The 56,049-nt window shown below is 70.3% G+C and carries 53 protein-coding genes and 2 riboswitches (1 of these 55 only partly in view); of the genes, 28 read left to right on the forward strand and 25 right to left on the reverse strand.

Going from position 1 to position 56,049, the window contains the following annotated elements; genetic code table 11:
- Positions 1-187: 187 nt before the first annotated feature.
- From H5411_RS00005 to H5411_RS00015, 3 genes are all read right to left on the reverse strand, one after another.
- Positions 188-601, reverse strand: a complete 414-nt coding sequence (locus H5411_RS00005) for a VOC family protein (protein WP_101440471.1) — start codon at positions 599-601, stop codon at positions 188-190.
- 102 nt (positions 602-703) lie between these two features.
- Positions 704-1,489 (reverse strand): SigB/SigF/SigG family RNA polymerase sigma factor, encoded by a 786-nt coding sequence (locus H5411_RS00010; RefSeq protein WP_101440470.1) that lies wholly within the window; start codon positions 1,487-1,489, stop codon positions 704-706.
- The gene (locus H5411_RS00015) at positions 1,486-1,938 is read right to left on the reverse strand and encodes an ATP-binding protein (RefSeq protein ID WP_167442101.1); all 453 of its coding nucleotides are present in this window, start codon (positions 1,936-1,938) and stop codon (positions 1,486-1,488) included. Before H5411_RS00015 ends, H5411_RS00010 begins: the two co-directional genes overlap by 4 nt.
- Positions 1,939-2,146: 208 nt before the next feature.
- On the opposite strand from H5411_RS00015, the gene H5411_RS00020 reads away from it, so the two are divergent.
- Entirely contained in the window at positions 2,147-2,692 is a 546-nt protein-coding gene (locus H5411_RS00020) for a bifunctional nuclease family protein (RefSeq protein ID WP_101440469.1), read from the forward strand.
- Between the two features lie 165 nt (positions 2,693-2,857).
- Here the strand turns inward: H5411_RS00020 and H5411_RS00025 are convergent, their stop codons facing one another.
- Positions 2,858-3,274 (reverse strand): STAS domain-containing protein, encoded by a 417-nt coding sequence (locus H5411_RS00025; protein ID WP_246368603.1) that lies wholly within the window; start codon positions 3,272-3,274, stop codon positions 2,858-2,860.
- 651 nt (positions 3,275-3,925) lie between these two features.
- A complete protein-coding gene (locus H5411_RS00030; protein WP_101440467.1) occupies positions 3,926-4,753 on the reverse strand; it encodes an LLM class flavin-dependent oxidoreductase in 828 nt (275 codons plus the stop codon).
- A 124-nt stretch (positions 4,754-4,877) separates the two neighbouring features.
- Here H5411_RS00030 and H5411_RS00035 point away from each other — a divergent pair, with 124 nt between their 5' ends.
- Positions 4,878-5,393 carry a PadR family transcriptional regulator gene (locus H5411_RS00035; protein ID WP_101440466.1) on the forward strand — a complete coding sequence of 172 codons (516 nt, stop codon included), beginning with the start codon at positions 4,878-4,880 and terminating at the stop codon, positions 5,391-5,393.
- 11 nt (positions 5,394-5,404) lie between these two features.
- Positions 5,405-6,595, forward strand: coding sequence for a cytochrome P450 (locus tag H5411_RS00040; RefSeq protein ID WP_101440465.1), 1,191 nt, complete (start codon positions 5,405-5,407; stop codon positions 6,593-6,595).
- A 2-nt stretch (positions 6,596-6,597) separates the two neighbouring features.
- On the opposite strand, the gene H5411_RS00045 is transcribed toward H5411_RS00040, so the two are convergent.
- The 3 genes from H5411_RS00045 to H5411_RS00055 all read right to left on the reverse strand — a co-directional run bounded on the left by H5411_RS00045 (position 6,598) and on the right by H5411_RS00055 (position 10,986).
- A complete protein-coding gene (locus tag H5411_RS00045; RefSeq protein ID WP_101440464.1) occupies positions 6,598-9,000 on the reverse strand; it encodes a glycoside hydrolase family 2 protein in 2,403 nt (800 codons plus the stop codon).
- A gap of 91 nt (positions 9,001-9,091) precedes the next feature.
- Positions 9,092-9,955, reverse strand: a complete 864-nt coding sequence (locus H5411_RS00050; protein WP_101440463.1) for an LLM class flavin-dependent oxidoreductase — start codon at positions 9,953-9,955, stop codon at positions 9,092-9,094.
- A gap of 128 nt (positions 9,956-10,083) precedes the next feature.
- Positions 10,084-10,986 (reverse strand): NAD-dependent protein deacetylase, encoded by a 903-nt coding sequence (locus H5411_RS00055; RefSeq protein ID WP_101440462.1) that lies wholly within the window; start codon positions 10,984-10,986, stop codon positions 10,084-10,086.
- 73 nt (positions 10,987-11,059) lie between these two features.
- Between H5411_RS00055 and H5411_RS00060 the strand changes: the two genes are divergently transcribed.
- The 7 genes from H5411_RS00060 (at position 11,060) to H5411_RS00090 (ending at position 19,536) form a co-directional block, all read left to right on the forward strand.
- A complete protein-coding gene (locus tag H5411_RS00060) occupies positions 11,060-11,248 on the forward strand; it encodes a hypothetical protein (RefSeq protein ID WP_167442099.1) in 189 nt (62 codons plus the stop codon).
- Between the two features lie 420 nt (positions 11,249-11,668).
- Positions 11,669-11,837, forward strand: a riboswitch (M-box (ykoK) riboswitch).
- 324 nt (positions 11,838-12,161) lie between these two features.
- Complete coding sequence (locus H5411_RS00065) at positions 12,162-13,943, forward strand: NRAMP family divalent metal transporter (protein ID WP_183122541.1); 1,782 nt, start codon at positions 12,162-12,164, stop codon at positions 13,941-13,943.
- A 244-nt stretch (positions 13,944-14,187) separates the two neighbouring features.
- Positions 14,188-14,369, forward strand: a riboswitch (M-box (ykoK) riboswitch).
- A gap of 166 nt (positions 14,370-14,535) precedes the next feature.
- Positions 14,536-14,712 (forward strand): hypothetical protein, encoded by a 177-nt coding sequence (locus tag H5411_RS00070; RefSeq protein WP_183122542.1) that lies wholly within the window; start codon positions 14,536-14,538, stop codon positions 14,710-14,712.
- A 254-nt stretch (positions 14,713-14,966) separates the two neighbouring features.
- Positions 14,967-15,734: a nucleotidyltransferase domain-containing protein gene (locus tag H5411_RS00075; protein WP_183122543.1), complete on the forward strand. Its 768-nt coding sequence runs from the start codon at positions 14,967-14,969 to the stop codon at positions 15,732-15,734.
- Between the two features lie 156 nt (positions 15,735-15,890).
- A complete protein-coding gene (locus tag H5411_RS00080) occupies positions 15,891-17,132 on the forward strand; it encodes an ATP-grasp domain-containing protein (protein WP_101440458.1) in 1,242 nt (413 codons plus the stop codon).
- Positions 17,133-17,169: 37 nt separating this feature from the next.
- Positions 17,170-19,194, forward strand: a complete 2,025-nt coding sequence (locus H5411_RS00085; protein WP_183122544.1) for a hypothetical protein — start codon at positions 17,170-17,172, stop codon at positions 19,192-19,194.
- An 84-nt stretch (positions 19,195-19,278) separates the two neighbouring features.
- Complete coding sequence (locus H5411_RS00090) at positions 19,279-19,536, forward strand: hypothetical protein (protein ID WP_183122545.1); 258 nt, start codon at positions 19,279-19,281, stop codon at positions 19,534-19,536.
- Between the two features lie 269 nt (positions 19,537-19,805).
- Here the strand turns inward: H5411_RS00090 and pqqB are convergent, their stop codons facing one another.
- The 5 genes from pqqB to pqqA all read right to left on the reverse strand — a co-directional run bounded on the left by pqqB (position 19,806) and on the right by pqqA (position 22,887).
- Positions 19,806-20,675, reverse strand: coding sequence for a pyrroloquinoline quinone biosynthesis protein PqqB (pqqB, locus tag H5411_RS00095; protein WP_183122546.1), 870 nt, complete (start codon positions 20,673-20,675; stop codon positions 19,806-19,808).
- On the reverse strand, positions 20,672-21,745 hold the full coding sequence (gene pqqE, locus H5411_RS00100; protein ID WP_183122547.1) for a pyrroloquinoline quinone biosynthesis protein PqqE: 1,074 nt from the start codon (positions 21,743-21,745) through the stop codon (positions 20,672-20,674). Before pqqE ends, pqqB begins: the two co-directional genes overlap by 4 nt.
- Positions 21,736-22,008, reverse strand: coding sequence for a pyrroloquinoline quinone biosynthesis peptide chaperone PqqD (pqqD, locus tag H5411_RS00105; protein WP_183122548.1), 273 nt, complete (start codon positions 22,006-22,008; stop codon positions 21,736-21,738). Before pqqD ends, pqqE begins: the two co-directional genes overlap by 10 nt.
- Before the next feature lie 4 nt (positions 22,009-22,012).
- Positions 22,013-22,711, reverse strand: coding sequence for a pyrroloquinoline-quinone synthase PqqC (gene pqqC, locus H5411_RS00110; RefSeq protein WP_183122549.1), 699 nt, complete (start codon positions 22,709-22,711; stop codon positions 22,013-22,015).
- An 80-nt stretch (positions 22,712-22,791) separates the two neighbouring features.
- Complete coding sequence (pqqA, locus tag H5411_RS00115) at positions 22,792-22,887, reverse strand: pyrroloquinoline quinone precursor peptide PqqA (protein ID WP_101440452.1); 96 nt, start codon at positions 22,885-22,887, stop codon at positions 22,792-22,794.
- 311 nt (positions 22,888-23,198) lie between these two features.
- On the opposite strand from pqqA, the gene H5411_RS00120 reads away from it, so the two are divergent.
- From H5411_RS00120 to H5411_RS00140, 5 genes are all read left to right on the forward strand, one after another.
- Positions 23,199-25,979 carry a glycoside hydrolase family 2 protein gene (locus H5411_RS00120; protein WP_183122550.1) on the forward strand — a complete coding sequence of 927 codons (2,781 nt, stop codon included), beginning with the start codon at positions 23,199-23,201 and terminating at the stop codon, positions 25,977-25,979.
- Between the two features lie 241 nt (positions 25,980-26,220).
- Positions 26,221-26,922 (forward strand): IclR family transcriptional regulator, encoded by a 702-nt coding sequence (locus tag H5411_RS00125; protein ID WP_244194902.1) that lies wholly within the window; start codon positions 26,221-26,223, stop codon positions 26,920-26,922.
- A gap of 97 nt (positions 26,923-27,019) precedes the next feature.
- Positions 27,020-28,636 (forward strand): benzoylformate decarboxylase, encoded by a 1,617-nt coding sequence (gene mdlC / locus H5411_RS00130; protein WP_183122551.1) that lies wholly within the window; start codon positions 27,020-27,022, stop codon positions 28,634-28,636.
- Positions 28,633-30,093 carry an aldehyde dehydrogenase family protein gene (locus H5411_RS00135; RefSeq protein ID WP_183122552.1) on the forward strand — a complete coding sequence of 487 codons (1,461 nt, stop codon included), beginning with the start codon at positions 28,633-28,635 and terminating at the stop codon, positions 30,091-30,093. The genes mdlC and H5411_RS00135 overlap by 4 nt, the downstream gene beginning before the upstream one ends.
- A gap of 43 nt (positions 30,094-30,136) precedes the next feature.
- Positions 30,137-31,393 (forward strand): MFS transporter, encoded by a 1,257-nt coding sequence (locus H5411_RS00140; protein WP_101440447.1) that lies wholly within the window; start codon positions 30,137-30,139, stop codon positions 31,391-31,393.
- A gap of 1 nt (position 31,394) precedes the next feature.
- Here the strand turns inward: H5411_RS00140 and H5411_RS00145 are convergent, their stop codons facing one another.
- From H5411_RS00145 to mgtA, 4 genes are all read right to left on the reverse strand, one after another.
- Complete coding sequence (locus H5411_RS00145; protein WP_183122553.1) at positions 31,395-32,675, reverse strand: ABC transporter ATP-binding protein; 1,281 nt, start codon at positions 32,673-32,675, stop codon at positions 31,395-31,397.
- Positions 32,676-32,699: 24 nt separating this feature from the next.
- Entirely contained in the window at positions 32,700-34,433 is a 1,734-nt protein-coding gene (locus H5411_RS00150; protein ID WP_101440445.1) for an ABC transporter permease, read from the reverse strand.
- A gap of 3 nt (positions 34,434-34,436) precedes the next feature.
- On the reverse strand, positions 34,437-35,156 hold the full coding sequence (locus tag H5411_RS00155) for an MgtC/SapB family protein (protein WP_101440444.1): 720 nt from the start codon (positions 35,154-35,156) through the stop codon (positions 34,437-34,439).
- A gap of 64 nt (positions 35,157-35,220) precedes the next feature.
- Positions 35,221-37,788, reverse strand: coding sequence for a magnesium-translocating P-type ATPase (gene mgtA / locus H5411_RS00160; RefSeq protein ID WP_183122554.1), 2,568 nt, complete (start codon positions 37,786-37,788; stop codon positions 35,221-35,223).
- Between the two features lie 249 nt (positions 37,789-38,037).
- Between mgtA and H5411_RS00165 the strand changes: the two genes are divergently transcribed.
- From H5411_RS00165 to H5411_RS00175, 3 genes are all read left to right on the forward strand, one after another.
- The gene (locus H5411_RS00165) at positions 38,038-38,394 is read left to right on the forward strand and encodes an ArsR/SmtB family transcription factor (protein ID WP_183122555.1); all 357 of its coding nucleotides are present in this window, start codon (positions 38,038-38,040) and stop codon (positions 38,392-38,394) included.
- A 25-nt stretch (positions 38,395-38,419) separates the two neighbouring features.
- Complete coding sequence (locus H5411_RS00170; RefSeq protein ID WP_183122556.1) at positions 38,420-39,142, forward strand: mycothiol-dependent nitroreductase Rv2466c family protein; 723 nt, start codon at positions 38,420-38,422, stop codon at positions 39,140-39,142.
- A 269-nt stretch (positions 39,143-39,411) separates the two neighbouring features.
- Positions 39,412-40,227, forward strand: coding sequence for an alpha/beta hydrolase (locus H5411_RS00175; RefSeq protein WP_183122557.1), 816 nt, complete (start codon positions 39,412-39,414; stop codon positions 40,225-40,227).
- 3 nt (positions 40,228-40,230) lie between these two features.
- On the opposite strand, the gene H5411_RS00180 is transcribed toward H5411_RS00175, so the two are convergent.
- Positions 40,231-41,610 (reverse strand): helix-turn-helix domain-containing protein, encoded by a 1,380-nt coding sequence (locus tag H5411_RS00180; protein ID WP_183122558.1) that lies wholly within the window; start codon positions 41,608-41,610, stop codon positions 40,231-40,233.
- Between the two features lie 183 nt (positions 41,611-41,793).
- On the opposite strand from H5411_RS00180, the gene H5411_RS00185 reads away from it, so the two are divergent.
- The 3 genes from H5411_RS00185 to H5411_RS00195 all read left to right on the forward strand — a co-directional run bounded on the left by H5411_RS00185 (position 41,794) and on the right by H5411_RS00195 (position 43,175).
- Positions 41,794-42,126 carry a hypothetical protein gene (locus tag H5411_RS00185; RefSeq protein WP_183122559.1) on the forward strand — a complete coding sequence of 111 codons (333 nt, stop codon included), beginning with the start codon at positions 41,794-41,796 and terminating at the stop codon, positions 42,124-42,126.
- Between the two features lie 156 nt (positions 42,127-42,282).
- On the forward strand, positions 42,283-42,501 hold the full coding sequence (locus H5411_RS00190) for a hypothetical protein (RefSeq protein WP_183122560.1): 219 nt from the start codon (positions 42,283-42,285) through the stop codon (positions 42,499-42,501).
- 305 nt (positions 42,502-42,806) lie between these two features.
- Positions 42,807-43,175, forward strand: a complete 369-nt coding sequence (locus tag H5411_RS00195; RefSeq protein WP_183122561.1) for a hypothetical protein — start codon at positions 42,807-42,809, stop codon at positions 43,173-43,175.
- Between the two features lie 254 nt (positions 43,176-43,429).
- Here the strand turns inward: H5411_RS00195 and H5411_RS00200 are convergent, their stop codons facing one another.
- Positions 43,430-44,287, reverse strand: coding sequence for a sigma-70 family RNA polymerase sigma factor (locus H5411_RS00200; RefSeq protein WP_183122562.1), 858 nt, complete (start codon positions 44,285-44,287; stop codon positions 43,430-43,432).
- Between the two features lie 72 nt (positions 44,288-44,359).
- On the opposite strand from H5411_RS00200, the gene H5411_RS00205 reads away from it, so the two are divergent.
- Positions 44,360-45,052: an FMN-dependent NADH-azoreductase gene (locus H5411_RS00205; protein ID WP_246368605.1), complete on the forward strand. Its 693-nt coding sequence runs from the start codon at positions 44,360-44,362 to the stop codon at positions 45,050-45,052.
- On the opposite strand, the gene H5411_RS00210 is transcribed toward H5411_RS00205, so the two are convergent.
- Entirely contained in the window at positions 45,042-47,684 is a 2,643-nt protein-coding gene (locus H5411_RS00210; RefSeq protein ID WP_183122563.1) for a glycoside hydrolase family 3 protein, read from the reverse strand. The two genes, H5411_RS00205 and H5411_RS00210, sit on opposite strands and share 11 nt — an antisense overlap.
- Before the next feature lie 204 nt (positions 47,685-47,888).
- Here H5411_RS00210 and H5411_RS00215 point away from each other — a divergent pair, with 204 nt between their 5' ends.
- The 3 genes from H5411_RS00215 to H5411_RS00225 all read left to right on the forward strand — a co-directional run bounded on the left by H5411_RS00215 (position 47,889) and on the right by H5411_RS00225 (position 49,733).
- Positions 47,889-48,632 carry a dienelactone hydrolase family protein gene (locus tag H5411_RS00215; protein WP_183122564.1) on the forward strand — a complete coding sequence of 248 codons (744 nt, stop codon included), beginning with the start codon at positions 47,889-47,891 and terminating at the stop codon, positions 48,630-48,632.
- A gap of 88 nt (positions 48,633-48,720) precedes the next feature.
- Positions 48,721-49,077, forward strand: coding sequence for a hypothetical protein (locus tag H5411_RS00220; protein ID WP_101440430.1), 357 nt, complete (start codon positions 48,721-48,723; stop codon positions 49,075-49,077).
- A gap of 11 nt (positions 49,078-49,088) precedes the next feature.
- Entirely contained in the window at positions 49,089-49,733 is a 645-nt protein-coding gene (locus H5411_RS00225) for a phosphate signaling complex PhoU family protein (RefSeq protein ID WP_183122565.1), read from the forward strand.
- Here H5411_RS00225 and H5411_RS00230 read toward each other — a convergent pair.
- From H5411_RS00230 to H5411_RS00245, 4 genes are all read right to left on the reverse strand, one after another.
- Entirely contained in the window at positions 49,645-51,000 is a 1,356-nt protein-coding gene (locus tag H5411_RS00230; protein ID WP_183122566.1) for a phosphatase PAP2 family protein, read from the reverse strand. The genes H5411_RS00225 and H5411_RS00230 overlap by 89 nt on opposite strands.
- 140 nt (positions 51,001-51,140) lie before the next feature.
- Entirely contained in the window at positions 51,141-51,287 is a 147-nt protein-coding gene (locus tag H5411_RS00235; RefSeq protein ID WP_183122567.1) for a hypothetical protein, read from the reverse strand.
- Complete coding sequence (gene ftsW / locus H5411_RS00240) at positions 51,284-52,492, reverse strand: putative lipid II flippase FtsW (RefSeq protein ID WP_183122568.1); 1,209 nt, start codon at positions 52,490-52,492, stop codon at positions 51,284-51,286. The genes H5411_RS00235 and ftsW overlap by 4 nt, the downstream gene beginning before the upstream one ends.
- A 61-nt stretch (positions 52,493-52,553) precedes the next feature.
- Positions 52,554-52,925: a winged helix-turn-helix transcriptional regulator gene (locus H5411_RS00245; RefSeq protein ID WP_183122569.1), complete on the reverse strand. Its 372-nt coding sequence runs from the start codon at positions 52,923-52,925 to the stop codon at positions 52,554-52,556.
- Positions 52,926-53,021: 96 nt separating this feature from the next.
- Between H5411_RS00245 and H5411_RS00250 the strand changes: the two genes are divergently transcribed.
- Both H5411_RS00250 and H5411_RS00255 read left to right on the forward strand, forming a co-directional pair.
- Complete coding sequence (locus H5411_RS00250) at positions 53,022-53,849, forward strand: alpha/beta fold hydrolase (protein WP_101440425.1); 828 nt, start codon at positions 53,022-53,024, stop codon at positions 53,847-53,849.
- The gene (locus H5411_RS00255; RefSeq protein WP_167442097.1) at positions 53,840-54,964 is read left to right on the forward strand and encodes a hypothetical protein; all 1,125 of its coding nucleotides are present in this window, start codon (positions 53,840-53,842) and stop codon (positions 54,962-54,964) included. The genes H5411_RS00250 and H5411_RS00255 overlap by 10 nt, the downstream gene beginning before the upstream one ends.
- Here H5411_RS00255 and H5411_RS00260 read toward each other — a convergent pair.
- Positions 54,889-55,887 carry a DMT family transporter gene (locus H5411_RS00260; protein WP_101440424.1) on the reverse strand — a complete coding sequence of 333 codons (999 nt, stop codon included), beginning with the start codon at positions 55,885-55,887 and terminating at the stop codon, positions 54,889-54,891. The genes H5411_RS00255 and H5411_RS00260 overlap by 76 nt on opposite strands.
- 92 nt (positions 55,888-55,979) lie before the next feature.
- On the opposite strand from H5411_RS00260, the gene H5411_RS00265 reads away from it, so the two are divergent.
- Positions 55,980-56,049, forward strand: the 5' end (the start) of a protein-coding gene (locus H5411_RS00265) for a LysR family transcriptional regulator (protein WP_220816332.1). 821 nt of this gene lie beyond the right edge of the window; the window shows 70 of its 891 coding nt (coding positions 1-70); the start codon lies at positions 55,980-55,982; its stop codon lies off the right edge, out of view.

Here is a 56,049-nt window from a genome sequence, read left to right on the forward strand (position 1 = left end):
AACCCAGGGGGGGGGGGGCGGGCCCCCCCCCGCCGCCGCAGCGAACACCGCGACGCGATGCGAACGTGGTCCTCTCCGCCGCGGGCGGCATCGCGTTCGACGCCGGGCCGCCCGACCTTTCGTCGCACGGCTGCCTCCACCCGGCCGGGAGCAGGCCGAGGCGGAGGTGGACAGCCGCCGGAACGGCTCAGCCGGGCTGGCCGATGTTGACCATCCAAGAGATGCCGAACCGGTCGGTGCAGGCGCCGAATTCGTCGCCCCACATCTGCTTTTCCAGCGGAACCGCCACGGTTCCGCCGTCGGACAGCTTTTCCCAGCAGCGGCGGAGCAGGTCGCCGTCGTCGCCGCTGAGACTGATCGAGATGTTCGTGCCCGGGTTGTGCTCCATGCCGGGCGGCACGTCGGAGGCCATGAGCGTGAACCCGTGGTCGCCCTCCAGCATCGCGTGCATGATCTGGTCCGCGTTGCCCCCTTCCGCGGGTGCGCCGGACTCCCCGTAGGTGTTCAGCGCGAGATTCCCGCCGAACAGGTCGTGGTAGTACTCCATCGCTTCCCGCGCGTTGCCCGCGAAGCTGATGTACGGGTTGAGTTTCGAGGCCATCGGGCCCTCCTCAGCTGATGGACGGGCCCGAATCGTCGCAGATCCGCGGGGGTGCGACAACGGGGTCAGGCCCGGTCGGGCGACCCCCCGTCGCGGGCGTGCTCAGGGGTCGCCGGTGAGTTTGTCGCGCAGCTGCTCGAGGGTCTGCGACAGCAGCCGGGACACGTGCATCTGGGAAATCCCGACCTGCTCGGCGATCTGCGTCTGGGTGAGGCCGCCGAAGAACCGCATCACCAGGATCGCGCGCTCCCGTTTGGGCAGTTCGCGCAGCAGCGGCTGCAGGGCCTCGTGGTTCTCGATGTGCTCGATCTCCGGGTCGTCGCTGCCGAGCGTGTCGGCGAGCAGCAGCGGCTCGGCGTCGTCGTGGACCGGCTTGTCCACCGACAACGTCTGGTACGCGTGGCCCGCGACCAGCCCTTCGTGCACCTCGGAGAGTTCGAGGCCGAGGTGCTCGGCGAGCTCGGTGGGCGTCGGCGCGCGGCCGAGCGACTGCGACAGGGTCGCCGAACCGCGGCTCAGCGCGAGATGCAGTTCCTTGAGCCGCCGCGGGACGCGGACCGACCAGCCCGTGTCGCGGAAGTAGCGGCGGATCTCGCCCATGATCGTCGGCACGGCGAAGGACAGGAAGTCCGGGCCGCGGTCGGGGGTGAACCGGTCGATCGCGTTGATCAGGCCGATCCGGGCGACCTGGACCAGGTCCTCGCGGGGTTCGCCGCGTCCGGTGAACCGGGTCGCGATGTGCTCGGCGACCGGCAGGAATTCGGTGACGAGCTGTTCGCGCAGGCGCGGCCGCCGCTCGTCGTCGGCGGGCAGGGCGGCGAGCTCCTCGAACAGCGGCGCGGTGTGCGCGTATTCGTCCCGGTGGCGGGTGACGGGCTGCTGGTTCACCCGCTCGCCTCCCGATGCAGGTCGAGGTCGAGGGTCAGCGCGTAGCCGTCCTCCGCGGGGTCGGGGACGCAGCGCGCCGACACGTTCGCGGCCAGCGTGGTCAGCACGTGCCATCCGAAACTTCGCTCGCTCGGCGGCTCCGGCTGCCGGGTGCGGGTCCGGACGCTGAACCGGATCCCGTCGGGCGAAACGGTGAACTGGCAGGTCATCGCCGCCCCCGGGGCGGCCGTGGAGACGACCTGGGCGCACGCCTCGTCGACGGCCATTTTGGCGTCGGCGATCGCGTCGAGCCCGTAATCGGCCCGCGCGGCGACAGCCTGCGCGAGCATGCGGACAAGCGGGATCTGGTAGGTCTCCGCCGGAAGCCGCAGCTCGATCACCTCGTCGAGCAAACGGTCCACGGCTGGCATGCCGCCGCTGGCGCGGCCGCCGGGTCCCTCGTCGTTCATGGCTCCCGCATACCCAGGCGAGGCCCGATCGACACCTCCGGCCGGGATTCCGGCGGTGTGCGCAGCGGCACGTTTGCGGCCGGGATCCGCTGGTTCGGGGCACCGCCCGGAGTGAATCCGGCGTGATGCGGACGGCGATTTCGCGTGACAAACCGGCGGCGGTTGGGTAGTCAGCAGTGAGAACCTTTTCGGAAGCGGGGTGACCCCCATGGTGCAGGTGCGGGTGCAGGGGCTGGCCGTGGTGGCGCAGGAGTCGGCGCCGGTCGTGCTGCTGCGCGAGGAATCCGGCTCGCGCCGGTGGCTCGCCATCACCATCGGCGCGCCGGAAGCGCAGGAACTGGCCGCCGCGCAGGAACACGTGGTGTCGGCGCGGCCGGGGACGGTCGAACTGATCATCGAGGTGATGGCGGCGCTGGGCCAGCGCGTGGAACGGGTCGAAATCACCCAGCTGCTGGACAGCATCTTCCACGCGGACCTCGTCCTGTCCGGCGGCGTGCGAGTCTCGGCCCGCCCGAGCGACGCGATCGCGATCGGCCTGCGGACCCACGCCCCGCTGGAAGTCGCGGAGGCGGTGCTGGACGAGGCGGCGGTCGACGTGACCGTGGCGGCGGGCGACGAAACCGCCCTCGGCTCGGCGCTCGACGCGGCTGCCGACCTGGACGAACCGGCGGAGGCCACCGAGGACGAGATCCGCCGCTTCCGGGACCTGCTGGACGACGTGAGCCCGGAGGATTTCCGCGACCCGGACGCTTGATGCCGGGATGAGCCTCGCTCGGTTCGCGCTCGCGCGAGTGACGGGCTCGCCCGGTGCGCCGGTTCGGCTTACGCGGTCGCGGACCGCTGCCGGACCGTTCGCTTCAGCGCCAGTTCGCCGCCGCGCGGCTCTTGGCTCCCGGCCTGCGGTGTCCTCAGTGGAGGGTCAAGCCTTCTGCGCGGGCCGCGGCAGCGGGATCTCGGTGAGTCCCTCGGCGGCGCCGGACCGGATGCAGTCGAGCGGGAACAGCGAGAACAACCGCCGGACCGCGGGCGCGGTGCCCGGGTCGACGTAGAAATCCTTGTCCGCTCCGGCGGCCAGCAGTTTCAGCCGGATCAGGACGCGCAGGCCCGCGACGCCGAGGAAGGTCGTCCGGCGCAGGTCGACGATCACGAGGCTGACGGTGCTGCGCAGCCTCGCCTCGACAACCTCGGCCAGCCGGGGCGCGGTGGCGAGGTCGACCTCTCCGGAAACCTCGACGACGGCGGTTCCCGGGGCGGGGTGGCGGACACGCAGCCGGAGCATCCCCGTCGGGTCCGACGAGGGCAGTGCGGGCAGTCGGGCAGTATGCGCGGCGGTCATCACGGCACTCTCTCTGAGCCGCGCACAGGGCTGCGGAATGCCGGACCGGCCGTGCACCGGGCATCCCGGCGCGCGGGACGAATCGCGGTGGCTGGAGACTCAACCGCCCTCTACCGTAGCTCTCCTCGGCCGCTCAGGGAAGCCGCCGAAGGGGGACGACCGCCTCCGGAGGCCGGACGCGCGGGCGAGGCGGGCAGTGGTTGAACGGTCAGGCAACTCTGGGAAGAGCGCTGCTGCGTGCGCCGGAAACGGTGGTGGGAAAGAACAATCCGGGCGCGGCGTGGAATTCTTGCCGATGGATGGCGGAGATTGCGCACCGCGCTCGTGATGACTGGTGCGCCGACCGGATCTTTTTCGCCGCCAACGGGAACTCTTCCAGGTTTGGCATGGAGGTCAGCGCACGCGCATTGGGGTTTCTCAGTAGCGCGGTGCCGAGGCTTCGCCGTCGCGATGCTGGCCAGGCCGCTGCGGAGCACCGGCTGAGACGGCGCTGCCCTTCGGCGTCGCGCCGGGCCCGTCGGCAGAGGCGAGAACCGGCGCATTGCTGAGGAACCTCACTGGGCTCGGCTATGCCGCGATCCGACAGCACCCCCGGCGGTGGCTGCCCGGCAACCGTGAGTTCTGCTGCCGCACGCGACTTCACCGGCCCGCCTAACTCCCGATCCGAGGCGGACCGGCGTCCACGACCGACAGCGAAAGATCCAGCGGATCGAAGTGGATCAGCGATTCCATCCACCACGTCATCCCCGCCTCCGCGAGCGCCGCGAGATCCACCGCGGCCGGTTCCTCCCAGGCCGGGCTCGCATTTCCGGACACCGCGACGTCGTACGGGCAGTCCGTCGGCCGGACTTGAGCGACCAGGCCGGCCAACGCCTCGGGCGGCAACGGCTGAGGACCTGGATTCGGGAAAATCCCGTCGCTGCCCGCGGCACGGCGCAGAACCCGTTCATGCCGGGTCGTGCAGGCAGTCCACACCGGAAGGGGATACGGCTCCGGATCAGCGGATTCCAGGTTCACGCGATAGTGCGACCCCTCGTGCCGCACGGCCTTCCCGGCCCACATCGCGCGGACGACCTCCAGCGCCTCGTCGGTCCGCGACGACAACTCGGCGGGCGAGGACGGATCTCCGAACCGGCTGAAGTCGCCCGATTCGTCGGAGCCGATGCCGGTGCCCAGGATCAACCGGCCGCGGGACAGGCGCGCGACAGTCGCGGCCTGCCGGGCCAAGACCCACGGACGGCGGCGGCTCGGCGGCGTGACCATCGGCCCCAGCAACACCTTGCTCGTCGCCTGGGCGATCGCGGCCAGCGCGGTCCACGCATCGGCGATCGGCGCCGCGGCGGGCACGACGTGGTCCCACAGGAACACGCCGTCCCAGCCGGCGGCTTCGGCTCGGACCGCGAGGTCGACGAGCACCGCCGGATCCCCGAACGGGCCGAAAGGCGGCAGGTACAGGCCGTAGCGAACGTGGTCAGCCATGCGAGATCCCCCTCCGGATCGGTCGAACGCGACCGTATCGGGAGGGACCGACAAAAACCGGGCGGAGATCGTGGTCCGGCATCCGCCGTTCGGCCGTTGCCGGGTTACCGGAACCTAGGTTACTGTGACCTATGTGTGGATCGACGTGCTCCTCCTCTCGAAGCTCGCCAACGGACCGCGGCACGGCTACGAACTGCGCAAGCAGATCGAGGAATCCACCGGCCGCACGCTGTCGAACAACTCGCTCTACCCGGCGCTGCGGCGATTCGCCGAAGCGGGCGCGGTGACCCGGACCGCCGAGCCGCAGGAGGGACGGCCGCCGCGGCACGTGTACACGATCACCGACGTCGGACGGGAACTGCTGCACGATCTGCTCGCCGACCTGCCGCCGGAGCTCGCGGGCGACCCGGCCGAGTTCCTGGCGCGCCTGGCGGGATTCGGCAGGCTCACCCCGGAGGAACGGCTGCGGGTGCTGGACGCCCGCGAAGCCGCCGTCGCGGCGCAGCGGGACCGGCTGGCCAAGCTCGGCTCGGGGCAGCCCGATCCGTGGAGCCGGCTCGTGCTGGCGGAGGTCAAGCGCCGCGCCGAAAACGAACAGGACTGGCTCGCGTCGTTGCGCACGCGAGCGGGCTTACCCTAGAGAGGACCTCGATGCCCACCACCGCCCAGCTGCCGTTCGCGAGGCCGAACGTCCTGGACATCGCGCCGCTGTACGAAGTCCTGCGCCGCGAAGGCCCGATCGTCCCGGTGACCACCCCGGCGGGCGACCCCGCCTGGCTCGTCACCTCCTACGACCAAGCGCGGGAAGTGTTCGCGGACAACCGGTTCGGCCGCTCCCACCCGCATCCCGAGGACGCCTCGGCGGTCTCCGACGCCGCGGTGCTGAACGGGCCGCAGGGCGATTTCGAGACCGAGGACCGGGAACACGCCCGGCTGCGCCGCCTGCTGGTCCCGGCGTTCTCGGCGAACCGGATGCGCCGGCTCGGCAGCCGGATCCAGGAACTCGCCGACCGGTGCCTCGACGGGATGGAAGCGGCGGGCTCGCCGGCGAATCTGCACGAGCACCTGTCGTTTCCCTTGCCGGTGCTGGTGATCTGCGAACTCCTCGGCGTCCCGTACGACGACCGCGAGAAGTTCCGCGCCCTGTCCGACCGCATCGGCGTGCTCGACAGCGGCGGCGACGCCGAGGCGGCGATGACCGAGTTCACCGCCTACATGTCCGGCCTCGCCGACGCGAAACGCGCCAACCCGGGCCAGGACGTGGTGTCGGATCTGGTCGCCGCGCAGGCCGAGGACCCGACGTTCACCGACGACGACCTCGGCAGGCTCGCCGCCGGGCTGCTGTTCGCCGGCCACGAGACCACGTCGAACCGGATCGACCTCGGCGTCCTGTTCCTCCTCGCCGACCTCTCCCGCCGCGACGCGCTGGCCGCGGACCCGGAAGGGCGCGTGCACGGCACCGTCGAGGAGATCCTGCGGATGTCCGCGCCGGGCGGGCTCGGGCTGCTCCGGTACGCGCACGAGGACGTCGAGATCGGCGGCGTCCGCATCTCGCGCGGCGACGCGGTGATGATCTCGACCGCGTCGGCCAACCGCGACCCGTCGGTGTTCGCGGACGCGCACGAGTTCGACGCGGACCGCAAACCCAACTCCCACCTCGCCTTCGGCCACGGCGGCCACTTCTGCATCGGCGCGAGCCTCGCGCGCACGGAACTGTGCATCGTGTTCACGACGCTGTTCCGCCGCTTCCCGAACCTCCGGCTGGCCGTGCCCGTCGACGAGCTGGAAGTGCGGGCCAACCGGCTCACCGGAGGGGTTTCGCGGGTCCCGGTCGTCTGGTGACGTCAGACTGACTCGATCGTGGCGGTTCCGGTGTTGACGAACGGATGCGTGGCGCTCACGGTGATCGTGCCGGGGGTGCCGCGCATCGACCGGATCCACACCGCGGCCGCGCCGCCGAGCGCGCCGAAATCGAGGTAGGGATCGCCGATCAGCACGCCCGGCCCCTGCACCGAGACGGCCAGCACTCCGCGGGCATGCGGCCGCGGGGCGCCGTAGCGGTCGAGCGAGCGCAACGCGACCCGGGTGGTGTCCGCACCGTCGGCGACGATCTGCTCGTCGTCGGCGGTCACCGCGATCGTGTCGTACGCGGGATCCGCGCTGAATCGCCTGCGCAGCACGGTTTGCCCGCCGATCTTGCCTTCGATGGTCAGCTCTGGGCGCGCCCGGCCGTTCACCCGCAGGTCCACCGAGAACGGCGGATACGCCAGGTGCGGGAATCGCGCGCGGTCCGGCTGCACGGTGACCGGACGCTTGCCCTCGACCGTCACCACGAGCTCCTCGCAGTTCGACCAGACGATCGCGTCGCGGCCTGGCCCGCCCGGCGGCGAGCCCGGGCCGAAATCCCAGTAGAAAGCCGGTTCGATCACCGCGCCGCGAGACGGATCGCGCTGCGCCCGGTAGAACGCCGCGCCCAGTTTGGGGATGCGGAAGAAGTCCATCACGCCGGGGTATTTCACGCCGCGATAGTGGTGGTACCAGCCGGAGGGATAGTCGAAACCGCACCAGCCGAGCAGGCCGCTGTAGCGCGGATCGGACGCGGCGTGGTCGTGCACCCAGGCGTGCAGCATGCTCTGTTCCCGTTGCACGGCAAGGGAATCCGTCCGGCGGAAATACGCGGAGCCGACCAGGGTGCCGATCGCTTCGCTGACCAGGTACGGAATCCCGCGCCGCGGCGGGCGCAGCGGAGGCGGCGAACCTGGCGGATGCGGACGGCTGTAGTCGTTGAACGAGAACACCCCGCCTGCCGCTTTCACCGGGTACAGCGGCGAAACGTAGCCGCGCTCGCCCGCGACGGCGCCGGTGCACGGCCGCATCGGGTCGAGTTCCGCGGCGAGCTGGTCCGTTCTCCCGTACAGCGCGTATTGGCCGAGTGTCTCGTTCACCCGGGTGCCCCACACGATGATCGACGGATGGTTGCGGTCGCGCACGATCATGTCGTGCACGTCGCGCACCGCCAGCTCCTGCCATGCCGTGTCGCCGACGTGGTCCCAGCCCGGCAGTTCCTCCCACACCAGGATGCCGAGTTCGTCGCAGGCGTCGAGAAACGCCGTCGCCTGCGGATAATGCGAGCAGCGCACCATCGTGCAGTTCAGCTCTTCTTTCAGCAGCTGAGCGTCACGGCGCTGCACCCGGTCCGGCATCGCGCCGCCGACGAACGGGTACCACTGGTGCCGGTTGAGGCCGAACAGTTTCAGCGGCCGCCCGTTCAGCCGGAAACCGTCCACAGTGAACTGAGCGTCTCGGAGCCCGGTCCGCACCGCGTAGGTGTGCACTTTCCGGCCGCCGACCGCGAGCGTGACGAGGATGTCGCACAAAGCCGGATCGTCCAGGTCCCACAGCTGCACTGATTCGAGGCCCTGCAGCGACACAGTGGCCTGGGTGTTGCCCTTCGGCAGCCCGGTGAGGTCGGTGGAGGAGGTCGCGATCTCGGCGCCGTGCTGGCTGAGCGTGGCGGTGAGCCGGACCGGGCCTTTGACCGCCTTCGCCGAATCCACCGTGCAGTGCAGCAGCACCTCGCGGTTCGGCGTCAGCACGGCGACCTGCTGCGCGTACACATCGGACAGATAGGTCTGGGGCACGCCAGTCAGCCGGACTTCGCGGTACATCCCGGCCGGCTGATAGAAGTCGATGGCCGTCGGGTGCGGGAATTCCGGCAGATCCGGCGGGGTGTTCTGCTGCCACCGGCCGTCGACGACCACCGCGAGCACGTTGTCCTTTTCGGTCAGCAGGCCGGTGACCTCGCAGCGCAGCGGGAGGTAACCGCCGCTGCGCATGGCGACGCGGCGGCCGTTGAGATACACGGTCGCCGCGCTGAGCACCCCGTCGAACTGCAGGAACACCCGGTTCCGGCGCAGCTGCGCGGGCGCGAGGAAATGCTGCCGGTACACCCAGACCTGCTGCCAGTCCGTCGGATCCCAGTCCTGCCAGGACAGCGGGACGACGCAGTGCGGCACCGACACCAGCGCCATCCCGCTGTCGTCGAAGTCCGGATCGGTGCTGCCGGGAACGAACGGCCCGAAAAGCCAGTCCGCGCCGAACCCGTCCCGCGCCACCGGGGGCGCGGGACGGGAGAGCGCGGCGGCGAGCGCGCCGGAACCGGCGAGCACCGCACCGGCCCCCAGCAGGAAGCTTCGCCGGGGGTGCGCGGCGAGCCAGGAGGCTCGCTCGGAAGGCTCGCCGGTCATCCCCGGAGGAGGGCGGTTCCGGGACGGGGCGCGGAAGATCCGCCGGGAAGCGTCGACGCCTGCATGAGCGCGAGCTTACTTCCCGTGCTGTTCAGGAGTTGTCAGCTGTTCCGCAGAGGTCGGCGAGCCGGTCGACCTGGCCGGGATCGCTGCCCCAGCAGTACAGCATCACCTCGTCCGCGCCGAGGTCGCGGTACGCGCGGATCGCGCCCCGGATGTCGTCGGCGGTGGTGAGCATCCCGCTCACCATGTGCTCCGCCGCTCCGGTGAACGCGTAGTACGCCCGCATCGCTGTTTTCGCTTCGTCCGCGACGGAATCCGGGCCGAGCGCGACGTTGACCTGCGCGACGAGCCGCGGCTTGCCTTCGCGGCCGTGCTCCTGCCAGTCGCGGCGCACGGTGTCGAACAGCCCGCCGGCCCAGGACGGGGGAGCGGCGGCGAGCAGCCCGTCGCCCCAGCGGGCGACGCGGGCCAGTGCCTTGGGCTTGAACGCGCCGATCAGGATCTCCGGGCCGCCTTCGCGGGCCGGGGCCGGGCCGATCGGACCCGCTTCGGCGCTGTGCGGTTCGCCCGACCAGAGCCGGCGCAGGTCGGCGAGCTGCTGGTCGAAGCGGCGGCCGCGGTCGCGCAGCGGGGTCCCGGCGGCGTGGTGGTCGTCCTCGCGGCCGCCGACGCCGAGGCCGAGCACGAACCGGCCGCCGCTCATCCGGTCGAGCGTGGCGGCCTGTTTGGCGAGCAGCGCGGTCTCGCGCAACGGAGCGAGCAGGACCTCGGTCTGCAGCCGGACGCGGGTGGTCGCGCCGGCCAGCACGGCGAGCGCGGTGAGCGGTTCGGGATTGTGGTAGACGAGCCGGTCGAGCAGCCCGAGCGTGCTGAACGGGCCGGCGTCCGCGCGCCGCGCCCACTCGAGCAGGGCGGCGGGGTCGCTGACGGGCAGGCCAATGCCGATGGACATCGGAGAACCTCCGGGAAAACGGGTCGGCAACAAGGGTTGCCGCCCGCTCCTGCGCCTGGATGCGTTCAGGCTGGCCGGTCCGCTCTGCGGCGTGCTTCCGGGGACCGTTCCTTCGGAGTGCCCGAAGCCTATCCGGCGGGCGTCGGGCTCGGCAACGAGGTTTCCAGCACCGTCAGCAGTTCGGTGAGCGCCGGGCCGAGCGGCAGGTCGGCGCGGACGGTCGCGTGCTCGTCGCCGCGGGTCCGGCCGCGGTTGACGATCGCGACGGGTTTGCCGGATTTCGCGGCCCGCCGGACGAAGCGCAAGCCGGACATGACGGTGAGCGAAGATCCCAGCACCAACACCGCGGACGCCTCGTCGACCATCCGGTAGCACCGCTCCACGCGGGCGCGCGGCACGTTCTCGCCGAAGAACACCACGTCCGGCTTCAGCACGCCGGAACAGCTCGTGCAGGGCACGGTGCGGAAGGTGCGGACGACGTCCTCGGCGAGCTCGACGTCGCCGTCCGGGTTGATCCGCGTCGCCGTGCCGCCGAAATCCGGATTGGCCGCTCGCAGCCGGGCGTCGAGCTCCTCGCGCGCGGTGACGCGGCGGCAGCCGAGGCAGACGACGCGGTCGAGGTTGCCGTGCAGTTCGACCACGCCGGGGGTGCCGGCCGCGCGGTGCAGGCCGTCGACGTTCTGCGTGATGACGCCGGAGAGCCAGCCGCCTGCGCGCAGCGCGGAAACGGCGCGGTGCCCGTCGTTCGGCTCGGCCCGCGCGATGGTGCGCCACCCGAGGTGGCTGCGCGCCCAGTACCGCTGGCGGCCCGCCTCGCTGGCGACGAATTCGCCGTAGGTCATCGGCGTGTGTTTGCGAAGACTGCCGGTTTCGCCGCGGTAATCGGGTATGCCGGATTCGGTGGAGAGGCCCGCGCCGCTGAGCACGAGCACCCGCCGCCCGGCGACGATCTCCGCCACGTCCGCGACCGTGCCCGTGCGCGGCAGCGGTTCGCCAGGTCCGGCCCAGGTCAGCGTCGGTCGCGTGCGCACGCCGCCAGTCTAACGGCCCCCCGTCCGGGGAAAGGGCGATTGGTTCTCGCCGCGGCTGGGTACCAAAGCAACCATGTGGTTCGCGCTGGCTACGCCCGTGGTCGTGATGGTCGCCGCCGTGCTGATGGAATCCGTGGAGCGATATTGCGTGCGGACTCCGAACGGGACGGTCCGGCGGCCGGTCGAACGGGCGGCGCTGCGGGAAGCGTCGATGCCGGTCGTAGCCGTCGAGGCGGCTCGGCTCAGGCAGCGGACCGCCTGAGGTCGCTCATCGACCGGAGGGGCCGGTGTTCTTGGGAGGAACACCGACCCTCCAGCCGGTGGGCGAGGCCCTCGCTCCACCCGTCGGGGTGGTGGAGCGAGGGCCCTTTCTCTTTGTGCGGTCAGTCAAACCGCACGCGAGGGCTCTGCGCTCGATGCCCGCCGGCGGCTCCTGGCGTGCCGCGCCAACGGCAGATCCTGAACGGGCCGCGTCGAATCGCCTCGTTCGCCAATTCCGGCAAGGAACGCCGCGAAGTTCGCGACGAACGGCGAATGCATAACACCGGACATTCCACGGAAATCTGTTCCGGCCGGCGAATAGATCGCCGCCTGGCTGCGATGTGGCGTGCGTCTAATTCGGGATCGTTGACCCGTTCGCTGGTTGACAGTGCGTGACGATGAGGGTCTACTTGCTCCCTGGCTGGCACCTCGTTCGGTGAGGCGTCTGCACGGAAACAGGCCACTGACCCTACGACGTCGAGAGACGCCCCGGGTCAGGACAGGTCTCCTCGGACTAAGGGGTGACCCAAAGTGGCTTCCCGCAAGGGATTACGCCGTGCAGTGCTGAAGCTCTTACGTGGGGGTGCGGGCCAGTTCGCATGGGCAGGAATTCACGCCGGATCCGTGCCCGCGCAATGGTGTCCGGCGTGGGAAGCGGCACTGCGGTGCCCGGTCGCGAGGAGGTGACGGGATGAGTCCCGGACTCAGTAGGTCAGCCAGCGCACACCCCGTCCGCCGCACCGCGGCCGGCGGCTGACCCAGCCGACCCGAGAAGCCTGAGGCCCCGCGCCCGTCTGACGTGAGCGCCGGGGTCGCTCCGTCGCGCCCTGTTCCGGCGTGCACACCACCACGTATCGATTCGGCGTGCCCGTTCCCCGAACGTCGCGCGCTTCTCTCACCTTGGGGGAAGACCCATGGCATTCAAAATGACCCGGCCCACACGCAAGACCGTCGCTCCCGCCTCGTCGGCGGTGGCCGACACCGCGCACGAGGGCGACATCGTCGGTGCGCTGGGCACGATCAAACAGCACGACCACGGCGCCCGCAGGTCGTTCTGGCAGCGGCTGCGGACCTTCCTGGTGATCATGGGGCCGGGCCTGGTCGTCATGGTCGGGGACAACGACGCGGGCGGGGTGCAGACCTATGCCCAGGCCGGCCAGCAGCACGGCACCGGTCTGATGTGGACACTGCTGCTGCTCGTCCCGGTGCTGTATGTCAACCAGGAGATGGTGGTCCGGCTCGGCGCGGTCGCCCGGGTCGGGCACGCCAAGCTGATCTTCCAGCGGTTCGGGAAATTCTGGGGCGCGTTCAGCGTCGCGGACCTGTTCCTCCTTAACACGCTGACGATCATCACCGAGTTCATCGGCGTCACCTACGCGCTGCGCTACTTCGGCATCCCGGACTACCTCTCCGTGCCCGCCGCGGCGGTGCTGCTGTTCACCGTGGTCGCGGGCGGCTCGTTCCGTCGGTGGGAGCGGTTCCTGTTCGTCCTCATCGCGGCGAACCTGGTGCTCGTCCCGCTGGCGATCATGGTGGGTCCTGACCTCGGCCGGATCGGCGGCGGTTTCCTGCCGCAGCTGCCCGGCGGGCTCAACTCGGACCTGCTGCTGCTCGTCGTCAGCATCGTCGGCACGACCGTCGCCCCGTGGCAGCTGTTCTTCCAGCAGTCCAATGTGGTCGACAAGCGCATCACCCCGCGCTGGATGCGCTACTCCAAGGCCGACTTGTGGGCCGGCATCGTGATCGTGGTCCTCGGCGCGGTCGCCATCATGGCCGTCACCGCGTTCGGGCTCGCCGGCACCGGCGCCGCCGGAAACTGGGGAGACAACTCCAACGCGGGCACCGTCGCCAGCGCGCTGGCGAGCTCTCCGCACGCCGGGCACGTCGTGGGCGCCCTGTTCGCGGTGCTGCTGCTGGACGCCTCGCTGATCGGCGCCAACGCGGTCGGCCTCGCCACCACCTACACCCTCGGCGACGTGTTCAAGAAGCGTCACTCGCTGCACTGGAAGATCAGCCAGGCGCCCGGGTTCTTCATCGGCTACGGCGTCGTGCTGGCCGTCTCCGCCGGGGTGGTGCTGATCCCCGGCTTCAACGCCGGCCTGATCACCCAGGGCGTGCAGATCCTCGCCGGGGTCCTGCTGCCCTCGGCGACGGTGTTCCTGGTGCTGCTGTGCAACGACAAAGCCGTTCTCGGCCCGTGGGTCAACACCGTCCGGCAGAACATCGCCGCGGGCATCATCGTGTGGGCACTGGTCCTGCTGTCGCTGGCCATGACCGCCTCTACGCTGTTCCCCAAAGGATCGGCCTGGTTCCCCGACGGCATCTCCTCCGCCCAGTGGGTCGCCTTCTTCACCGTCGGCGCCGGTGTCGGCGCGCTGGGCGGGCTGGCCGTCTTGCTCGCCTCGCGCGTCAAGGCCCGGAAGGAAGCGGCAGCCACCGCCCGGCGCCTCGGCGGACTGGATCCCGAGCAGGTCGAGGACATCGACGAAGACGCCCAGGACGCCCTCTCCCGCACCGAACGCCAGGCCCTGCTGCGCGCCGATCGGGACACCTGGCAGACCCCAGCCCTGGACACCTTGCCGCGTCCGGTGTTCTCGCCGCTGCGGAAGGCAGGCATGCTCGCCCTGCGCGGCTACCTCGCCATCGCCGTCGTCCTCGTCGTCATCACCATCGTCCAAATGGCCACCGGCGGCTGATCGCGCCGCCCGGCAACCCCGCCGGTGCGGGAAAACCCGGTCGCGGTGCGGACGAGGTCGGTCGCGCCTGGGTCGGCGACCGGGCAGGTCCGGCGCTTGCCCTCATGATCCGCAGCCGGGGCGCACCCGTCCGCGCGGGACATAGTCGGGCGCGAAGGTTCCCCGGCTTCTTGAAGCTCGCGACAACCGTCAAACAGTTGTACAAATGCTTGACAGTTGTCGGACCGGTGGCGTTCACTGGAGGGCGGCACCTCGTGAGGTGAGGCGTCTGTTCGGACATCGGCCACTGACCTGACGACGTCGAGAGACTCCCACGGTCAGGACACCTCTCCCCGGGTTAAGGAGTGAGGCCAAGCGGCTTCCCGCGCGATGTGCGCGGATACGCCGGGCAGTGCCAAAGCCCTTACGGACTCGCAGGGGTGCGCCGCACGCGGATCCCTGTGCCAGCACGGCATCGACCTGCTCGGTTCCCGAGGCGGCGACCCGAGGACGTGCTGAACGGAGCAGCGGGAATCGGCCGGAGGAGGTGAGGACATGAGTCCGTCGCACAGTCGCAGCTCGACCGTGATCGACCAACCTTCGGGAGGACCTCATGACCAGCATCCTGACCGGCGCCCGGCAGTGGCGGGCTGACCCGGCCGTCGAGGCGACCGCACCGGCCCCCCGCCGTCCGCTCGAGCAGCCCCGGCGGCTGCGGATGACCTGGGAGCCGGTGCTCGACGAGCACGGCACGCGGCGGCTGCGTGCCCGCTGGCGCGCCGAGCGCTGATGCGGACCCGACCCGGTTCCTGCGCCGCCGGCGCGGAGCCGGGTACGAGCAGCTGCTCGCGCGGGCCTGCCGGGAATTCGAGTGCGATCTGTTGTGCGTCGCGGCGAAGACGGTGTCGGAGAAGGGCTGCGCGGCGTTCGCGGGTGCGACGCCGAGCGCGATAGTGCGGAAACGATGCATGCATAACCCCAGGCTGGCCGGACAACCGGCGAAAAACGGGCGATCTTGACCGAGATTCATGGCATGTTCTGGGGATGCGGGAAAACGACGAGGAAACGTTCGCCGAGCACGTGGCCGATCTGCTGTCCGGTTTGCCCGGGGTCGAGGCGGTGGCCCTGGGCGGTTCACGGGCGCGCGGCACCCACCGCCCGGACAGCGACTGGGATTTCGCGCTGTACTACCGCGGCGCGTTCGACCCGGCCGACCTGCGCGCGCTCGGCCTGCCGGGGTCGGTGTCGGACCTGGGCGAATGGGGTGGCGGGGTCTTCAACGGCGGCGCGTGGCTGACCGTCCAGGGGCGGGCGGTGGACGTGCACTACCGTGATCTGGACGTGGTCTCGCACGAGCTGGCCGAGGCGGAGAAGGGACGGTTCCGCTGGGAGCCGCTGGCCTTCCACCTGGCCGGGATCCCGAGCTATCTGGTGGTGGCGGAGCTGGCGCTGAACCGGGTGCTGCGCGGGGAGCTGCCGCGGCCGGAGTATCCGGAGCTGTTGCGGGAGAACGCCCCCAAGTTCTGGCGTGCTTCGGCGGCGCGGACGCTGGACTACGCGAAGTCGGCGTATGTGCGGCACGGGCGGGTCGCGGAGACCGCGGCTTCGGTGGGGGTGGCGGCGATGCAGGCCGGGCACGCGGTGCTGGCCGCGCGGGGAGAGTGGGTGACGAACGAGAAAACCTTGCTGGAACGGGCGGAGTTGCGCGGGCTGGACGACGTGGTGGCGGGGATGGGACACGATCTGGCGGGGGCGTTCGCGACCGCTGGCGCGTTGCTCGGTCAGGCGGCCGGTGTCGGGCAGTCCGGATAAGTCCCGGAAAGCGTTGCGGCGCAATGGTTTTCGCGCGCTGACCCTCGCCGGACGGCGTGGATCCGTTTGATTCCGCGGAGTTCGGGTATATGGCTTCAGCACGGTTGTGGCCGCCACGCCGTGGCGAGTCGCACCTGCTGAACGGAGGAACGGTCTATGCCACAGTCCGAGCCGATCGCGAAGGACCCGGACAAGGGATATGTAGCGCTGCTCGGCTGGTCGCTCAACGCGGTCGAGGCGCTCGACCGGTTCGACCGGCGCTATGTCGTGGTCGCCCCGGATTGGGCGGAGAAATACTGCGTCGAGCACGACATCCCGTACATGTCGTGGAATTTCGAGCGGCTCAACGACCGTTCGATGGAGATCGCCGAGATGCTGCACGAGGAAGGCGTCGACGTCGCCATCCCGCTGTTCGAGGAGACCGTCGAATGGGCCGGGGCGATCAACTCGGTGCTGCTGGACAATCCGCGCCTGTTCGGCCAGGCGATGCTGCTGCGGGACAAGGCCCTGATGAAGCGGCGCGCGCAGCTCGGCGGCATCCGGGTGGGGATCTTCGAGGAGGCGCACGACCGCGAAGACGTCGTCCGTTTCCTCAAGCGGGTCAACCAGACGCTGCTCAAGCTCGACGGCGACCCGAACGATCCCATCCACCTCAAGGCGTTCGACAAGGCGGGCTGCCTCGGGCACCGCGTCATCCGCACCCCGGACGAGATCGACTCGATCCCGGAGGAGGAGTTCCCGGTCCTGATGGAGTCGCATCTGGACGGATGGGAGTTCGCCGTCGAGGCGTGGATCCACCGCGGCAAGGTCAAGTTCCTGAACATCTCGGAGTACGTCACGCTCGGGTACTCGGTGTTCGTCCCGGCGACCCCGGAGCTGGAGAAGTACCGGCCGCAGATCACCGCGCAGATCGAGAAGCTCGTCAAGACCTTCGACATCGAGTTCGGCTTCGTGCATCCGGAGTACTTCGTCACCAGCGACGGCGAGATGTACTTCGGCGAGGTCGCCTACCGCCCGCCGGGCTTCAAGGTCTTCGAACTGCTCGAGCGCGCCTACGGTTTCAACGCCTACCAGGCGCTCGTCCTGTCCTTCGACCCGAAGACGACCGAGGAGGAGATCGACGCCTTCTTCCCCCGGGAAGTCGTCGACGCGACCGGAGTCGCCGGCTGCTTCGGCGTGTACCCGCGCCGCCGGGTGGTCAGCGAGTTGCGGATCCCGCAGCAGACCGAGGACGATGACTACTACGAGTCACACGACCTGACCGCGCCCCTGGAGGAGACAGTCACGAAGAGGACCGCGTTCGGCACGCACTGGGGTCTGCTGTACTTCTTCGGGGACGATCCCTACCGGATGCGAGACCTGCTGAAGGAGCAGGAAGAACTGGACTTCTACGTCTGACCCCGGACGAGTCCGCCACCCCGACCGAAGGACGCACTTGGAGCCGAACGCCGACGTCACCGGCACGACTGCGACGCTGGCCAAACGCGTGGCCGCGCTCGACGACGCGGTGGCGGCCATGGCCGAGACCCGCGACTTCGGCAAGCACACGAAGCTGCGGCGGGTGCTGGAGGCGCTGCGCCGGGTCCTGCTGCAGCCGGGCGGCGCGGCGGCGGTCCGGGCCAGGGCGCGGGCGCTGGAGGAGGCCGGGGTCTTCCAGGGCACCGACTGGGACACCCCGGAGATCCTCATTCCCGCGCTGGTCGGACCCGGCCTGCACAGCGAGAACACCGACACCGTGGTGATCGAGGCGACCAGCGAACTGCGGATGCTCGCGGTCGCGTGCGGCGACTACGAGCATCCGACGCTGCCGGCCGAGGACGCCCGCGTGTTCCTGTCGCAGGTGCTCGGGGCGAACCTGGAGCTGCTGTTCACCCCGCCCAGCGAGGCCGAGCGGACCCGGCAGGGCCGGACCGCCCAGCTGATCCGGGACCTGCTCCGGTACCTCGCCGACCAGATCGGCTACGACAGCATCCTGGACAAGGTGGTCGAGGAGATCTGGCGGATCCTGCGCCAGCGCCCGATCCAGGTCGACCAGGTCAAATCGCTGATCACCCGGATCTCGATCTACCGCGGCGACCCGGACGTCGACCTGGGCGGGTCCTCGGTGCAGGGGCTCGACCGGCTCATCAGCAGCCTGTTCGGGACCACCGAGGCCTGCCGGGAGGATCCGGGCGTCGACGTCTTCCGGTCCCGGCTCGAGGCGATGGACGCGGCGAGCCTGCAGTACGAGGCGGCCGGGTTCGCCCGCGCCATGCACGACACCGGCCTGGTGTCGCCGTACCACGCCGAGCTGCTGCGGTACCTCGCGCACGAAAGCGACTACCTCCTCGGCGAGGCGCTCGGCCTGTCCGACGTGGGCCGGAACTGCCTGATGCGCTACCACGACCTGGTCCACCGGCTGATCGAAGAAGCCGTGCACCCGGAGACCGCGCAGTGCGTCTACGGGCTCGCGCTGCTGCTCGACCGGGGCATCCTCTACGAGCCGCCGGTCGTGCCCGCGCTGTGGCGCCAGCTGGCGCTGGAGCTGTCCGCCGCCGCGCGGGAACGGCTGACGCTCGTGTTCGGCCCGCAGCCGAGCCCGGAGGCGCGGCTGCTCGCGGGCGTCCTGTCGATGCTGGGCCAGCCGCTTGGCGTCGGGCAGGGCGACAACCCGACCTGCCAGTCTGCGCGCGCGCTGTCGATGTGGGCCTACAACGACCCGGACTACCTGCTGCAGGTCGTGGTCTGGGCGGCGCGCGACGACGAGATCGTGATGCATTTCGAAGGACAGCCGGTCTCGTCGAAGGAAAGCGGGGCCGGGCTGTCCGCCGGGCTGCCCGCCGACCTGGACCCCGTGTCGTCGCTCGTGGTGCCGCATCTCGACCGGATCTACGCCGAGATGGGCCGCCGCTGCGCGGACCGGCCGGGCGATCCGCACCGCTGGGTCAACCCCGAGTTCCACGGCTGGTGGGCGTCGCGGGGATTCCGGATCAACGTCGACGTCGCCACCGGCAAACTGGTCGACCTCGACGATTTCCTGCGGCAGTTCCACGCGAGCTACCACCCGTCCTACAACGGCGGGCAGCCGCTGATCCACCCGCAGCCGGCCGGGATCGCGGTCACCGACAGCGCGGCCCGCTACGTCGGCTGGCACGCGATCACGATCCTGCGCACCGCCGCGGATCCCGAGGACGTCATGCGGGTCTACTTCTACAACCCGAACAACGACAGCGGCCAGGACTGGGGCGACGGCGTCGTGGTCTCCACCGCGGGCAACGGCGAGCGGTTCGGCGAGGCCTCGCTGCCGTTCGACCAGTTCGCGTCCCGGCTGTACATCTTCCACGTCGACCCCCGGGAGCACGGCGAGCCGGAGAAGGTGCCCGACGAGGACGTCGCGCGGATCATCGGCTATCTCGAACGGAGCTGGGGCGCGGACCGCCTGGCCGCCGGGACCTTGCAGGCGGCGCCGCCCCAGGCCTGACGACGGCTCCGCTGGTGTCCACAGTGGACTTGTGAGGTGGTCCGGCTTTCCTGGCCCCGGTTTTTGTCGGTGCTGGGTGCCATCATGGCTCTCGTCGAGTCACGGAGCGAGTGGGCAGGGCTGGACGGTTACGGGCTGGGGGATGGCTTCTGCGGTTTGTTCGTGGGCGGGCTTGATCCGCCGGAGGTGGTGCGGCGGTTCGGAACCGCCGGTGGGGAGCGGATGACCTTTGGGGAGATGAACGGGCTGGTCGCGGAATACGTCGCGCACACCAGGTGCGCCGCCGCGTGCCTGCGGGAAGGCTCGCGTGTCGAGAAGCGGGACACTGCGGTGGGGAAGTGATGGGCGGGCAGCCGACTGTGCGGTGGTTGTCGGGACGGGCGGTTCGTGGTGTGCGCCTGCTGAGACTTCGCTGCCGAGGACGTGACCGCGGACGCGCTGCTGATTGGTGATGTGCGCCTGCTGAGACGTGGTCGAGGATCTCGGGCTGGCATTGGTGCCGATTCCGGTCGATGGCGGGAAATGCGGAGTGTTCCACAGCAGCCGGGTCGGTGGCCGGTGCGGTTCTGCTGTGGTGGTGATGCCGTGTGGGCGATACGTGAGTGGCTGGCTCAGAGGGTGAACTCCGTTCCGTCCGGTGGCAGTTCCGCGCCAGCGCCCACCACCGCGGCGTGCTCTGGGCCAGCTGGGTCGACGGCTGGGTTCGTGTTGTTCAGGTGCGTGTATGCCCACCGAGTGGTGCCCGGGCGGTTGGTGAGCATCGGCAGCGTCGTGGTGATCGGCAGATGGCCCATCGACTGCTGGACAGTCAGGTCGGCGTTGTCGGTGGCGGTCGTGAATTCGCTGCCGCGGTAGAAGGTGCCGTCCAGCAGGACGACGTTCGCGCCGTTGGCGAACGCGTCGAAGCCGGGCGGCCAGGTGCGCAGGCAGGGCGCGTAGACGAGCGTGCCGCCGGTTGCCGGGTCGTGGATGCGGTAGGCGACGACCCACGGGCCGGGATGAGTGGAGGAGCGGGCGTATTTCGGTTGTTTGTCGCTCACCGGAAGCGAGGTGATCCGCAGGCCGTCGATGGTGGTCTCGGTGGAGGGGAGCCAGGTCCAGTCGTGGTACTCGCTGATGACGGGGCGGGCGGGGAAGTGGTCGGTCAGCGCGCGCAGCGCGGCGGCGGGGGCGTGGACAGTGAGGGCCGCCGCCTCACGGAGCATGAGCAGGCCGAGCGTGTGGTCCAGTTCGGCGTCGGTGAGCAGGACTGTGCGCAGCGGCGTCTCGCGCGGGCCTGGGCCGGCGCGCAGGGCCGGGGTCGCCAGGATTTGGGCGCGGATGTCGGGCGAGGCGTTGAGAAGGTGCCAGGAGTGGCCGTCCGCACTGAAGGCGACGCTGTCTTGCGTACGCGGGGGCGAGTCGGACGTGCAGGTGGGGCAGGCGCAATTCCACTGCGGGAAGCCGCCCCCGGCCGCGGTGCCTAGGAGGATGACTTTCACCGGGCTGGGCCACGCAGGACTAAGTCCGAAGTGGACGGTGCGGCGAGGATGAGGTCGACGGTGCCGCGGTGTGGGGACCGGGAGCAGACGGGGTCGGCGTTGGCTGCGTCGCCGGTGAGCTGGAACGCCTGGCAGCGGCAGCCGCCGAAGTCGGTGGTGCGGCGGTCGCAGGTGCGGCACGGATCGCGCATCCACTCCTCGCCGCGGTAGGCGGCGAAGGACTCCGAGCGGTACCAGATGTCGGCCAAGGCGGTGTCGCGGACATTGTCGAGGGTGACCGTGGTGATCGCGCTGGCGGCGGGACAGGGAAGAACGGTGCCGTCGGGCGCGATGGTGAGTTGCCGCGCGCCCCAGCCGTGCATGCAGGGCTTCGGGAACGGCTCATAGTAGTCGGCGACGACGTAGATGATCTCCATCGTGCCCCGGAGACGTTCGACGGCCGCGCGGACCACGGGTTCCGCGGCGGCGAGTTGCGCGCGGGTGGGCATCAGTGCGTCGCGGTTGCGCAGGGCCCAGCCGTAGTACTGCGTGTTAGCCAGTTCGAGGCGATCTGCGCCCATGGACTCTGCCAGGGCGATGATCTCGCCTAGCTGGTCATGGTTTTGCCGGTGCAGTACCACGTTGACCGTCAGGGGAAGGCCCGCGTTCTTCACGAGTTCGGCGGCGGCCAGTTTTCGGTCGAAGGCCTTCGCTCCGGCGAGCAGGTTCGCGCGCTTGGGGGTGGCGGCTTGCGCGGAGAGTTGGACGTGGGCCAGGCCCCGTTCGACGAGGTCGTGCAGTCGCGGTTCGGTGAGGCCGAGGCCGGAGGTGACGAGGTTGACGTAGCAGCCAAGGCCGCTCGCGTGCGTGACCAGCTGCGGAAGGTCCGAGCGCGCCAGTGGTTCACCGCCGGAGAGATGGACCTGGAGCACGCCCAGTTCTCGCGCTTGGGACAGCGCGCTGGTCCATTCCACTGTGGACATTTCCGCGGAACGGGTCACGAGTTCCAGCGGATTTGAGCAGTACGGGCAGTGCAGGGGGCACCGGTGCGTCAGTTCCGCGAGCAACCCGAGCGGTGCGGTTACGTCCATTCGATCACCCGCCGTTGTCCGAACCGGGTCAGCACGGCCAGGACCTCACTCTCTTGGACGCCTTGGTACCGGCTGCGCAATGCCGTCACGATGCCGGAGACCGGGGCTGTGCCGTCGCAGAGTTCGAGGACTGCGGTGGCGGTGGAGTTCGGCACCAGCACCCCTTCCGGGAACAACAGCACGGGCACCCCGCGCACGTGATCGAACGTCAGGCGCACGCCGAGACGCAGTTTCGGCACCGACTCGGCGGTGATGGTGTCCATCGGCTCACTCCTTGGCCGCGGCGCGTTCGATGGCGTCGAGCATCGACCACAGGACGTCGCATTTGAACGACAGCGCGGACACCGCCTTCTCCTGCTGCTCGCGGGTGACGGAGTGCCGCACGACAATGTCCAAAGTGTCCTTGCCCTCGCCGGAGACCTTGTCGATCCGGTTGGTGAAATACGCCAGGTCGGCGTGGGAGATCCACGAATAGTTGGCCAGGACGTCGGCCACGCGCTGCTGCATCAGGTGCCCGGCGAACATCTCGGTCAGTCCGGAGGCGACGGCTTCGACCCAGGGTTTGGTGCGCGCGAAGGTGAGGTAGGCGTCGACGGCGAACCGGACGCCCGGCGCGACATGCCGTTCGTCGAGGACTTCGGTGCGGTCCAGCCCGACGGCGGTGCACAACCGCAGCCATCGTTCGGCTCCGCCTTCGCCTTCGACAGCACCGTCGTGGTAAACAATGCGGTCCAGCCAGATTCTGCGGATCTCCGGGATCGGACAGTTGCTGATAATGGCCGCGTCTTTTCGCGGCAGCACGCATTGGTAATACCAGCGATTGGCGGCCCAGAGTTTCAGTTCGTGCTCGGTGAGTTCGCCGGCGTGCATCCGCTGGTGGAACGGATGGCTGCCCCAGTACCGGCGGGCGAGGCCGCGCAGGGCTCCGGTGAACTCCGCCGGGCTCATCGGGTGCACAGTGGACATTCTCGTACTCCGGGATTCTCGCTGAGCGGCACAGTTTCCGGGAAGGACGGGACCGCGGCGGGCCGGTCCCGTCCCGCGGGTCACTCCTCCCGGCGGGCCGCGTAGGCGGTGACCTCCATCGGCGTTTCGTACTCGACGAAGTCGGGCGCGGTCCACGTTTCGACGGGTTCGGGCATGGGAAAACTCCCTTTCCTTCGGTGGTGCACCGGTGAGCGGGGCATTCGTCCCCGCCGCGAACGCCGTCACCCTAAAAGCGCGAGGCGGCCGGTCGCCAGAGGTGCGGGCCGATTTCCCGCCTAGTTTGTAAATATTCCTTCCTATGGCGCAGCGGTGCTCACTCTCGGGCGCCGCCGCCGGTTGTCCGCCCGACAGAAAGCCTGCCGGGACGCGGAAACCTCCGGATGTCGGTTGACACCGGGACCGCGCGCGGCCGAATAATAGGGTTCAAGTGCGGTTGACAACGATGTCAGAGGCTTTTGGGAGCGACGTGACCCAGGTGAATCGCAGGCGTTTCCTGTCCGGCGGGATTGCTGTCGCGGGCGGTGGTGTGCTCGGTGCGTTCGGGGTTTCCGGTACCGCCGACGCCGCGTCGGACGCCGGCCCGCGGCAACTCGGCGGCGGGGAGATCGGCAGCGGCTGGACATTCGTCGCGGCGGACGGCACGGCTGCGGACGGGAGTGCGCTGGCCAGTGCGGAAAGCGTTGCCGGGCTGAAGCCCGCCGTCGTTCCGGGGACGCCGCTGACGAGCATGATCGCCAACGGCGAGTATCCCGATCCGCTGTACGGCCACATCGTGACCGACACGGTTCCGGACAGTCTCAAGGACACCGGCTACTGGTACCGGGTCGCGTTCCGAGTCCCGAAGCTCATCCCGGGGCAGCGGTTCTGGCTGCAGTTCGACGGGATCAACTACCTCGGGACCGTCTGGCTCAACGGCAGCAAGGTCGGCACGGTCGAAGGTGCGTTCAAGCGGGCGGTCTTCGAGGTCACGGACATCGTGGCCAAGGCGGACGGCGTGGCTTGGCTGGCGGTGCTGGTCGGGAAGCTCGAGTACACCGACCCGCCCGCGTTGCCCAGTTACGCCAGCGGGGTGACGCGGGGCGGGCGCAACGGCGGTCCGACCGGGGTGACGTTGAAGAACGGGCCGACGTTCTTCTGCACCGCTGGGTGGGACTGGCTGCCCACCATCCCGGACCGGGATCTGGGGATCTGGCAGCCGGTCACCTGGCGTACCACCGGGCCGGTCCGGGTCGCTGACGTACAGGTCACCTCGACGCTGTCGCCGGACTTGCGCACGGCGGAGGTCGCGGTCGAGCTTGCGCTGGACAGTGCGGCCGAGAAGTCCGTGGTGGTGACGGGGTCGCTCGACGGGCGGGAGTTTCGGCGGACGGTCAGTGTCCCGGCCGGGGCGTCGTCGGTGACGCTGACGTCGAAGGAGATCGCGTGCTTGCGGCTGGATCGGCCGAAGTTGTGGTGGCCCAACGGGTACGGGGAGCCGTATCGGTATCGCTTGCAAGTCGGGGTCGAGGCCGGCGGGCAGGTGTGCGACGAGCGGTCGGTCGACTTCGGGGTCCGGCGGATCGAGTACACCACGCCGATGCGGTCGCCGTCCGGGACGGTGAGCCAGTGTTTGGCGATCACGGTCAACAATCAGCCGATCCTGGTGATGGGCGGCAACTGGGGGCTGGACGAGGCGCTGAAGCGGATTCCCCGGGAACGGCTGCGGGCGCAGGTCCGGTTGCATCGGGACGCGAACCTCAACTTGATCCGCAACTGGAACGGGCAGAGCAGTACCGAGGACTTCTACGCCGAGTGCGACGAGTACGGGATTCTGGTCTGGCAGGATTTCTTCTGCTCGACCGAGGGGCCGCCTCCGGAGAATGTCGCGAGGGATCTCGCCAACATCCGCGATTGCATTGTCCGGTTCCGCAATCATCCGTCGATCCTGCTGTGGTGCGGCGGGAACGAGGGGCCGCCGCCGCAGCCGCTCATCGACGGGCTGGACGCGCTGGTCGCCGAGCTCGACCCGCAGCGAGTCGTGCTGACCAGCTCCGCCGGGGATACCGGGGCGAATCCGGTCGACGGGTACCGGTCCGGCGGGCCGTACCACTGGGTGCCGCCCGCGAAGCATTTCTCGCTCAACGACGGGACGCAGTGGCCGCCGTTTCACAACGAGGTCGGCTCCTATTCGATTCCGACCCTGGAGTTCATGCGGAAGATGCTGCCGGAGGCTTCGTGGGAGCATCCGGACGATTTCTGGGCCGACCGGGATGTGAACGGCAACGGAGGCAACGGGGGCGGGGCCGGGTATCTTCGGCTGACTGCCGAGCGGTATGGGGAAGTGCGGAATCTTCCCGATTTCGCGCGCAAGTCGCAGTTGATGAATTACGAGTGCATCAAGGCGATCTACGAGGCTCCGGTGGCTCATATGCGGAGCGCCGGGCCTTATCCGCGCACTGGGGTCATCATGTGGATGACCAATCCCGCGCAGCCCAGTTTTGTCTGGCAGATGTACAGCCACGATCTGGAGGCGCATTCGTCGTTCTACGCGGTTCAGCACGCTTGCCGGCGGATCAATGCGGTGCTGGATGCGCAGAATTTCGACGTGGTGGTGGCGAATCATTCCCGGACGGTGGTGCGGGGCACCGTCGAAGCCACGCTCTACGGGCTGGACGGCGCGGAATTCGCCAGTACCACGGTGCGGGTGGACGGAGTGGCCGGTTCCGATCGTGCTGTCGTCGGGAGCCTCGCTTCGCAGGTGAAGGGTGTGCCGTCCGATATTGCCTTCGTTCGCCTCGTGTTCCGGGACCCGCGGGGCGCGGAGGTGGTCCGGAACTTCTACTGGGTCGAGAATCCCGAGCGGGCGGCGGGGTTCGCCGGGCTGGACGGGATGCCCGCGGCTGCTGTTTCGGTGATCGCTGGCGTTTCGCGCGAGCCGGACGGGCTCGAGGTGGCCGTCGACGTGCGGAACATCGGCAAGTCCGTGGCGTTGATGCTGCATTTGCAGGTGTACGACGTCCGGACCGGGGAGCGGGTTCTTCCGGCGACGTTCAGCGACAACTATCTGAATCTGATCGGCGGGGAAGCGGCGACCGTGCGCGTGCGGCTGGACGGCGAGCAGGTGCGGCGGCATCCGGAGGTCGGGGTCCGGATCGACGGGTGGAAGATCGACCAGCGGGCGTCCCGGCTTCGGGGGAGGGGAGTGGCGGTGACGTTCAATCAGGAGGCGCTGGCGACCCGCCCCGCGGTCAGCACGTTCGGGCGGTGATCCGGTCCGGGAGGGACGCCGCGGCTGTGCGGGATCCCGCGCGGAACAGCTGCCCGGCGGCGAAGGCGGGGTAGCGCAGTGTCCGGTGTGGACGGTGTGCGCGGCGGCGGGTTGCCGTGTCCGCGGGACTGGCGGATGATGGGCGGCCAGTCCCCGTCCCGTTCCACCGCAGCCCCGGAGGCACGCGATCGCCGGCAACGCCGCCGAACCCGGGCGCACGGTCCTCAGCCGCGCGTTCGCGGTGCTGGATTCCTTCCTGTCCGGCCGCCCCGAGCAGACTCACGGCGAGATCACCCGGGCGACCGGGCTCGCGCCCGCCACGGTGCACCGGCTGCTGGCCGAATTGACCGGATGGGGCGCGCTGGAGCGCACCGGCCGGGGCCGGTACCGGATCGGGCTCCGGCTGTGGCAGCTCGGGGCGCAGGCGCCGGGCGGGCGCGAGCTGCGGGACGTCGCGCTTCCGTTCCTGCAGGATCTGCTCCAGGTGACGCACGAGGTCGTGCATCTGGTCGTGCTCGACGGGGACCGCGCGCTGTACCTGGAAAAGCTCGAGGCGCATCCGGACGTCGTCGTCACGTCGCGGGTCGGGCTGCGGCTTCCGCTGCACGCGGCGGGACCGGGCAAGGTGCTGCTCGCGCACGCGCCGCCGGACTGCGTCGAACGCGTTCTGGCCGCCGGGCTGGAACGGCGGGCCAGCGGGACGATCACCGACCCGGCGCGGCTGCGGCAGGTGCTCGCGGAGGTGCGGCTGCAGGGGTTCTGCATCTCCCGCGACGAGATGACCGAGGGCGCGTCGTCGGTCGCGGCTCCGGTGCGCGGGCCGGGCGATCAGGTCGTGGCGGCCATTTCCGTGGTGGTGCCCAGCGGCACGCCGAATCTGTCGCCGCTCGTGCCGGTGGTCCGGATGGCCGCGCTGGGGGTCACGCGGGCATTGCAAGGCTGACGAACTTTTCCGCTGAGTGGAAGAGGGGCTGGGCGGCCGGGAACCGAGCCGGAACACTCCGGACCGCCCGCTGCCGCTCTGCCGGAGGAGAAAGTCCGTGAGCCCTGCCCCGACCGTTCGCGACGCCGCGTTCGACGTGCTCCGCCGGTTCGGCGCCACGACGGTGTTCGCCAATCCCGGGTCGACCGAGATCGCGCTGCTCACCGACCTTCCCGACGACCTCGAGTTCGTCCTGGCGCTGCACGAGGGTTCGGTCGTCGGGATGGCGACCGGCTGGGCGCTCGCGAACGACCGGCCCGCGGTCGCGATCCTGCACACCACCGCGGGGCTCGGGAACGCGGTCGGCGCGCTCGCGACCGCGCGGGTCAACCGCGCCCCGCTGGTCGTGCTCGTCGGTCAGCAGGACCGACGGCACCTCGCGCTGGAGCCGTTCCTCACCGGCCACCGGCTCGACGACCTCGCCCGGCCCACGCCGGTGTGGATCGCGGAACCGCCGCGCCCGCAGGACGTTCCGGGCGCGCTGGCCCGCGCCTGGCACGAGGCGCGCGAGCACCGCGGCCCGGCGCTGGTGATCGTGCCGATGGACGACTGGTCGCAGCCGGCGGACGCGGACGAGCCGCTGCCCGCCCCGGCCAAGCTGGTCCGCGCGAGCGCCGCCGAGCCCGCGGTGCTGGTCGAGCTGGCGGAATTCCTCAGTACCGCAAGCAATCCGGTGCTCGTGGCGGGCGCCGGGGCCGACGACGCCGAATCGTGGCGCGGGCTGACCGCGCTGGCGGAGAAGCTCGCGTGCCCGGTGTGGCAGGAGGCGTTCGGCGCCCGTGCCGGCTTCCCGCAGGACCATCCGCAGTTCGCCGGACATCTGCCGCCGGGCCGCGAGGAACTGCGGAAAGCGTTGTCCGGGCACGACGCGGTGCTCTCGGTCGGCGCCCCGGTTTTCCGGCAGTACCCGCGGGAACCGGGACAGCTGACCGAGCCGGGCACGCGCCTCGCGGTGGTCACCGACGATCCGGACGAAGCGCACCGCAGCCCGGTGGACCTCGCGGTGCTGGCGCGGCCCTCGGCGGTGTGCGGTGCGCTGGCGGAGCTGGTCCCGGCGCGCAAAGCGGGCGCGGAAAAGATCGGCCGGATGGTCGAGCTGCCGGGAGCGCCGGAGGACGGCGCGCCATTGGCGCCGCAGCACGTGTTCGGGTTGCTCGCGCGGCAGCTGCCCAAGGACACGGTGCTGGTCGAGGAATCCCCGTCGAGCCGTCCGTTGCTGCACGCACTCGTCCCGGCGCGCGAGCCGCTCGGGTTCCTCAGCGCGGCCATGGGCGGGCTGGGCTTCGGCATCCCGGCGGCGATCGGGCTGCGGATGGGCGGATTGAAGCGCCCGGTGGTGGCGGTGATCGGGGACGGCTCGTCGCTGTATTCGATCCAGGCGTTGTGGAGCGCCGCGCATTACGGCGTGGGCGTCCTCGTGCTCGTGCTGTCCAACGGCGGATACGCGATCATGGACAAACTCGCCCGGGGGCACGGCGAACGTACTGCCGGGGGCGGGAAAGCGCCGTGGCCCGGGTTCGACGAGATCAGCGTGAGCGGGCTCGCGAAGTCGCTCGGCTGCCCGGCGCGGCGCGCGGAAACCTACGAGGAGCTGGAGTCGGTGTTGAACGAGGTGCTGCCGACCTTGGCCGCGCGCACGGAGCCGCTGGTGCTCGAAGTGGCGGTGACGGCATGACGCTGCTCGGAAGCGGATGGCAGGGCCGGATCTTCTCCGGCGGCTGGATCCCCGGCGGGGGCGGGGAATACGACGCGGTCGAGCCGGCCACCGGGAACGCGCTCGCCCGGGTCGGGGCAGCGGCCCCGGAGGACGTCGCGAAGGCTGCTGCCGCCGCACAGGAAGCGCAGCGCGAGTGGGCTGCTCAGCCGTACGACCAGCGGGCCAGGGTTTTGCGTCGGGCAGCGCGGCTTTTCGAAGACCACGGCGACGAGATCGACGAATGGCTCGTGCGGGAATCCGGGGCCACGCGGGCATTCGCGCAGTTCCAGACCCGCGCGGTCGCGGCCGAGGAATGCCACGAAGCCGCCGCGCTCGCCGCGCATCCCTACGGGGAACTGTTGCGCTCCAGCCAGCCCCGGCTGTCGATGGCGCGCCGGGTGCCCGCCGGAGTGGTCGGCGTGATCTCGCCGTTCAACGCGCCGGTGATCCTGTCTATCCGCGCGATCGCCCCCGCGTTGGCGCTCGGCAACGCGGTGCTGGCGAAGCCCGACCCGCGCACCGCGGTGTGCGGCGGCGTCGTGCTGGCCCGGATCTTCGAGGAAGCCGGTCTGCCCGAAGGTCTGTTCCACCTCCTGCCCGGCGGTGCGGACGTCGGTGCGGCGCTGGTCGAGGACCCGCTGGTGCGCGTCATCGCGTTCACCGGTTCGACGAGCGCGGGTCGCCGGATCGCCGCGGCGGCGGGGGAGCGGCTCAAGCGCGTGCATCTCGAACTCGGCGGCAACTCGGCGCTGGTCGTGCTCGCGGACGCGGATGTCGAGCAGGCCGCGTCGGTCGGCGCGTTCGGTTCGTTCAACCACTCCGGGCAAATCTGCATGGCGACCGGACGCCACCTGGTCGCGGCGGAAATCGCTGACGATTACGCGGCCGCGCTCGCCGAGCACGCGGCCAAGCTGACCGTCGGCGACCCGGCGAAGGGCGACGTCGCGCTCGGTCCGCTGATCGACGCGGGACAGCGCGACCGCGTGCACTCGGTGGTCGCCGGCAGCGTCGACGCCGGGGCGAAGATCGCCACCGGCGGCACCTACGAGGACCTGTTCTACCGGCCGACCGTGCTCACCGACGTCCCGCTCGCCGCGCCCGCCTACGCCCAGGAGGTGTTCGGTCCGGTCGCACCGGTCGTGCCGTTCTCCACAGTGGACGAAGCAGTGCGCCTGGCCGGCGGTACCGAATACGGCCTGTCGCTGGGCATCCTGACCCGGGACGTCGCGCGGGGGCTGGCTCTCGCCGAGCGGATCCCGTCCGGCCTGGTGCACATCAACGACCAGACAGTCAACGACGAAGCCCTCGCGCCGTTCGGCGGGGTGGGGGATTCGGGAACCGGCTCCCGGCACGGCGGCGCGCAGGCCAACCTGGAGGCGTTCACCGAAACCCAGTGGGTCACCGTGCGCGGCGACCTTCCGCAGTACCCATTCTGAAGCAGTATCCGGCCCGGTCCCCTCCGATGACGCAGGTGATGACATGACGGTCTCGACAGATCCGCGGGCGCGCCACGCCCGGTGGGTGGCCCCGCTGTGCTGGACGGCGGTGGCGCTCGAAGGGTTCGACCTGGTGGTGCTGGGCGTCGTCCTGCCCGCGCTGCTCAAGGACAAAGCGTGGGGGCTCGACCCCAACACGGCGTCGCTGATCTCCGCGGTCGGTCTGCTCGGCGTCGCGGTCGGCGCGTTCGCGATCGGCCCGCTCAGCGACCTGTTCGGCCGCCGCGGGATGATGCTCCTGACCGTGACCAGCTTTTCGGTCTGCACGTTGCTCTGCGCCTTCGCGAACGGACCGTGGCTGTTCGGCGTGCTGCGCTTCCTTGCCGGGCTCGGACTCGGCGGTGTGCTCCCGACCGCGCTGGCGCTGATCACCGAGTACGCGCGGATCGGCCGCGGCGGCAGTGCGACCACCGTGCTGATGACCGGCTACCACGTCGGCGCGGTGCTCACCGCGCTGCTCGGAATCCTCGTGCTGCAGCAGTTCGGCTGGCAGTGGATGTTCGTCATCGGAGCCGCGCCCGCGCTGGTCCTGGTGCCGCTGATGATGAAGTTCCTGCCCGAGTCGAAGGCGCTGGAGCGGGCGAAGGAAGCCCGGCGGAACCGCAACCCGCTCGGAGTGCTGTTCCGGCACGGCTACGGCCGCGCGACGATCGCGTTCTGGGTGACGTCGTTCATGGGGCTGCTGCTGGTGTACGGCCTGAACACCTGGCTGCCGCAGATCATGCGCGCGGCGGGCTACGAACTCGGCGCGGCGCTGGCCCTGCTGCTGGTGCTGAACGTCGGCGCGGTGCTCGGACTGCTGGTCGGCGGCCGGGTGGCGGACCGGATCGGCTATCGGCGCTCCAGCATCGTGTGGTTCGCCGCGGCGGCGGTGTTCCTGGCGCTGCTGAGCATCAAGCTGCCCGGGGCGAGCGTGTACGCCGGCGTGCTGCTGGCGGGGATCTTCACGTTCAGTTCGCAGGTGCTGGTCTACGTGTACATCGCCCGCGTGTACCCCGCCGAGGCGCGCGGCACCGGCCTCGGCGCGGCGAGCGGGATCGGCCGGTTCGGCGCGATGTCCGGGCCGCTGGTGACCGGGCTGCTGCTGTCGGCGGGGCTGGCGTATCCGTGGGGCTTCTACCTTTTCGCGGTGGTGGCGGTGATCGGGGCGCTCGCGATCGCGGTGGTGAACCGGGATCCGGCCCCGGACGCCCCGGCGGACAGCCCGGCGCCGGACGCGGTTCCGGCGCCGGAGAGCTGAGTCAGTCGGCGGTCGTCTGGGCGATCCGGTCGCTGTCGGTGTCGTAGTCGAAGAGTTCCGCGTATCGGCCCCAGTCGATCGCCGTGTCCAGCTGCTGCCGGGCGTCGGCGGCGGAGAAGCCGCGGCGGAGCAGGTCGAGGAAGAACTCCGCGCGCAGCGTGCCGTCCGAACTGGCGGTGAGCGCGTTGACGATCGTGCGCACCAGCGGCGCCCGGTCGCGGACCTGACCGGCGAAGATCTTCTTGCTCGTCTGGATGTCCGCGGTGGTGAACGCGGTGCCGACCGGCGTCAGGTGCAGGTCGCCGCCCGCCACGAAGAGGAGATCGAGCAGGGCAGCGGCGTCGACGAGCGGCAGCAGGTCGTCGACCTCGAAGCTCAGCTCGGCGGCGAGGTCCGGCAGGTCGGCGTGCCCGCCGCGGGCGTGCACGAGTTCGACCAGACCGGCGAGGCCGCCGACCGACGCGTGCGGCAGCGGCCGTGCGGTGGGCGTGGCCTGCGCGGGTTCGACGGCCGCTAGGTCGCGTCCGGTCAGCAGGTCGTAGAGCCGCTCGACTAGCGCGGCGAAGGCGGGGGACTTGCGGTCGCGCGGCCGGGCGAGGTCGACCTCCACTTCCGCGCGCACGTTGCCCGGGTTGGTGCCGAGGACCAGCACCCGGTCCGCGAGCAGCACCGCCTCCTCGATGTTGTGCGTGACGATGCAGACCGCCTTCGTGGGGAAATCGTGGCGCTGCCACAGGCTCATCAGCTCGGTGCGCAGGTTCTCCGCGGTCAGCACGTCGAGCGCGGAGAACGGTTCGTCCATCAGCAGCACGTCCGGTTCGAGCACGAGCGCGCGGGCGAAGCCGACGCGCTGCCGCATCCCGCCGGAAAGCTCCTTGGGGTAAGCGGATTCGAAGCCGTCGAGCCCGATCAGGTCGATCGCCCGCAGCGCGCGCTCCCGGCGGGCTTTCGGCGGGACCCCGCGGGCGGCGAGGCCGAGTTCGACGTTGTCCTGCACGGTCAGCCACGGCATCAGCGCGAAGGTCTGGAACACCATGGCGGTGCCCGGATTCGCGCCGTCGAGTTCGTCGCCGCGGTAGCGCACGGTGCCGCGGGTCGGGCCGATCAGCCCGGCGATCGTGCGCAGCAACGTCGATTTCCCGCTGCCGGACCGGCCAAGCAGCGCGACGATCTCGCCCTCGCGCAGGTCGAGGGTGATGTCGTCGAGGACGCGCAGTTCGTCGCCCGCAGACCCGGGGAAGCTTTTGCTGACGTGCTCGACGGACACGAGGACTTCGGACATGGGGACACCTCTCGCGGAAACGGGTCAGGACAGGGAGAACCGGCGTTCGGCGAGGCGGTACAGCCGTCGCCAGAAGAGCCGGTTGAGGCCGACGACGTACAGGCTCATCACCGCGACGCCGAGCAGGATCCGCCCGGCGTCGCCGGAGCCGGTCGCGTCCGCGATGTACGCGCCGAGGCCGGTCGCGGTGAGCGTGACGCCGTTGTAGGACACGATTTCCGCGACGATGGAGGCATTCCACGCTCCGCCCGCCGCGGTGATCCCGCCGGTGACGTAGCTCGGGAAGATCGCGGGCAGCACCAGCCGCCGCCACCACAGCGCCCGCGGCAGCCGGAGGTTCGCGGCGGCCTCGCGCAGGTCGTGCGGGATGGCCGAAGCGCCCGCGATGACGTTGAACAGGATGTACCACTGCGCGCCGAGGCTCATCAGCAGGATCCCGCCCCAGTCCAGGGAAATCCCGGTGGCCACGAGCGCGGCGGTGATCAGCGGGAACAGGAAGTTCGCCGGGAACGACGCGAGCACCTGCACGACCGGCTGGGCGAGCCGCGACACCCGTGGGTTCATCCCGATCCACACGCCGATCGGCACCCACACGAGCGTGCCGACGACCACCAGCGTCACCACTCGCGCGAACGTGATCAGCCCGAGCAGCAGCACGTGGCCGATCTCGCCGTAGCCGGTGGTCTCGCCGACGAACAGCACCGCGCGCACGGTGCCGTAGAGGATCAACCCGAAGACCACGACGCTGAACACGATGTCCGCGGCGCGCCTGCGGGCGGGGGAGAACCGCAGCGGGTACTCGGCGAGGCCGAAGATCGCCAGCGCGCGGTCGAGCGGGAACACCAGTTTGCCGAGCACCCGGCCGAGCAGCGTCGGGATCCGCGAGCGGCGCAGCAGGTCGAGCACCAGGCTGCGGGGTGCTTCGGCGGCTTCGGAGTTCTCGATGCGGAACCGCTCCGACCACGCCGTGAGCGGCCGCCAGAACAGCACGTTCACGCCGACGACCATGACCACCATGACGCCGACGGCCATCAGCACCTTGCCGAGATCGCCCTGTGCGGAGGCGGTCGCGACGTACGCGCCGATGCCGGGCAGCGCGAACTTCTGGTTGTTCACGCTGAGCGCTTCGGAGGCGGTGAGGAAGAACCAGCCGCCGCCGAAGCTCATCATCCCGTTCCAGACGAGCGGGATCATGCCGCTCGGCACGTCGACGCGCCAGAACCGCTGCCAGCGCGACAGCCGCAGCAGCCGGGACGCCTCGTCCAGATCGCGCGGCTGCGACACGAGCGAGTGGTGGAAGGCGAACGTCATGTTCCACGCTTGCGAGGTGAAGATCGCGAAGATCGACGCGCATTCCAGGCCGAGCTGCGAGCCGGGGAACAGCGCGATGAAGCCGGTGATCGTCACCGAAAGGAACCCGAGCACCGGCACCGATTGGAGGATGTCGAGCGCGGGCAGGAGGATCTTTTCGGTACGCCGCAAACGCGCCGCGGCGGTCGCGTAGACGAAGGTGAATCCGACCGACAGCACGAGCGCGACGAACATCCGCAGGAGCGAACGTCCGGCGTAGTAGGGGAGTTCGGCCGGATCAGTGGACACTGTGGACGGTGCGGTCGCCGGAGTCCACGCGGTGGCGGCCCCGTGCGCGAGCCGCACGATCAGCCACAGTGCCGCGGCGGCGCCGAGGAACACCGCCACGTCGGCGATCGTGCGGCGGGGCCGGACGAGCGCGCCGCGGGTGGGGAAGGTACGCAGCATGGTCTAGTTCTCGCTGTCCTGGTCGGAGTAGGAGTGCTCGGCCTGCCAGCGCACGCTGGTCACCGACGGCTCCATCGACAGCCGGCTCACCGCCGACTCCATCTGCTTGTCGTCACGCTGATCGGCGGACAGTTCGGCGCGCACCTGCACCTGCCCGTCGGTGTCGGTATTGGTGCTGGTGACCGACTGCAGCGCGAAATCGGTGCGCGCCAGCGCCTGGACGAGCAACGCGCGCACGTGTGCTTCGGCGTCGTCCTTGGTCACCGCCAGGAAGGTGTACGACGTCGGGGTCTCGCGGCCGGTCGCCGGACGGCGGTCGACCACCCGGCCGAGCGGGCGCAGCGCGATGTTCACCGCCATCACCACGGCGGTGCCCGCGACCGCGGCCGGGTACAGCCCGGCTCCGGCCAGCGCGCCCACCGCCGCGGAACACCACAGCGTCGCGGCCGTGTTGAGCCCGCGCACGGTCAGGCCTTCGCGCAGAATCACGCCGGCGCCGAGAAAACCGATTCCGGAAACGATTTGCGCGGCGACCCGGGTCGGGTCGGCGCTCGCTCCGCTGAATCCGTGCGCGGACAGCAGCACGAACAGCGTCGCACCGGCCGCGACCAGTGCGTTGGTGCGCAGTCCTGCCATCCGGGCGCGGTATTGGCGTTCAAATCCGATCACTGTGCCGAGGCCCACTCCGGTGCCCAGGCGCAGCAACATCTCCGCAGTCGTCATCTGCGCTCCCACTGATTGTCGCTAAAAGTTCAGAAATGGTCGGGAAAAGCCGGAAAAAGGACAGTTACCACCACGCACGCCGGCGTGCGTAGCCGCGTTTCGCCACCTGAGCTGCCAGCGCGTACCCGGCCAGCACGAGCACCAGCCACAACAGGTAGCCGGCGGGCAGCGCCTGCATCCGCAGCGGTTCGGCCAATGGCGACAGCGGCACCAGCAGGCCGGCGAGCGCCGCGGCTGCCGTGGCCAGCACGACCGGTCGGCTGGCGCGCAACGGCGTGCCGCGACCGCGCAGGACGAGCACGACCAGCAACTGCGAGAGCAGCCCTTCGACGAACCAGCCGGTCTGGAACAGCAGCGGGTCCGCGGCCGCGCCGAAGACGTGCCACAGCACCGCAAAGGTCGCGAGGTCGAACAGCGACGACAACGGGCCGAACACGAGCATGAAGCCGGTCAGCCCGCGTGCGTCCCAGCGGCGCGGCTTGCTGAGGTAGTCGTCGTCCACCCGGTCCCACGCCAGCGCGAGCTGAGCCAGGTCGTAGAGCAGGTTCGACACCACGAGCTGGATCGGCAGAATGGGCAGGAACGGGAGGAACGCGCTGGCCGCGAGCACTGACAACACGTTGCCGAAGTTCGACGCGGCGGTGATGTTGACGTACTTCAGCGTGTTCCCGAGCGTCCGCCGCCCCTCCGCCACGCCACGAGCGAGCACGCCGAGGTCGCGTTCCAGCAGCACCAGGTCCGCAGCGTCCTTCGCCGCGTCGGTGGCGGTGTCCGGGGCGATCCCGACGTCGGCGGTGCGCAGCGCGGTGACGTCGTTGACGCCGTCGCCGACGAAGCCGACCGCACGTCCGTTCTCGCGCAACGCAGTGACGACTCGGGCCTTGTGCGCCGGCGTGAGCTTCGCGAAGACGGTGGTGTCCTTGACGATCTCGCGCAATTCCGCGTCGTCCGCTGCTTCGACCTGGCGGCCGAGCACGACTTCGCCGACCGGGATGCCGGCCGAATCCGCGACGCGCGCGGCGACATGCCGGTTGTCCCCGGTCAGCACTTTCAGCGCGACGCCTTGCTCGCCAAGGGCTTCCACCGCGTTCACGACGCCGTCGCGGACCGGGTCGACGAATCCCACGAAACCGACGAGGATCATCTCGTTCTCGTCAGTTTCGTCGTATCCGTCGAGCCGGGCGTCGACTTCCCGTGCGGCGACCGCGAGCACCCGCATGCCGTGTTCGGCGTACGCGCGCACCAGTTCGTCCGCGCCGATCCGGGCCGCGTGGTCGAATTCGGTGACGACACCGTCGCGGCGCGCGTGGCTGCAGCGCGGCAGGATCTCGTCCGGGTCGCCCTTGCTGATCAGCAGGTGCTCGCTGCCGCGCCGGACCACGACGCTGGCCCGGCGGCGCGCGTGGTCGAACCCGATCTCGGCGACGCCGGTGAACAGCGCTTCGGCGACCAGGTCGTCCTCGCCGTCGAACAAGGTCTCGATCGCCTCGTCCAGCCGGTTGTTCCGGTCAGTCTGGAAGCGCACCGCCAGTCCGGCGTATTCGGCGGCCTCGCCGTCTGGGCTGCCGGAGTAGTCGATGCTGTGCGCGTAGGCGATCCGGTCCTCGGTGAGGGTGCCGGTCTTGTCGACGCACAGCACGTCCATCGCGGCGAGGTCCTGGATGGCGTTGAGCCGCTTGACAATCACCTGCCGCCGGGACAACGCGGCCGCGCCCCGGGCGAGGTTCGTGGTGACGATGACCGGCAGCATCTCCGGCGTGAGGCCGACGGCGACGGCGACCGCGAACATCCCGGCCTGCGCCCAGTCGCCGGTGACCGTGCCGTTGACGACGAGCACGATCGGCACCATCACGAGCATGAACCGCACGAGCGTCCAGCCGACGCGGCGCACCCCGGCGTCGAAGCTGGATTCCGCGCGCGGTTCGGCGGATTGCCGGGCCAGCACGCCGAAGTACGTGTCGCTGCCGGTCGCGGCTACGACCGCGGTGGCGGTTCCGCTGACCACCGACGTGCCCGCGAAGCCGAGCGCGGGCGTCTCGACGAGTTCGTGCTCCTCGGGCTTGCCTGGCTGGGGCGCCCGCTTGGCGACCGGCATCGCCTCGCCGGACAGCGCGGACTGGTCGACCACGAAGTCTTTCGCCGCGACGATGCGCACGTCAGCCGGGATCACGTCGCCGGGTCCGAGCAGCACGACGTCGCCGGGCACGAGATCTGCTGTGGGCACTTCGCGCTCGGTGCCGGGAAAGTCCGCCGCAGCGCGCCGACGCACGGTGACGGTCGTGGTGATCTGGTCGCGGACTGCGCTGATCGCGCGCTCGGACCGGGCGTGCTGCCAGTAACGCAGACCGATGCTGAGCACGACCATCACGCCGACGGTCACCGCGCCGCGGATGTCGCCGACGCCAGCGAAGACCACGCCGAGGGCGGTCAGCAACGCGACGAACGGACTGCGCGCGGCGGCCCAGATGCGGACGGGCGCGTGGACCGTGCCGTCGATGCGGTTGTCGCCGAAGCGGCGCAACCGTTCGGCCGCCTCGTTCTCGGTGAGGCCTTTGGGCGAGCTGTCGAGATTCCGGAAAAGGGTCAGCACCGGCGCGTCGCCGTGGGCGCGCAGGGCGGGAAAGCGGGTCATGGTCGTCCCCTCGAGGTCAGCTGGGCATCAGCGGACCGCGCGGGTTCGTCCGGACCTACCTGGCTGCCGGGGTTCCCGCACGGTCGTGCTGACTACTTCCTTCGCCGGTCACCCGGCTCACCTCCTCCGCAAGACTCATCGACCGGCGTTGCGCGCCGGCCGGGCACCAGTAGAGCGCAGATCACGGAAACAGTCAAACACTTGTGCAACTGATGGGGGCTAGGTCACGCTGGAGGCCCACCCGAGAGGATGTCCGTCGTGTCCACCCCTTCCCAGCCCCCGCCAGAACCTCTCCCCGCCGGTCTGCTGCAGGACGCGGCCGCGACGTTCGGCCTGCTGTCCGCGACCGTGCGGCTGCACCTGCTCTGGCTCCTGTCGCACGGAGAACGCGACGTCGGCACGCTCGCCGAGGAGACCGGCCAGACCGTGCCGACCGCGAGCCACCACCTGGGCAAACTGAAACTCGCCGGTCTCGTGCGGGCTCGCCGGGAGGGGAAGCGGCAGGTGTACGTGCTGGAAGACCCGCACGTGCGGCACATCGTCCAGCTGGCCGTGCAGCATCACCAGGAGCTGTCCGGCGACGTCCGGCAGACCAAAGGCGCTTGATCCTTCGCGGACGTAGAGTTGGGCCATGGCCGAGCTGAACTTCTACTTCGATCCGGTGTGCCCGTTCGCGTGGATGACCAGCAAATGGGTCCGCCAGGTCGCCCGCCAGCGCTCGTACGACGTGGACTGGCGGTTCATCTCGCTGCGCTTGCTGAACGCGCACGTGGACTACGCGACGCACTTCCCGCCGGAGTACGACGCTTCGCACACGGCCGGTCTGCGCCTGCTCCGCCTGGCGGCCGCAGTGCGCGCGAAGCACGGCCGGGAAGCGGTCGGTCCGCTGTACGAGGCGCTGGGGGAGCAGAACTTCGAGAGCGGTCTGGTCGAGGACACCGCCTCGGCACGCGCTGCACACGGCACTCGTTCGGCCGCTTCGACGGCTTTGTCGCGGGCTGGCCTTCCGGCGGACCTTGCCGATGCGGTCGACGACTCTCAGTGGGATGCCGAAATCCAGCGTGAGACCGACGAAGCCCTTTTGCTGACCGGAAAGGACGTCGGGACGCCGATCCTGCACTTCCGGCCGCCCGAGGGAGTAGCGTTCTTCGGCCCGGTGATCAGCCGGCTGCCGTCGGACGAGGAGGCGGTGGAGCTGTGGGACCACGTGGTGGGATTGGCGGCGTTCCCGGGTTTCGCCGAGCTGAAGCGGAGTTTGCGGGAGATGCCGCAGCTCCCGTCGTTCGGGGTGGAGGCGGGGGAGACCGGGAAAGAACAGGATTGGCACGGCGGGAGCAGGCGGTTGAAGAAGTAGGCGAGCGGGGCGGTCGGGCTGTGGATCAGGATCGGCCGGTTGAGGCCACCAAATGGGCCCATCCACGGAGGACGTTCAATCGCGGCTCGCGACTGACCTGTTCCGGGCCGCAGCCCGCGCCTCGCTGTTGAGCAGTGCGCAAACCTGCTCAGGTGCCTATCGCATCTGGTCGCGACAGCTGTTGACTCCGTTACACCGCCGGGGTATTTCCGTCCCCCGAGAGCGCGAACCTGACACACTGGGACTTGACGACAACTCCGGGAGTGTCCATGTCGCGCGACAGCTGTCGGACAGTTCGTACACCGGACGGCCTCGATCTGGCCAGCACCTTGACCGAGCCGGACGGCGAGGCTCGCCGTGCGGTGGTGCTCGTTCAGGGTGCGAGCGTCACCCGCGAGGAAGGCGGGTTCTTCACCCGTCTTGCCGACAATCTGGCTCAGGCGGGCATCGCCTCCCTGAGGATCGACCTTCCCGGCCACGGCGAAAGCGAAGGCCGCCAAGAGGATCTGACCCTTTCCGCGCTGCTCAACGTGATCCGCGGCAGCATCGAGCACCTGTCCGCTGCCGTCCCGGGCGTGCGCACTTCGCTCGCGGCGGCCAGTTTCTCCGGCGGTGCCGCGGCGTACTACGCGGCCAAGCGACCGGACGACGTCGAGCGGCTCGTCCTGTTCAACCCTCTCCTCGACTACCGCCGGCGGTTCATCGAAGAGAAGCCCGAGTGGTCGGCCGACGATTACCTCAACGACAAGGCTTCCGCCGACCTCAAGGCGCGGAACTACCTCGGGCACGGGACCGGTTTCCGGCTCGGCCGCGGCTTGCTCAACGAGGCGTTCTGGTTCGAGGCGCGCGAAAACCTCCCGCGCATCACCGCGCCTACGCTGATCGTGCACGGCACCGAGGACACGTTCGTCCCCGTCGAGTCGTCGCGGGCGGCTGATCGGGAGCTGACCTGCGAACACCGGCTGCTCCAGCTCCACGGCGCACAACACGGCTTCGCGGTCCACGACGACCCCGGGTACGCCGATCCGCAGACGCAGGCATGGCAACGCCAGGTGATCCGCGAAGTCCGGGAATGGCTTCTCTGACGGTCAGCTGTTCAGCGCCTCGCGCAATTCCTGAACATCCGGGCGGTTGTGCCATGGCTTCAGCACTCCGACGACCCGGCGGAGTTCTTCCTTGGTCCGGCGGGAGTTCGTTTCCGCGGCCCGCCTGGCGGAGACGAGGGCGGTTTTGGCTGCTTGGTCCGGTTCGCCGGAAAGGGCTAGAGAGTTTGCCATGAGGGACAGAAAAAACCCGTAGTCGCGACGGGAGAAGTGCGTTTCCTTCAACGTTTTCTCGTACAGTTCGACCGACCGGCGCGGTTCGCCCGCTTCGGTGTAGCAGATCGCGGTCTGCATATTCAGGAGAGTCGCGTTGAAGTGCGCGCCCAGCGGCGATTCGGCCGGTCCGGCCCCGTCCAGCAGTTTCCAGGCGACGTCGAGGTTGCGGTTCACCTGGTCCGCCGACGCGCCGAGCATCGCCTCCGCGCGGGCTTCCTGCTGGGCGGCCTCGGCTCGCAGCCGCTGGGGGAGCGACCAGGGACCGTTGCGCACCGCTCTGGTGAGGATGAGCATGCGCCGCGGATCGCGTTCGTCGTAGGCGACCTGGGCTTTTTTGAGCAGAATGTAGCCCTGCATCGTGCTGTCGCCCGCCGCCTGCGCCCATTCCATCGCGCGGTCGTGCCAGTACAGCGAATCTTCCCGCTGCCGGCGGTCCCGGCAGAGCCATCCGGCGAACTCCGCGCCCTCCGAACCGATGCGCAGAAGCTCGCGCTGATCCTCGGCAGTCGCGTCGCGGGCGAGCCGGTCGATGATGTTCAGCACGCCCAGCGTCATCGGCAGCGTGGTGGCCGGACCTCGTTCGCCGTCCTCGTATTTGTACTGGTCGAGCTGTCGCCGGAAATACTGCGTGACGGTTTTGTCCAGGTACCGCCGGGGATTCTCCAGCGCCCGCGCGACATGCTCGGCACTGCCTATCCCCAACGCGGGCAAGGCCGCGACCGGCAGGCCGTTTTTGAGCAGTGAGCGGCGACTGAGCGGGCTCATGGCGTCCCATTCTGTGGTCGGAACCGCGGGCTGGGCCGCGTCGCCGGGCACGAGCCGGGCGAGGACGCTGGCCGCGACGGTGGCCCGGTCCAGCGGCAGCGCGACGGGCCGCCCGTCCACGACGACGGGCAGCAGCACGCTCGGCGCGCCCCGCTGCCTCGGGAGGTCCGCCGCGGTGCCTTCCCGGAGCAGTTCCTCCAGCCGGGCGGGGCTGATGCGCAGCAGTCGCGCGAGCCGGTCGCGCCGGTGCGGACGCGGCTCGGAACGGCCGGATTCCCAGGCACGGATGCTTTTTTCGTCAGCGGGGAGCAGCGCGGCGAGCTTTTCTTGCGTCAGGTTCGCCGCTCTGCGTGCCCGGACAAGTCCTTCTCGCCGTTCGCCCATGGGCGACACCCCTTCGCCACAACCCGGGGTCGCTAGATTACCGCAGGTCACCCTGTGCCGGGCAAGGCGATTCCCTCGGTTGCCGCCCGCTTTTCTCCCGGTTTGCTGGCTGGTCCAGGCCACTGCCCGGCCCCATCGTGGTGGGGAACGCGAAGACACTTCCGAAGCTGAGGGGTGGATCGCATGAAAGCGGCGGAGACGCTCGGCGAGGCGACCCGCACCGGCCGTCCCGCAGTGGTCATCGGGTGTTGCGTGCTCCTGCTGTTGGTCCTGGTCTCGATGTGGCTGTGGCGGGCGCGCCGGGCGGTCCCGCCGCCGCGCGGAAAACTGACCGCCCGCGACCTCCAGGCCCGGCTGGACTACGAGGTCCAAGCCGAGATCGAACAGGCCCGGCTGGCCGCATTCCGCCGGACGGCCGAAGAGGCCGCCGCCGAACGCGCGGAGAAGGAAACCGTCTTTCCGGAGGCCGGGCAATCGCGAAAAGGGGAGAAACCCGATAAAGCTCGGTGCGGTTAGGAGCGTCCCGCCCATCGCTCACCGCACCGTCATGCCTGCCCCAGCCTGGCGCGGCACGCCACCTCCCCTGGGCTGGGGCAGGCCTGAACCAATCCGGAGCAGCGTGGCGGCGCGTCTCTTAGTGTCCACGGCCGCTCGCTGCGGAGCGTAGGCACGATGATGGCCGACGTCTTCCCGACCCGGACCCGCGCGACGGGACTGTCGGTCAGCTACCGCATCACGGCTTCGGTGTTCGGCGGGTTCGCCCCGTGGGTGGTGATTTGGCTGATTCGGGCGACCGGGGAGCAATCTCGCGCCGAGCTCTACGTGATGGCGCTGGCGGTGCTGAGCCTCAGCGCGCTGGCTTTCGCCCGGCGTCGGCTGCGGGTGCGCTGATGCGTCCTATGTAGACAGACGAGGGGCTGGCAACCTTTCGGAAGGTTGCGCGTCCTCCTTCCCATAGCCGGACTGCGAAGCTCCGGTCTGGGAGGGGATTTGTCATGACTGAGTTGAGAAACCGAAGATCACTGCTTGGTTCGGGCGCACTCGTGTTGATCATTGCGGCGGCTACGGCATGCACCTCGGACCACGGGGGCGTGCCGGTGGCTTCGGGCTCGGGGGCTGCCGCCAGCGAACCCGCGACCGCGGCACCGGCCACCTCGACGGCCCCGTCGGCAGCACCGCGAACCACAGTCGCCGCCGTGCCTGCCGCGGCACCGCCTGTGAAGCGTTCCGCCGCTGCTAAGCCGTCGCCGACCGTCTATCGCTGCGAAGGCAACGCTGTCGCCGAGCCTTCGTGGCTGAACTTGGCTTGTGCGGACCAGAAAATGGGGGTCGACCGGCTGCACTGGTCGGGCTGGGGCGAGGAGAACGCCCACGCTACCGGCAGGTTCTGGGAGGACGACTGCGTACCCAATTGCGCGTCCGGGAAACTGATCTCAGTTCCGACCTCGGTGACGGTCAGCGGATTGGCCGACGGTCATTACAGCCGTATGCACGTCACGGCGACGCCGCCCCCGGCGCAGCCGCACGACTATCGCCTGACGAAGACGGGTCCTCTCGCGGAATAGGAAGATGCCGTGCGCGCGACGCCGGTAAGGCGCCATGCGCACGGCACGTCCGGGTGAGTTACGGATGAGTCCGGAGAGTGTCCCCGATGTCGAGCAAGTTTCCCGGACGTCGGCCTCCCGAGGCTAGGGGCGCGTTCGCCGCGCACCCGAAGCTGCAGATTGCCGTGTGCCTCCAGGTTGGCCGTCGCGGATACGTTCGTTTTCTGCGCGGGCGGACCGTCCCGAGGCGAAATCGCAGCTGAATGTATAACGACCTATACAGCACCCCGGGAAAGCGTCGCGATCTCCATCCCGGTCAACCGCTCGGGACTCACCACCACTTCATACGCCTGGAGCAGACCGCCCCGGACCTCGATCCGCAGCACCCCCGCCAGCCGCCCAGCGGGAGCGAGCACCAGTCCGACATCGCCGTCGATCAGGGCGAGTTCGGCCAGGCGAGCAGTCCCCGCGAACAGCTTCGTGCCCCGCGCGACCTCGTCCGCTCCGCGCAACACCGCAGCCGCGCCTGGGGGCAGCATTGCCGGCTCGGTGTGCCGCACGACATCCGGCGCCAGCACGGTCAGCAGCGTCGCCATATCCCCGCCGCGGGCCGCGGACAGGAACGCCGTCACCACTTCCCGGTGCTCGGCCAGTTCCGCAGCAGGCACCGCCGGTTCCCCGCGTACCCGCAGCCGCGCGCGGCTGGCGAGTTTCTTCGCGGTCGCGGGCGTGCGGTCGAGGATCGGGCCGACCGCGTCGAACGGCACCGCGAACAGGTCGTGCAGCACGAAGGCGACCCGTTCGGGCGGGGCGAGCCGGTCCAAGACCACCAGCAGCGCCCGCCCGACCTCCCCGGCCAGCAGGACTTCGTCCTCGGGAACGGCGCCACCGGCGGCATCAGGCACCGACGAGACCGGGGTTTCCCGCCGCGCTCGCAGGGCGTCCAGGCACAGCCGGGAGACGACCGTGGTCAGCCAGCCGCCCAGGTTGTCGACGCCGGAGGTGCGGTTCAGCCGCAGCCACGACTCCTGCACGACGTCCTCGGCCTCGGCCGCGGAGCCCAGCATGCGGTAGGCCAGCGCGTGCAGCCGCGGACGCTCGTTTTCGAAGCGCCGCGCCAGTGCGTCGTCCATCGGTCACCTTTTCCCGTCTCGATCCGTCATGGGAGTGCCGGCCCGAGGACCAAGGACGAGGAGAGGAACCGGATGACCGTCATGCTAGCGCCTTTGCTGCACGTCGATTCGAGCGCCGACGGCGAGGCGTCGGTGAGCAGGCAGCTGGGCACGCTGTTCGCCGACGAGTGGCGGAGAGGCGGCGGAATCGTGCGGCACCGCGACGTGTCCGCCGAGCCGGTGGCACCGCTGCGTGAGGCGTACGCGCGGCTCGGCCGTCGCGTGGAACGCAAGGGCGTGCTGTCGCTGGAGGACATCGCGACGCTGATCGCGGACGACGACGAACAGCGCGAATGGGACCTGACGCTGCCGCTGGTGAACGAGGTGCGCGAAGCCCGCGCCGTGCTGCTCGGGGTCCCGATGTACAACTTCGGAGTGCCCGCGACTCTCAAGGCGTGGATCGACCGGATCAGCTTTCCCGGCGTGTTCGTCGACCCGGAGACCGGCCGGAAACTGCTGGCGGACAAGGATTTCGTGGTCGTCACCGCCCGCGGCGGCGGATACGGACCCGGCACGCCGCGGGAGAAGTTCGAGTTCCAGGAGTCGTATCTGCGCGCCTACCTGGGCGACAAGGGCGTCGACCCGGAACGGCTGACGTTCGTGTCCCAGGAGTTCACCCGCGTCGGCGACGTCCCGGCGCTGGACGGGCTCGAAGACCTGGCCGCCGCGTCGCGCACGGCGGCCAGGTCCCGGGTCGTCGAACTCGCCGGACGACTTACCCGGTGAGGTCGGAGCACTTCCGCGCGTCCGGATCCTTCGCCCCGCCAGGCGACCACCGCACATTCGCGAAGGACGCCGAGAACGGGCCGTCGGTGTAGACGAGGAACGGCGTGTCGATGCTCTCGAAGTCCAGCCCGCTCGCGAAGCAGGACAACGGGATCTTCACCGTCGACTTCTGCCCGGCAGGCAGATCGCCGAACAGCTTCGTGGCGTTGACCTCGGACGAGCACGGGTAGACGCAATGCAGGCTGACCACCGTCCGGTTCACCGGCGGCGAATGCACGATCACGTCGAACTCGAGCGCGCCGTCCGCGTTGAGATATCCGCGCAGGTCATCAGTGCCGCCGGGATGCTGCGAGTACAGCTGTGCCGCGCCGGTGCCGGTCCACGTCGCTTTCAGGCCGTCGCCCTGGACGTTGACGTCGGCCGGCACCACGTTGATCTCCGGATGCGAAGCGGTGCCGTCCGGGCCGATCTCGGTGCCGCCCCAGTTCGACGCCGAGCCGATGAAGCTCTTGTACGGCGCGACGTCCGTGCGGTCGTAGATCGGCAGGTCCTCGGTCGCGGTGCCGCCGCCTCCGGTCGATCCGCAGCGGGACGGGCCTTCGGTCTCGTCGAGCTTGCCGACGGTGGTCCGCTGGTTCGAGGTGAGGCCGTAGCCGAGCGTGAACAGCGGGTCGTAGCCGGGACTCCACGGGTTGAGCGGCGTCTGGCAGGCGCTCTTGGGCCACGAATAGGACAGCTTGCCGCGGTAGCCGCCGTGGTCCTTGCCGCGCACCAGCATGTCCGCGACGCCGCCGCCTTCGGTGCCGGGCAGCCACGCGGCGACGAACGCGTCGGAACGGTTGAGTTCCTTGTTGACGTACAGCGGACGCCCGCTGACGTACACGGTCACCACCGGAGTGCCCTTGCCGCTGACTTTGTCCAGCACCGCAAGGTCTTCCGGATACAGCTTCGCCGCTTCCAGGCTCTTCCGCTGCAGATCGCCGACGCCTTCCGCGTACGGAGTCTCGCCGATGACTGCGATGACCGCGTCGTAACCCTTCGGATCGGCGGTGCCAGTGGGATCGAAGGTGACGTTAGCGGTGCCGAGATCCTCCTTGAGCCCGGCGAGGATCGACGTGGCGCCCGGGAAGTCCGCGTTGGTGTTCCCGGTGCCTTGCCAGGTCAGCGTCCAGCCGCCGGTCTGGTTCTGGATGCTGTCCGCGCTCTTGCCGACCACGAGCACCTTCGCGTCGCGCGCCAAGGGAAGCACGTTGCCGTTGTTCTTCAGCAGCGTCTGCGACTTGCGCACCGCTTCGCGGCCGAGCGCCTTGTCCGTCAGCGCGTCCGGCGAACCGGCGTACCACCGCTCCGAAGGCTTGCGCTCCTCGAAAAGCCCAGCGCGCATCTTCACCCGCAGGATCCGCGTAACCGCGTCGTCGATGCGGGACATCGGGATTTCGCCGTCGCGCACTTGCGAGACGGTGTTGGCGATGAAGGCTTTCCAGTCGTTCGGGACCATCACGACGTCGATGCCCGCGTTGATCGCGCGCGGGCAGCTGGCGTTCGTGCAGCCGGTCACCTGGCCGATGCCGTTCCAGTCCGACACCACCAGGCCGTCGAAGCCCATCTTGCCCTTGAGGATCTGGTTGAGGACCTTGTCGCTGCCGTGGATCTTTCCCTCGTTGATGCCGAGGTCGGGGTTGGTCCAGCTGTTGAACGACGCCATGACCGTCTGCGCACCCGCCGCGAGCGCGCCGTAGTAGCCCTGGCCGTGGATGTTGATCATGTCCGCTTCCGAGGAAGCGTTCACGCCCTGGTCCTGGCCGTCGGTGGTGCCGCCGTCGCCGATGAAGTGCTTGGCGGTGCCGATCACGCCGTTCGCTCCGATGCGCAGCCGCGCGCCGGCCTGAAGACCGTTCATGGCCTCGTAGCCGTAGGCGCGGGTGATGCGCGGGTCCTCGGAGAAGCCTTCGTAAGTGCGCCCCCAGCGGTCGTCCTGCACGACGGCGAGGGTCGGCGCGAACGCCCAGTCCTGGCCGGTCGACCGGATCTGCCGCGCGGTGGAATTCTCGACGTCGCGCACGAGGCACGGGTCGTGCGCCGCGCCGAGCGCGATGTTCTGCGGGAAAACGGTAGCGCCGTACACATTGTTATTTCCGTGCACGGCATCTATGCCCCAAATTACCGGAATCTTTGCCCTCGTGGCCCTTGCCGCGTCCCAATAGGAGTCCGCGAGCTTGAGCCAGTCCTGCTGGCTGGCGTGCTTGTTCCCGCCCGGCCACGAGCCGCCGCCGTTGAGCACGGACCCGATCGAGTACTGGGTCACCTCGGCGGGCGTGATCGCGGCGATCTCGGGCTGGGTCATCTGCCCGACTTTTTCCTCGAGCGACATGCCGGACACGAGCTGCTTGATCCGCCGTTCGTCGACCGGGTTCGGCGGCATCGCGCTGTGCACTTTCGGCCAGTCCGACAGCGTTGGCAGCGAGTTTTCGACGCGGGCGCAGCCGTTGTGGTCGAGCGCGGGGCGGCCGATGTCCGGCTGGCGCGGGGGAGCGGCCTGTGCGGCCTGGGCAGGGACGAGCCCGCCCAGGAGGACGAGCGCGGCGAGGGCGACCCGGTTCCGGGCGCGCGGGGAGCGAGGAGGTCTGGCCATCGACAGTCCGTTCTGCGGAGGGCGGCCCGGAGCGGGCCCCGGTGATCCTGACCGGGCAAACCGGACTCCGTCAATCCGCCGACCGGCAGTGGTTCAGTCCACTGACCGGACAGGAAACGCGACATTCGCGCGGAGCGGCGGCCCGGAGCGGGACCGGGATAGATTTGCTCTCGTACGCACCGAATTCGATGGAGGACAAAGCGGATGCGCAAGGAAATGGTGGACGTTCCGGCCGCCGACGGGACCGCGGACGCGTACCTGGCCGTGCCGGAAGGCGGGCCGCATCCCGGGGTGCTGCTCTTCCCGGACGCGTTCGGGCTCCGGCCGCGGATCGAGGAGATGGCCGACCGCATCGCCGAGGCGGGCTACGCCGTGCTGGCCCCGAACCTGCTCTACCGCGGCGGCCGGTCGCCGCTCGTGGACTTCGCCGCGCTGGAGGACCCGGAGAAGCGCGGCGCGGTGTTCGGCAAGCTGATGCCGATGATCGAGGCTCTCGACACCGACGCGATCACCCGGGACGCGGAGAAGTATCTCGACTGGTTCGCCGCGCAGGACGGCGTAGCGGACGGCCCAGTCGTGATCACCGGCTACTGCATGGGCGGCCTGAACGCTTTGCGCGTGATCGAGGCGTTCCCGGACCGGGTCAAGGCGATCGCGTCGTTCCACGGCGGCCGCCTCGCCACCGACCAGCCGGACAGCCCGCACCGGCGGGTCGGGTCGATCACCGGCGAGGTGTACTTCGGGCACGCCGACCAGGACCCGTCGGCCACCGCCGAGCAGATCAAGACGCTGGAGCACGCTCTCGACGAAGCCGGGGTGACCTACCGGTCGGAGGTCTACGAGGGCGCGTCGCACGGCTTCACGATGTCGGACACGGCGGCGTACCACGAGGAGGGCGAGAAGCGGCACTGGGAGAACCTGTTCGCGCTCCTGGAGCGGGTGCGCTGACCTCCGAACGACAGGGGCCCGGCACGCGGGACGCGCTCGCGGCCGGGCCCTGCGCGCGGAATCGGCGGCGGCCGTTTACGCTGGCCGCATGGCCGATGGTGCGCTGTGCCGCGAACCGGTGGAGCTGACCGGGCGCGAGCGCTCGGTCCTGCGGAGCGTCGCGGTCCGCGGGACGGAGCCCGAGCTGTTCTGCGAGCTGGAGGCCGGGCACGGCCACGAGCACGCGACTCCGGTCGGCGGACGCGGCGAGGAGCGGCTGATGTGGCTGCGCTGGTGGCCGGGTCGCCGGGTGCTGGAGACGCGCGCGCTGTGCGGCGCGGAGTCCGACGAGGGCGTTTTCTGCCGCGTGCCCGGCGGGCACGAGGGCAGCCACAGCTACGAGCTGGCCGAGCCGGAACCGGCCTGGCCGCTGGCCGACGCGGGCCTGCCCGCCGGCCGCCGGTAAAGTCGCCCGACATGCGCGAAGGCTTCCACGACGACCTGAAACAGCTCAACGGGCGTCTGGCGGCGATGGCCGAGGCGGCGGCGGAGGCGATGCGCCGGGCCACCCGGGCCCTGCTGGCCGTGGACCTGCCGCTGGCCGAGCAGGTGCTCAGCGGCGACGCCGACCTCGACGACCTGCGGGCCACCTGCGAGGACGAGGCGTATTCGCTCCTCGCCCTGCAAGCCCCGGTGGCCGGCGACCTGCGCGCCGTGCTGGCGGTGGTGTACTGCGCGGAGAAGCTCGAGCGGATGGGCGACCTCGCGGCGCACGTGGCGGGCACCGCCCGGCGGGGCCACCCGGAGCCGACCGTGTCCGCCGACCTGGAGCCGGTGTTCGCCGAACTCGGCGAGGTCACCTCGGCGATGGCGGACCGGCTCGCCGACCTCGTGCGCGGCGATGCCCGCGGCGGCTACGCCGAGCTGAGCCGCGCCGACGAACGCGTGGACGCGCTGCACGCCCGCGTGATGGCGACGGTCACCTCTCCGGACTGGACGCACGACCAGCGGATCGCGGTCGCGCTCAGCCTGCTCACCCGTTTCTACGAGCGTTTCGCCGACCAGGCGGTGTCGGTCGCGAAGCGCCTGGAGTTCGCCGCGACGGGCGATCTCCCGGGCTGACCTCCGGCGGCGGACCGGCCTGGGCCTGGTTCGACGGACGCGCTGGCGGCGAACCCGCGGTGCGGGCCTGCGGCGGACCTGCCGGGCGGGGCTGGAGCGAACGCGCCGGACGAACAGGCGGCTGGATAGCGCCGCGGGCCGGTGGTTGCGCGGGCGGACGCGCCTGGTCCTGCGGCGGGGCCTCGGCGGGCCGGGGCTGGGGCATCGGCTGGGAGTGCTGTCGCCGCGGCGCCGGGGAGTCGGCCGCGCCGGGTCGCGGGGCTGCGGTGCGGATCGGTTGGGAGTTTTGCCGTCCGGGAGCTGAGGCGTCGGCCGCGCGCGGCTGCGGGGTGACAGTACGGATCGGTTGCGAATTTTGCCGCCGGGGCGGCGGGGCACTCGCGCCGCGGGCTTGCGGCGACTCCGGCTGCGGCCGGGCGGGTTGGCCGCTGGCGTCGGGCCCCTCCGGCGGACCGGCCCGGCGCGCGGGCGGAGCAGGTTGACCGGCGGCTCCGGGCAGACCGACGCGGCGAGTGGGCGGTGCACCCGCGTCCCGGTCAGCTGGCCGCGGAGCCCGCGGCGGACGAGAGGCCCGGACCGGAGCTCCGTCCGGGAGCGAAGCGTCGCCGTCTGGACCTGGGCGGGCAGCGCGCGCGTCCGAACGCACCGCCTCCGCGCCTTCCGGTACCACACCCAGCAATCCGAACGGCACCTTGCCCGCGAACCGCCGCACGAGCTCGGCAGTCGGAGCCAGCGCGTATCGCTGCAGCAGCAACGCCATCCCGGCCCCGAGCGCGAGCCCGATCAGCACGTCGTGCGGATAGTGCGCGCCCACGAACACCCGCGAGAAACCCATCGTCGCCGCGAAGGCCGCCAGCCAGGGCGCGCCCTTGCGCCACGCGAAGGCTCCGCCGAGGGCGACCGCGGCCGCGATGGTGGAGTGGTTGCTGGGGAACGACCAGTCGCCGGGCGGCGGGCAGGCGCCGACGATCGCCCCGGGCGGCAGCCCCCGGCACGGCCGCTGCTCGTGCACGAAGGCTTTCACGATCTCGCTGAGCACGTAGGCGACCACGGTGGCCGCCGGGACCAGCAGCGCCGACGCCATCCGCTCGGGCGAGCCGGTCTGCCGCGCGCGCCACCAGAGCCAGGCGAAGAACGGAGCCACGAGGACCAGGCCGTAGGACGTGTACGCCAGCACGAGAGCCTGCACCCAGCCCGGCATCGCCAGGCCGAAATGGGTGATCGCGTCGTACGTCTCGCTGCTGGAAGCTCCGGCCGCGGTCGCCATACAACCCCTCTCCGGTCCGCCGGTTCGCCTGGCGGCCATCTCGCGTTCACCCGAAGGTCACGAGGGTACCGAGCGGCGGAGGGGAGCCCGCGACGCCCCGGCTCGGGCCCGGGAGTCCATTGAGGACTCTCCGGCGCGGGTCAGGGACTGGCGGGGTACTCGCAGGTCACCGGCTTGCCGGGAGTGCTCGCGTTGGCGGGTTCTTTCTTCTCGCCGGGCAGGATCCGGCAGCGCGGCGTCGCGGTGACCGTGGTCTCGAAGGCAGCGGAGAGTGCCTTCTTGATCACGCTCGGACTGTACCGGAGGCCTTGGTCCGCAGGCCGGCCAGGAACGTCTGCGCGGCCGGTTCCTCCCGTGCGGCCTGGGCGAGGATGCCGAACTGCAGCATGGTGATCACGAGCGAAGTGCCGCCCGCGGAGACCAGGGGCAGCGTCACCCCGGTCACCGGAAGCGCGCCGGCGACGTAACCGATGTTGATCAGCGCCTGTGCCACCAGCAGCAAGGTGGTCGTCCCGGCGACGAGCCGCACCCACGGATCGGCGACCCGGGCGGCGGTGCGCAGGCCGATGACGGCGAGGAAGCCGAACAGCCCGAGCACCAGGAGGCAGCCGGCGAACCCGAGTTCCTCGCCGACGAGCGCGAAGACGAAGTCGTTCTGGACGTCCGGCAGGTAGCTCCACTTCGCCGCGCCCTGGCCGAGCCCGACGCCGAACCAGCCGCCGTCGGCGAGGGCGTATTGCGCCTGCTGTGCCTGGTAGCCGCTGCCGCTCGCGTCGGGATTCGGCGAAAGAAAGGAAAGGATGCGCGCGAGGCGATAACTGGCGAAAAGGGCGAGGACGACGATTCCGGCGACCCCGCCGGCGAGAATGGCGGCGAACAAGCGCTTCGGCGCTCCGGCGAACCACAGCAAGCCCAAAGTGATGAGCGCGAGCGTGACCGTGCCGCTGAGATTCGGCTGGGCCAGCAACAGCGCGCACAGCGCGAGCGTCACCGGGATCAGCGGCACCAGGAGGTGCCGCCAATGGTGCAGCACCTTCTGCTTCGACACCAGCAAATGCGCGCCCCAGAACACGAGCGCGACCTTCGCGATTTCCACTGGCTGCAAGGTGATCGGCCCGGCGGAGAGCCAGCGTTGCGCGCCGCCGTGGTCGGAACCCAGCGGGGTCAGCACCAGAAGCAGCAGCACGACGGCCGCGGCCAGTGCTGGGGTGGCTGCCTTGCGCAGCCGCGAAAACGGGATGCGCAAGCCGAGCACGAACGCGACCCCGCCGAGTGCGACGAAGGTCAGATGCCGGAAAAAGGCTTGGTACACCCCGGTTCCGGCGGCCGGATTGGCCGCGGCGGCCGAGGACGACAGCGCCATCACCGCGCCGAGCAGCGTCAGCGACGCCCAAATCGCGACGATGATCCGGAACGACGCGAGCGGATGCGCGAAGAACTGTCCGATTGCGTGCCGTGCGGGTTTGCTGTCCCGTTCGGTTGGCGACTCCACAGCGGGAGTGTGTGCCGTTTTCGCTTCGCGGTGGCTGACCGACTCGCCAGGGTGGGGAAAATTACTGCCCGGATTTCTGATTGGCCTGGTCGACGTCGGCCATGTGCTCTTCCGCCCACGTCCGCAACACCGCGAGCGCGGATTCCAGCGACGTGCCCAGCGCGGTGAGCCGGTAATGCACCCGGGGCGGCACGGTCGCTTCGACCCGCCGCGTGGCGAGGCCGTCGCGGACCAGGCTCTGCAGGGTGACCGAAAGCATTTTCTGCGACACCCCGGGGATGCGCCGGCGGAGGTCGGCGAACCGCACCTCGTCCGGCGCGGCCTCGGCGAGGATCTTGACGGTCATCGACGTCCACTTCGTGCCGATCCGGTCGAGCAGCCGGCGCGTCGGGCAGGCCGGGTCGAACAGATCGCCGCGGGGGGAGGGGGTCACCTCGGGCTCACCACCTGTCGGGAAAGTGCCGTCTTGGCGGCACCGTTGGGGTTACCTACCGTGTGCTGGTAACCAATGGTAACCACAGGAGGTTCGATGGACGCGGTGCGGCAGGTCGAAGCGAACGGGGTCCGGCTGAACGTCGCCGTCGCGGGGAGCGGTCCGGCGCTCGTGTTGCTGCACGGGTTTCCGCACACCTGGCAGCTGTGGAGCGCAGTGCTCCCGACGCTCGCCGAGCGGTACCGGGTGCTCGCGCCGGACCTCCGCGGACTGGGCGCGAGCAGCCGTCCGGAGAGCGGGTTCGACGCTGGAACGGTCGTCGCCGACGTCACGTCCCTGCTCGACGCGCTGGGGGAGCCGGACGCGGACGTGGTGGCGATCGACCTGTCCGTCCAGAGTGCGTTGCTGCTGGCGTTGCGGCAGCCGGAGCGGGTGCGGCGCCTGGTGCTGATGGAGTCGCTGCCCTGGGGCTTCCCGGCCGGCCCGCCGTGGTGGTTCGGCTTTCACGCGGTGCCGGGACTGGCGGAGACTGTCCTTAATGGACACGAGGCGGAATACGTCGGGTGGTTCCTCGACCAGGGCACGCTCGGCCGGGGCGTTCCGGCGGAGGTCCAAGCAGCCTTCGCCGAGGCGTACACCGGCACCGGAGCGCTCCGCTGCGCCTTCGAGCACTACCGGGCAATGCCGGAAAGCGTCCGTCAGCTGACCGAAGCGGCGGAGAAGCGGCTGACCGTGCCGACGATGGCGATCGGCGCGCATCCGGTGGGCGACGCGCTGGAGCAGCAGCTGCGTCCGATCGCCGACGACCTCGCCGGCCGCGTGCTGCCGGACTGCGGGCACCTGATCCCGCTGGACCGTCCGCGCGCGTTCCTCGATCTCCTGCTGCCCTTCCTGTCCCGGGAGATACTGGCCGGGTGTCGTTGACGTCCGAGCTGGCCGACCCGCGAGGGAAGCTCGCGCGCTGGTGCGCCCGGGTCTTCACCGGCACGGCCGCGGCCGCGCGGCGGATCGAGGAAACGACGAACGGCGTGCGCCCGGTCCGTCCGGCGCTCGCGCGTCCGCCCCGGCAGCACTGGGCCGAAATCGGCGGGGCGTTCGGCCAGCGGATCGCGGACCTCGTGCAGCCCGCGCCGCCGTACTACGCACTGCTCGGCATGGTGCGCGCGCAGTGGGGCAGCGGCCGGTGGGCGCACGCGCAAGCCGCCCAATACCCGACGCACGACGAGCTTCCGGCGGAGTACCGGGCGCGGGCGCTCGGCATCCGTCCGGCGGCCGCGACCTGGCTCGACCTCGGAGACGGATTGCCGCACGGCGAGGCGATCCCGGGCGCCGAAGAGCTGTGGGGAGAACTGCTGGGACGCGCTCGCCGGTACCAAGCGCAGCACGCCCCGCCCGGCGTGCTCGGCGGGCCGGGTGCGGAGGCCGGGCTGGCCCGGACGAACTGGGTGCTGTCCGCGTGCGAGGACATCTACCGCTCCGGCCGCGTCGATCCCCGGCTCGCGCGGGTCGTCGACGGCGGCGGCACGATCGCGGACCTGCGCGCCCTTCCCGCCGACGCACAGGTGACCGAACTGGCGGAACTCGCGAAACGCTTGCACGACAACGGCGCGCTCTGGGAACTGCGGCGGCTCGGCGGCGCTCCGCCGGAGGGGTATCCGCTCGGGATCGCCGGGCCGACCATCGTGCCCGGCTGGGCGGACGGCGACCTCCTGCTCGGACGGCTAGACCCCGAGCAGGGGATCGCCGACGGCACGCTGCTGGACGTGAAGACCGTGCTGACCGTCGGCGATCCGGACCGGGCTGGGCGCTGGCTGTGGCAGATCCTGCTGTACGCCTGGCTCGACGTGGCGGACCTGTACCGGATCCGGGAGGTCGGGCTGCTGCTGGGGCGGCACGGCAAGCTGGTCCGCTGGCCGGTCGACGAGCTGGCCGCCGACCTGCTCGGCGGGGACGGGCTGGTCGATCACCGCCGCGACGAGTTCAGGGACATGGCGCGCGGGCTGCTCGACGCGGTCGGGCTGAGCCTGGCCGACGACTGAACCGCGGGCTTCTTCGCCGCGCCGCGTCCGGCGAAACACACCGCGGCGAGCACGATCACGCAGCCGACGAGCTGCAGCGCGCCCGGCCGTTCGCTCAGCAGCAGGAACCCGAAGGCGACCGCGCCGACCGGCTGCAGCAGCATCATCGTCGCGCCGGTCGAGGCCGCCAGCCGCGGCAGGGCTCCGGCGATCAGCAGCCAGCCGACGACCTGCCCGACGATGGCGAGTGCGGCGAACCAGCCGAGCGACGGCAGGCTGGGCGCCAGGTCGAGGCGGCCGAACGGCAGCCCGAGCACGACCGACACGAAGCCCGCGGACACGGTGGCCAGCGACAGCGAGCGGACCTGCGTCGCGGGGCTGCTGCTGAGCCGGAGCAGCAGCAGGTACCCGGAGTAGCCCGCCCCGGCGGCGAGCGCGAAAACCAAACCCAGCACCGGGTTCGAGCCGGTCGTCGAAGACCCGAACACGCCGCCGGCGAGCACGATGCCGCCGATCAGCGTCGGCGCGACGAACTTGAACCGCGGGTCCGGCCGCTCCTTGAGGAACACGAACGCCAGCAGCGGCACGATCACCACCTGCACCGAGAGCAGCATGGTCGCGACGCCCGCGCCGACGCGCGGGATCGCCTCGCCCCACAGGACGAAGTCGAGCCCGAGGCCGAGCCCGGCCAGCAGCGGCAGCAGGATCTTCGCGCGCACGCGGGTCCGCCGCGCCTCGCTGAACGCCAGGACCGCGAGCAGCGGCAGCGCGAGGGCGCAGCGCCAGAACGCGCTGGTCGCGCCGCTGGCCCCGGACACCTTGATGAGCACCGAGGTCAGCGCGATGCACAGGCAGCCGGCGGCGGCCAGCAGCCGGGGGTCGGCGCGGCCGGTGAGCGCGGCGATCGGACCGGCGGTCGGCAACGGAGCGGATTCGGTGGTCATGCCTTCTATCGTGGGGTCGCTAACTATCAAGGACAAGTGAAGATTCCTGCGTAAAACCCGGTAGCATCACTACCGTGTTCAGTGTGGATCGGATGCGCGCCCTGCACGCGGTCGCGCAGCACGGCTCGGTCGCCGGCGCGGCGGCCGCGCTGCACGTCACGC

The sequence above is a fragment of the Amycolatopsis echigonensis genome (assembly GCF_014174495.1).
Classification (GTDB): domain Bacteria; phylum Actinomycetota; class Actinomycetes; order Mycobacteriales; family Pseudonocardiaceae; genus Amycolatopsis; species Amycolatopsis echigonensis.

Excerpts from the sequence above, each read along its gene's own strand:
- H5411_RS00005 (WP_101440471.1), bottom strand. The coding sequence starts at position 601 with ATGGCCTCGAAACTCAACCCGTACATCAGCTTCGCGGGCAACGCGCGG.
- H5411_RS00015 (WP_167442101.1), bottom strand. The coding sequence starts at position 1,938 with ATGAACGACGAGGGACCCGGCGGCCGCGCCAGCGGCGGCATGCCAGCC.
- H5411_RS00020 (WP_101440469.1), top strand. The coding sequence starts at position 2,147 with ATGGTGCAGGTGCGGGTGCAGGGGCTGGCCGTGGTGGCGCAGGAGTCG.
- H5411_RS00025 (WP_246368603.1), bottom strand. The coding sequence starts at position 3,274 with ATGACCGCCGCGCATACTGCCCGACTGCCCGCACTGCCCTCGTCGGAC.
- H5411_RS00030 (WP_101440467.1), bottom strand. The coding sequence starts at position 4,753 with ATGGCTGACCACGTTCGCTACGGCCTGTACCTGCCGCCTTTCGGCCCG.
- H5411_RS00040 (WP_101440465.1), top strand. The coding sequence starts at position 5,405 with ATGCCCACCACCGCCCAGCTGCCGTTCGCGAGGCCGAACGTCCTGGAC.
- H5411_RS00045 (WP_101440464.1), bottom strand. The coding sequence starts at position 9,000 with ATGACCGGCGAGCCTTCCGAGCGAGCCTCCTGGCTCGCCGCGCACCCC.
- H5411_RS00050 (WP_101440463.1), bottom strand. The coding sequence starts at position 9,955 with ATGTCCATCGGCATTGGCCTGCCCGTCAGCGACCCCGCCGCCCTGCTC.
- H5411_RS00060 (WP_167442099.1), top strand. The coding sequence starts at position 11,060 with ATGTGGTTCGCGCTGGCTACGCCCGTGGTCGTGATGGTCGCCGCCGTG.
- H5411_RS00065 (WP_183122541.1), top strand. The coding sequence starts at position 12,162 with ATGGCATTCAAAATGACCCGGCCCACACGCAAGACCGTCGCTCCCGCC.
- H5411_RS00070 (WP_183122542.1), top strand. The coding sequence starts at position 14,536 with ATGACCAGCATCCTGACCGGCGCCCGGCAGTGGCGGGCTGACCCGGCC.
- H5411_RS00075 (WP_183122543.1), top strand. The coding sequence starts at position 14,967 with ATGCGGGAAAACGACGAGGAAACGTTCGCCGAGCACGTGGCCGATCTG.
- H5411_RS00080 (WP_101440458.1), top strand. The coding sequence starts at position 15,891 with ATGCCACAGTCCGAGCCGATCGCGAAGGACCCGGACAAGGGATATGTA.
- H5411_RS00090 (WP_183122545.1), top strand. The coding sequence starts at position 19,279 with ATGGCTCTCGTCGAGTCACGGAGCGAGTGGGCAGGGCTGGACGGTTAC.
- pqqE (WP_183122547.1), bottom strand. The coding sequence starts at position 21,745 with ATGGACGTAACCGCACCGCTCGGGTTGCTCGCGGAACTGACGCACCGG.
- pqqD (WP_183122548.1), bottom strand. The coding sequence starts at position 22,008 with ATGGACACCATCACCGCCGAGTCGGTGCCGAAACTGCGTCTCGGCGTG.
- pqqC (WP_183122549.1), bottom strand. The coding sequence starts at position 22,711 with ATGTCCACTGTGCACCCGATGAGCCCGGCGGAGTTCACCGGAGCCCTG.
- pqqA (WP_101440452.1), bottom strand. The coding sequence starts at position 22,887 with ATGCCCGAACCCGTCGAAACGTGGACCGCGCCCGACTTCGTCGAGTAC.
- H5411_RS00135 (WP_183122552.1), top strand. The coding sequence starts at position 28,633 with ATGACGCTGCTCGGAAGCGGATGGCAGGGCCGGATCTTCTCCGGCGGC.
- H5411_RS00140 (WP_101440447.1), top strand. The coding sequence starts at position 30,137 with ATGACGGTCTCGACAGATCCGCGGGCGCGCCACGCCCGGTGGGTGGCC.
- H5411_RS00145 (WP_183122553.1), bottom strand. The coding sequence starts at position 32,675 with ATGTCCGAAGTCCTCGTGTCCGTCGAGCACGTCAGCAAAAGCTTCCCC.
- H5411_RS00150 (WP_101440445.1), bottom strand. The coding sequence starts at position 34,433 with ATGCTGCGTACCTTCCCCACCCGCGGCGCGCTCGTCCGGCCCCGCCGC.
- H5411_RS00155 (WP_101440444.1), bottom strand. The coding sequence starts at position 35,156 with ATGACGACTGCGGAGATGTTGCTGCGCCTGGGCACCGGAGTGGGCCTC.
- mgtA (WP_183122554.1), bottom strand. The coding sequence starts at position 37,788 with ATGACCCGCTTTCCCGCCCTGCGCGCCCACGGCGACGCGCCGGTGCTG.
- H5411_RS00165 (WP_183122555.1), top strand. The coding sequence starts at position 38,038 with ATGTCCGTCGTGTCCACCCCTTCCCAGCCCCCGCCAGAACCTCTCCCC.
- H5411_RS00170 (WP_183122556.1), top strand. The coding sequence starts at position 38,420 with ATGGCCGAGCTGAACTTCTACTTCGATCCGGTGTGCCCGTTCGCGTGG.
- H5411_RS00175 (WP_183122557.1), top strand. The coding sequence starts at position 39,412 with ATGTCGCGCGACAGCTGTCGGACAGTTCGTACACCGGACGGCCTCGAT.
- H5411_RS00180 (WP_183122558.1), bottom strand. The coding sequence starts at position 41,610 with ATGGGCGAACGGCGAGAAGGACTTGTCCGGGCACGCAGAGCGGCGAAC.
- H5411_RS00185 (WP_183122559.1), top strand. The coding sequence starts at position 41,794 with ATGAAAGCGGCGGAGACGCTCGGCGAGGCGACCCGCACCGGCCGTCCC.
- H5411_RS00190 (WP_183122560.1), top strand. The coding sequence starts at position 42,283 with ATGATGGCCGACGTCTTCCCGACCCGGACCCGCGCGACGGGACTGTCG.
- H5411_RS00200 (WP_183122562.1), bottom strand. The coding sequence starts at position 44,287 with ATGGACGACGCACTGGCGCGGCGCTTCGAAAACGAGCGTCCGCGGCTG.
- H5411_RS00205 (WP_246368605.1), top strand. The coding sequence starts at position 44,360 with ATGACCGTCATGCTAGCGCCTTTGCTGCACGTCGATTCGAGCGCCGAC.
- H5411_RS00210 (WP_183122563.1), bottom strand. The coding sequence starts at position 47,684 with ATGGCCAGACCTCCTCGCTCCCCGCGCGCCCGGAACCGGGTCGCCCTC.
- H5411_RS00215 (WP_183122564.1), top strand. The coding sequence starts at position 47,889 with ATGCGCAAGGAAATGGTGGACGTTCCGGCCGCCGACGGGACCGCGGAC.
- H5411_RS00220 (WP_101440430.1), top strand. The coding sequence starts at position 48,721 with ATGGCCGATGGTGCGCTGTGCCGCGAACCGGTGGAGCTGACCGGGCGC.
- H5411_RS00225 (WP_183122565.1), top strand. The coding sequence starts at position 49,089 with ATGCGCGAAGGCTTCCACGACGACCTGAAACAGCTCAACGGGCGTCTG.
- H5411_RS00230 (WP_183122566.1), bottom strand. The coding sequence starts at position 51,000 with ATGGCGACCGCGGCCGGAGCTTCCAGCAGCGAGACGTACGACGCGATC.
- H5411_RS00250 (WP_101440425.1), top strand. The coding sequence starts at position 53,022 with ATGGACGCGGTGCGGCAGGTCGAAGCGAACGGGGTCCGGCTGAACGTC.
- H5411_RS00260 (WP_101440424.1), bottom strand. The coding sequence starts at position 55,887 with ATGACCACCGAATCCGCTCCGTTGCCGACCGCCGGTCCGATCGCCGCG.